This window comes from Pseudofrankia inefficax, from assembly GCF_000166135.1.
Classification (GTDB): domain Bacteria; phylum Actinomycetota; class Actinomycetes; order Frankiales; family Frankiaceae; genus Pseudofrankia; species Pseudofrankia inefficax.
Map to the genome: position 1 here is coordinate 2,644,398 of NC_014666.1, position 56,790 is coordinate 2,701,187.

General features: G+C 72.3%; 52 protein-coding genes (2 of these 52 running past the window's edge). 32 read left to right on the plus strand and 20 right to left on the minus strand.

Annotation, left to right across the window (positions count from 1 at the left end; translation table 11 throughout):
• From FRAEUI1C_RS10740 to FRAEUI1C_RS10760, 5 genes are all read right to left on the minus strand, one after another.
• A protein-coding gene (locus FRAEUI1C_RS10740; RefSeq protein ID WP_198318742.1) for a serine/threonine-protein kinase crosses the window boundary here: on the minus strand, positions 1-758 show its 5' portion. 625 nt of this gene lie to the left of the window's left edge; the window shows 758 of its 1,383 coding nt (coding positions 1-758); it begins with the start codon at positions 756-758; its stop codon lies off the left edge, out of view.
• Positions 759-895: 137 nt separating this feature from the next.
• On the minus strand, positions 896-1,660 hold the full coding sequence (locus tag FRAEUI1C_RS10745) for a MerR family transcriptional regulator (protein ID WP_013423317.1): 765 nt from the start codon (positions 1,658-1,660) through the stop codon (positions 896-898).
• Between the two features lie 12 nt (positions 1,661-1,672).
• The gene (locus FRAEUI1C_RS10750; protein WP_013423318.1) at positions 1,673-2,467 is read right to left on the minus strand and encodes an ABC transporter permease; all 795 of its coding nucleotides are present in this window, start codon (positions 2,465-2,467) and stop codon (positions 1,673-1,675) included.
• Positions 2,464-3,420, minus strand: a complete 957-nt coding sequence (locus FRAEUI1C_RS10755) for an ABC transporter ATP-binding protein (RefSeq protein WP_013423319.1) — start codon at positions 3,418-3,420, stop codon at positions 2,464-2,466. The genes FRAEUI1C_RS10750 and FRAEUI1C_RS10755 overlap by 4 nt, the downstream gene beginning before the upstream one ends.
• 34 nt (positions 3,421-3,454) lie before the next feature.
• A complete protein-coding gene (locus FRAEUI1C_RS10760; protein ID WP_041260590.1) occupies positions 3,455-4,057 on the minus strand; it encodes a helix-turn-helix domain-containing protein in 603 nt (200 codons plus the stop codon).
• Between the two features lie 163 nt (positions 4,058-4,220).
• Here FRAEUI1C_RS10760 and FRAEUI1C_RS10765 point away from each other — a divergent pair, with 163 nt between their 5' ends.
• Genes FRAEUI1C_RS10765 through FRAEUI1C_RS10775 form a run of 3 tightly spaced genes read left to right on the plus strand, consistent with a single transcriptional unit; the run spans position 4,221 to position 6,684 of the window.
• Entirely contained in the window at positions 4,221-5,300 is a 1,080-nt protein-coding gene (locus tag FRAEUI1C_RS10765) for a zinc-binding dehydrogenase (RefSeq protein WP_013423321.1), read from the plus strand.
• A complete protein-coding gene (locus FRAEUI1C_RS10770; protein WP_013423322.1) occupies positions 5,297-5,818 on the plus strand; it encodes a nuclear transport factor 2 family protein in 522 nt (173 codons plus the stop codon). The genes FRAEUI1C_RS10765 and FRAEUI1C_RS10770 overlap by 4 nt, the downstream gene beginning before the upstream one ends.
• Positions 5,815-6,684, plus strand: coding sequence for an NAD(P)-dependent oxidoreductase (locus tag FRAEUI1C_RS10775; protein WP_232425498.1), 870 nt, complete (start codon positions 5,815-5,817; stop codon positions 6,682-6,684). The genes FRAEUI1C_RS10770 and FRAEUI1C_RS10775 overlap by 4 nt, the downstream gene beginning before the upstream one ends.
• A gap of 109 nt (positions 6,685-6,793) precedes the next feature.
• On the opposite strand, the gene FRAEUI1C_RS10780 is transcribed toward FRAEUI1C_RS10775, so the two are convergent.
• The gene (locus FRAEUI1C_RS10780; protein ID WP_013423324.1) at positions 6,794-9,061 is read right to left on the minus strand and encodes an MMPL family transporter; all 2,268 of its coding nucleotides are present in this window, start codon (positions 9,059-9,061) and stop codon (positions 6,794-6,796) included.
• Between the two features lie 239 nt (positions 9,062-9,300).
• Between FRAEUI1C_RS10780 and FRAEUI1C_RS10785 the strand changes: the two genes are divergently transcribed.
• The gene (locus tag FRAEUI1C_RS10785) at positions 9,301-10,002 is read left to right on the plus strand and encodes a DNA alkylation repair protein (protein WP_041260591.1); all 702 of its coding nucleotides are present in this window, start codon (positions 9,301-9,303) and stop codon (positions 10,000-10,002) included.
• Between the two features lie 87 nt (positions 10,003-10,089).
• Here the strand turns inward: FRAEUI1C_RS10785 and FRAEUI1C_RS10790 are convergent, their stop codons facing one another.
• Entirely contained in the window at positions 10,090-10,584 is a 495-nt protein-coding gene (locus FRAEUI1C_RS10790) for a pyridoxamine 5'-phosphate oxidase family protein (protein WP_013423326.1), read from the minus strand.
• A gap of 468 nt (positions 10,585-11,052) precedes the next feature.
• Between FRAEUI1C_RS10790 and FRAEUI1C_RS10795 the strand changes: the two genes are divergently transcribed.
• The 3 genes from FRAEUI1C_RS10795 (at position 11,053) to FRAEUI1C_RS10805 (ending at position 15,119) form a co-directional block, all read left to right on the plus strand.
• The gene (locus FRAEUI1C_RS10795; RefSeq protein ID WP_232425379.1) at positions 11,053-13,167 is read left to right on the plus strand and encodes an MMPL family transporter; all 2,115 of its coding nucleotides are present in this window, start codon (positions 11,053-11,055) and stop codon (positions 13,165-13,167) included.
• A 340-nt stretch (positions 13,168-13,507) separates the two neighbouring features.
• Positions 13,508-13,900: a YciI family protein gene (locus tag FRAEUI1C_RS10800; RefSeq protein ID WP_013423328.1), complete on the plus strand. Its 393-nt coding sequence runs from the start codon at positions 13,508-13,510 to the stop codon at positions 13,898-13,900.
• A gap of 28 nt (positions 13,901-13,928) precedes the next feature.
• A complete protein-coding gene (locus FRAEUI1C_RS10805; RefSeq protein ID WP_013423329.1) occupies positions 13,929-15,119 on the plus strand; it encodes an RNA polymerase sigma factor in 1,191 nt (396 codons plus the stop codon).
• 25 nt (positions 15,120-15,144) lie between these two features.
• Here the strand turns inward: FRAEUI1C_RS10805 and FRAEUI1C_RS10810 are convergent, their stop codons facing one another.
• On the minus strand, positions 15,145-16,131 hold the full coding sequence (locus FRAEUI1C_RS10810) for a sigma-70 family RNA polymerase sigma factor (RefSeq protein ID WP_013423330.1): 987 nt from the start codon (positions 16,129-16,131) through the stop codon (positions 15,145-15,147).
• A 130-nt stretch (positions 16,132-16,261) separates the two neighbouring features.
• On the opposite strand from FRAEUI1C_RS10810, the gene FRAEUI1C_RS10815 reads away from it, so the two are divergent.
• A complete protein-coding gene (locus FRAEUI1C_RS10815; protein WP_013423331.1) occupies positions 16,262-16,846 on the plus strand; it encodes a dihydrofolate reductase family protein in 585 nt (194 codons plus the stop codon).
• A gap of 88 nt (positions 16,847-16,934) precedes the next feature.
• Here the strand turns inward: FRAEUI1C_RS10815 and FRAEUI1C_RS10820 are convergent, their stop codons facing one another.
• Positions 16,935-18,728 (minus strand): MOSC domain-containing protein, encoded by a 1,794-nt coding sequence (locus FRAEUI1C_RS10820; protein WP_198318743.1) that lies wholly within the window; start codon positions 18,726-18,728, stop codon positions 16,935-16,937.
• Between the two features lie 62 nt (positions 18,729-18,790).
• Positions 18,791-19,393: a TetR/AcrR family transcriptional regulator gene (locus FRAEUI1C_RS42150; protein WP_013423333.1), complete on the minus strand. Its 603-nt coding sequence runs from the start codon at positions 19,391-19,393 to the stop codon at positions 18,791-18,793.
• A gap of 438 nt (positions 19,394-19,831) precedes the next feature.
• Between FRAEUI1C_RS42150 and FRAEUI1C_RS10830 the strand changes: the two genes are divergently transcribed.
• Both FRAEUI1C_RS10830 and FRAEUI1C_RS10835 read left to right on the plus strand, forming a co-directional pair.
• The gene (locus FRAEUI1C_RS10830) at positions 19,832-21,022 is read left to right on the plus strand and encodes a cytochrome P450 (protein ID WP_013423334.1); all 1,191 of its coding nucleotides are present in this window, start codon (positions 19,832-19,834) and stop codon (positions 21,020-21,022) included.
• Between the two features lie 222 nt (positions 21,023-21,244).
• Positions 21,245-23,128 carry a potassium transporter Kup gene (locus FRAEUI1C_RS10835; RefSeq protein ID WP_232425380.1) on the plus strand — a complete coding sequence of 628 codons (1,884 nt, stop codon included), beginning with the start codon at positions 21,245-21,247 and terminating at the stop codon, positions 23,126-23,128.
• Between the two features lie 31 nt (positions 23,129-23,159).
• On the opposite strand, the gene FRAEUI1C_RS10840 is transcribed toward FRAEUI1C_RS10835, so the two are convergent.
• Positions 23,160-25,337 carry an MFS transporter gene (locus FRAEUI1C_RS10840; RefSeq protein WP_013423336.1) on the minus strand — a complete coding sequence of 726 codons (2,178 nt, stop codon included), beginning with the start codon at positions 25,335-25,337 and terminating at the stop codon, positions 23,160-23,162.
• Between the two features lie 398 nt (positions 25,338-25,735).
• On the opposite strand from FRAEUI1C_RS10840, the gene FRAEUI1C_RS10845 reads away from it, so the two are divergent.
• Entirely contained in the window at positions 25,736-26,329 is a 594-nt protein-coding gene (locus FRAEUI1C_RS10845) for a hypothetical protein (RefSeq protein WP_013423337.1), read from the plus strand.
• Between the two features lie 307 nt (positions 26,330-26,636).
• On the opposite strand, the gene FRAEUI1C_RS10850 is transcribed toward FRAEUI1C_RS10845, so the two are convergent.
• Complete coding sequence (locus tag FRAEUI1C_RS10850; RefSeq protein WP_013423338.1) at positions 26,637-27,260, minus strand: TetR/AcrR family transcriptional regulator; 624 nt, start codon at positions 27,258-27,260, stop codon at positions 26,637-26,639.
• On the minus strand, positions 27,257-28,435 hold the full coding sequence (locus FRAEUI1C_RS10855) for an alkane 1-monooxygenase (protein ID WP_013423339.1): 1,179 nt from the start codon (positions 28,433-28,435) through the stop codon (positions 27,257-27,259). Before FRAEUI1C_RS10855 ends, FRAEUI1C_RS10850 begins: the two co-directional genes overlap by 4 nt.
• Before the next feature lie 127 nt (positions 28,436-28,562).
• Here FRAEUI1C_RS10855 and FRAEUI1C_RS10860 point away from each other — a divergent pair, with 127 nt between their 5' ends.
• A complete protein-coding gene (locus tag FRAEUI1C_RS10860) occupies positions 28,563-28,820 on the plus strand; it encodes a hypothetical protein (protein WP_013423340.1) in 258 nt (85 codons plus the stop codon).
• Positions 28,821-28,842: 22 nt separating this feature from the next.
• Here FRAEUI1C_RS10860 and add read toward each other — a convergent pair whose 3' ends face one another.
• Both add and FRAEUI1C_RS10870 read right to left on the minus strand, forming a co-directional pair.
• On the minus strand, positions 28,843-29,946 hold the full coding sequence (gene add, locus FRAEUI1C_RS10865) for an adenosine deaminase (protein WP_013423341.1): 1,104 nt from the start codon (positions 29,944-29,946) through the stop codon (positions 28,843-28,845).
• A gap of 132 nt (positions 29,947-30,078) precedes the next feature.
• Entirely contained in the window at positions 30,079-30,918 is an 840-nt protein-coding gene (locus FRAEUI1C_RS10870) for a lysophospholipid acyltransferase family protein (RefSeq protein ID WP_013423342.1), read from the minus strand.
• Positions 30,919-31,298: 380 nt separating this feature from the next.
• Here FRAEUI1C_RS10870 and FRAEUI1C_RS10875 point away from each other — a divergent pair, with 380 nt between their 5' ends.
• Positions 31,299-31,946: a M50 family metallopeptidase gene (locus tag FRAEUI1C_RS10875; protein ID WP_013423343.1), complete on the plus strand. Its 648-nt coding sequence runs from the start codon at positions 31,299-31,301 to the stop codon at positions 31,944-31,946.
• A 78-nt stretch (positions 31,947-32,024) separates the two neighbouring features.
• Complete coding sequence (locus FRAEUI1C_RS10880; protein ID WP_013423344.1) at positions 32,025-32,918, plus strand: SOS response-associated peptidase; 894 nt, start codon at positions 32,025-32,027, stop codon at positions 32,916-32,918.
• 13 nt (positions 32,919-32,931) lie between these two features.
• On the opposite strand, the gene FRAEUI1C_RS36130 is transcribed toward FRAEUI1C_RS10880, so the two are convergent.
• The 3 genes from FRAEUI1C_RS36130 to FRAEUI1C_RS10895 form a co-directional block, all read right to left on the minus strand.
• Complete coding sequence (locus tag FRAEUI1C_RS36130) at positions 32,932-33,801, minus strand: 5'/3'-nucleotidase SurE (RefSeq protein WP_013423345.1); 870 nt, start codon at positions 33,799-33,801, stop codon at positions 32,932-32,934.
• A gap of 186 nt (positions 33,802-33,987) precedes the next feature.
• Complete coding sequence (locus tag FRAEUI1C_RS10890) at positions 33,988-34,896, minus strand: AEC family transporter (RefSeq protein ID WP_013423346.1); 909 nt, start codon at positions 34,894-34,896, stop codon at positions 33,988-33,990.
• Positions 34,897-35,130: 234 nt separating this feature from the next.
• On the minus strand, positions 35,131-35,694 hold the full coding sequence (locus tag FRAEUI1C_RS10895) for a YceI family protein (protein WP_013423347.1): 564 nt from the start codon (positions 35,692-35,694) through the stop codon (positions 35,131-35,133).
• A 581-nt stretch (positions 35,695-36,275) separates the two neighbouring features.
• Here FRAEUI1C_RS10895 and FRAEUI1C_RS40170 point away from each other — a divergent pair.
• From FRAEUI1C_RS40170 to FRAEUI1C_RS39465, 4 genes are all read left to right on the plus strand, one after another.
• A complete protein-coding gene (locus FRAEUI1C_RS40170; RefSeq protein WP_013423348.1) occupies positions 36,276-37,451 on the plus strand; it encodes a ComEA family DNA-binding protein in 1,176 nt (391 codons plus the stop codon).
• Positions 37,448-39,328: a ComEC/Rec2 family competence protein gene (locus FRAEUI1C_RS10905; protein WP_013423349.1), complete on the plus strand. Its 1,881-nt coding sequence runs from the start codon at positions 37,448-37,450 to the stop codon at positions 39,326-39,328. Before FRAEUI1C_RS40170 ends, FRAEUI1C_RS10905 begins: the two co-directional genes overlap by 4 nt.
• 37 nt (positions 39,329-39,365) lie before the next feature.
• A complete protein-coding gene (holA, locus tag FRAEUI1C_RS10910) occupies positions 39,366-40,358 on the plus strand; it encodes a DNA polymerase III subunit delta (protein WP_232425381.1) in 993 nt (330 codons plus the stop codon).
• Between the two features lie 200 nt (positions 40,359-40,558).
• Positions 40,559-40,726 (plus strand): hypothetical protein, encoded by a 168-nt coding sequence (locus tag FRAEUI1C_RS39465; protein WP_157734900.1) that lies wholly within the window; start codon positions 40,559-40,561, stop codon positions 40,724-40,726.
• 84 nt (positions 40,727-40,810) lie between these two features.
• Here the strand turns inward: FRAEUI1C_RS39465 and lepA are convergent, their stop codons facing one another.
• Positions 40,811-42,655 carry a translation elongation factor 4 gene (lepA, locus tag FRAEUI1C_RS10920; protein WP_013423352.1) on the minus strand — a complete coding sequence of 615 codons (1,845 nt, stop codon included), beginning with the start codon at positions 42,653-42,655 and terminating at the stop codon, positions 40,811-40,813.
• Positions 42,656-43,036: 381 nt separating this feature from the next.
• Here lepA and rpsT point away from each other — a divergent pair, with 381 nt between their 5' ends.
• Entirely contained in the window at positions 43,037-43,303 is a 267-nt protein-coding gene (rpsT, locus tag FRAEUI1C_RS10925; protein ID WP_013423353.1) for a 30S ribosomal protein S20, read from the plus strand.
• A gap of 185 nt (positions 43,304-43,488) precedes the next feature.
• On the opposite strand, the gene FRAEUI1C_RS10930 is transcribed toward rpsT, so the two are convergent.
• Positions 43,489-43,692, minus strand: coding sequence for a hypothetical protein (locus FRAEUI1C_RS10930; protein ID WP_041259185.1), 204 nt, complete (start codon positions 43,690-43,692; stop codon positions 43,489-43,491).
• Positions 43,693-43,935: 243 nt separating this feature from the next.
• On the opposite strand from FRAEUI1C_RS10930, the gene hemW reads away from it, so the two are divergent.
• From hemW to FRAEUI1C_RS10995, 13 genes are all read left to right on the plus strand, one after another.
• Complete coding sequence (gene hemW, locus FRAEUI1C_RS10935) at positions 43,936-45,162, plus strand: radical SAM family heme chaperone HemW (RefSeq protein WP_041260603.1); 1,227 nt, start codon at positions 43,936-43,938, stop codon at positions 45,160-45,162.
• 308 nt (positions 45,163-45,470) lie between these two features.
• Positions 45,471-46,502, plus strand: coding sequence for a heat-inducible transcriptional repressor HrcA (hrcA, locus tag FRAEUI1C_RS10940; protein WP_041260604.1), 1,032 nt, complete (start codon positions 45,471-45,473; stop codon positions 46,500-46,502).
• A gap of 64 nt (positions 46,503-46,566) precedes the next feature.
• Positions 46,567-47,700: a molecular chaperone DnaJ gene (gene dnaJ / locus FRAEUI1C_RS10945; RefSeq protein WP_013423357.1), complete on the plus strand. Its 1,134-nt coding sequence runs from the start codon at positions 46,567-46,569 to the stop codon at positions 47,698-47,700.
• Positions 47,701-47,710: 10 nt separating this feature from the next.
• Positions 47,711-48,466 (plus strand): 16S rRNA (uracil(1498)-N(3))-methyltransferase, encoded by a 756-nt coding sequence (locus FRAEUI1C_RS10950; RefSeq protein WP_013423358.1) that lies wholly within the window; start codon positions 47,711-47,713, stop codon positions 48,464-48,466.
• A gap of 181 nt (positions 48,467-48,647) precedes the next feature.
• Positions 48,648-49,751, plus strand: coding sequence for a PhoH family protein (locus tag FRAEUI1C_RS10955; protein ID WP_013423359.1), 1,104 nt, complete (start codon positions 48,648-48,650; stop codon positions 49,749-49,751).
• Positions 49,752-49,797: 46 nt separating this feature from the next.
• Positions 49,798-50,364, plus strand: a complete 567-nt coding sequence (gene ybeY / locus FRAEUI1C_RS10960) for an rRNA maturation RNase YbeY (protein ID WP_013423360.1) — start codon at positions 49,798-49,800, stop codon at positions 50,362-50,364.
• Between the two features lie 23 nt (positions 50,365-50,387).
• Positions 50,388-51,836 carry a hemolysin family protein gene (locus tag FRAEUI1C_RS10965; RefSeq protein WP_013423361.1) on the plus strand — a complete coding sequence of 483 codons (1,449 nt, stop codon included), beginning with the start codon at positions 50,388-50,390 and terminating at the stop codon, positions 51,834-51,836.
• Complete coding sequence (locus FRAEUI1C_RS10970) at positions 51,799-52,248, plus strand: cytidine deaminase-like protein (protein ID WP_013423362.1); 450 nt, start codon at positions 51,799-51,801, stop codon at positions 52,246-52,248. The genes FRAEUI1C_RS10965 and FRAEUI1C_RS10970 overlap by 38 nt, the downstream gene beginning before the upstream one ends.
• Positions 52,249-52,251: 3 nt before the next feature.
• Complete coding sequence (locus FRAEUI1C_RS10975; protein ID WP_013423363.1) at positions 52,252-53,283, plus strand: GTPase Era; 1,032 nt, start codon at positions 52,252-52,254, stop codon at positions 53,281-53,283.
• A gap of 79 nt (positions 53,284-53,362) precedes the next feature.
• Positions 53,363-54,094 (plus strand): DNA repair protein RecO, encoded by a 732-nt coding sequence (gene recO, locus FRAEUI1C_RS10980; RefSeq protein WP_013423364.1) that lies wholly within the window; start codon positions 53,363-53,365, stop codon positions 54,092-54,094.
• Positions 54,095-54,217: 123 nt separating this feature from the next.
• The gene (locus FRAEUI1C_RS10985; RefSeq protein WP_013423365.1) at positions 54,218-55,012 is read left to right on the plus strand and encodes an isoprenyl transferase; all 795 of its coding nucleotides are present in this window, start codon (positions 54,218-54,220) and stop codon (positions 55,010-55,012) included.
• 4 nt (positions 55,013-55,016) lie between these two features.
• Entirely contained in the window at positions 55,017-55,439 is a 423-nt protein-coding gene (locus tag FRAEUI1C_RS10990) for an antibiotic biosynthesis monooxygenase family protein (protein WP_232425382.1), read from the plus strand.
• Positions 55,440-55,570: 131 nt separating this feature from the next.
• On the plus strand, positions 55,571-56,790 hold the 5' portion of the coding sequence (locus FRAEUI1C_RS10995; protein WP_013423367.1) for a restriction endonuclease. It continues 100 nt past the right edge of the window; the window shows 1,220 of its 1,320 coding nt (coding positions 1-1,220); it begins with the start codon at positions 55,571-55,573; its stop codon lies beyond the right edge, outside the window.

Consider the following 56,790-nt stretch of genomic DNA (forward strand, 5'->3'; position numbering starts at 1 on the left):
TCCTTGCGCAGCAGGCCGCTGAGCGCCGCCCCGAGGGGGCCGGCCCGCAGGGCGGGGGCGGGGTCCTGCGTGGCGACGGAGACCAGGACCGCGCCAGGGTTCGTACCGCTGAACGGAGGGCGGCCCTCCACCGCGGTGTACAGGGTCGCGCCCAGGGACCACAGGTCGGACTCGGCCGTGGCGGGCAGGCCATTTACCTGCTCGGGAGCCATGAAGGCCGGCGTTCCCAGAAGCATGCCCGAGGCGGTCAGGGTGGCGTCGCCGTCGAGGGCCGCGATGCCGAAGTCGGTCAGGACGACGCGGTCGTCTTCCAGGAGGATGTTGGCGGGCTTGATGTCGCGGTGGGTGATGCCCGCCTGGTGCGCGGCGGACAGGGCGGCGAGCACCTGGAGCCCGATACCCGCGACCTGTTCGGGCGGCAGCGGTCCCGTCGACTTGAGCAGGTCGCCCAGCGAGCCGCCGTGCACCAGCTCCATGACGATCCAGGGCCGTCCGTCCTCGCCTGTGACGCGGTCGTGGATGGTGACGATTCCCGGATGCTTCAGCCGGGCGGCCGCGCGCGCCTCTCGATCCAGCCGCGCGATCCAGTTGGTCCGCTCGGCGGCGGTGAGCTGCTCGGGCAGCCGAAGTTCCTTGACCGCCACATCTCGCCCCAGCTGCTCGTCATGAGCGCGCCACACGGCGCCCATGCCGCCCTGCCCCAGCATTCCGGTCAGCCGATACCGGCCCGCCAGCATCCTTCCCAGATCATGCGTCACGGCCTGAAATATAGTCATATAAACCTGAATTGCCGGCCTGGGCGAACGTGGCCCGAGGCGGCTGCGGGACCTTGGCGGCCGCGACTCCAGGTCCCGGCGCCGGTGGACCCGACCGCGCCGGAGGATCGGACGGGCGGCTACCGCGACGGGATGCGCTCGAGCTTGCTCCAGCCACGCCAGCCGCGTTCCTCGAGCCGCTCCAGCAGCCGGCGGGCGATCGGGACCGAGTCGAGGAAGACCGAGTCGAGCAACTGCGCGAGATCGTCGGGCATCATGGCGTCGTAGCCGTCCCAGCCCTCGGCGTCGGCCTCGATGGCGGCGACGAGCCGGTCGCCCACGGCCGCCACCCGGGGGTCGTCCACGTCCCAGTGGATCATCTCGGCGAGGTCGCGGTAGAGCTGGAGCGTCGCCGGGTCGTCCAACTGCTGCTGCTTGAGCTTCATGTAGAGCGGCATGTGCTCCGGGAGCTGGGCGGCCACCAGGATCCAGGAGTCCCGCTCGCCCCCGACCATCAGTTCCGGCAGCCCGAGCTCCCGTAACCGGTCGAGGTAGGCGACGGCTTCCGGCGGCAGGGCCAGGCTGTCGCCGGCCGCCAGCTGCGCGATCCGCTCGCGGTGGCGCTGTCGCTCCCGGATCTCCGCGCGCAGGCGTCGGTCGATGTCGGCGACGGCGGCCCTGAACTCCTCCTCGTCCGCGGCCAGCAGCTCGCGGACGCGGGCGAGCGGGACACCGGCCTCGGCGAGCGTACGGATCTTGATGAGCTCGACGACGGCGTGGGCGTCGTACCGCCGGTAGCCGGAGCGGTCGCGCTCCGGCTCCGGCAGCAGGCCCTTGGCGTGGTAATGCCGCACCGCGCGCACGGTGACGTCGGCATACGACGCCAGCTGGCTGATCGTGAGCACCGGGCCAGTCTCCTACTTCGTCGGCACGCGCAGGAACAGCCGACGCGACCAGAGGTACCCGAGCAGCGCGATCAGGGCGCACCAGCCGATCGCGAGCCACAGGTCGGCGTCCGTCGGAGTGCCGGTGACGAGCGCGCGCAGCGTGTTGATCATAGGGGTGAACGGCTGGTGCTGCGCGAACTGGCGCAGCCCGACCGGCATCGCGTCGGTCGGCACGAAGCCGCTGCTGATGAACGGCAGCATCACCAGGAACAGCGGGGTGTTGCTGGCCGTCTCCACGCTGTCCGCCGCCAGGCCCATGCCGACCGTCAGCCAGGTCAGCGAGAACGCGATCAGGACCAGCAGCCCGACGGCACCGAGCCAGTCGAGCGGACTGGCGCCGGAGCGGAACCCGAGCAGGAACGCGAACGCCGTCACGATCACCACGGCGAAGGCGGTCTTGAGGACGGCGCCCAGCACGTGGCCGGTGAGCACCGACGCGCGGGCGATGTTCATGGTGCGGAACCGGGAGATGATCCCGGTGGTCATGTCGGTCGCGGTCGAGATCGCGGTGCCGAGCGCGACGCTGGCGACGGTCATGATCAGGATGCCGGGCGTGATGAAGACCAGGTAGTCGCCGCGGTCGCCGCCGCCCGGGTGGCCCGGCAGGCCGGCGCCGAGGGTCCCGCCGAACACGTACACGAACAGCAGGAGGAACAGGATCGGCTGCGCGACAAGCATGATTGACAGCGACGGGTAGCGGCGGATGTGCAGCAGGTTGCGCCGCAGCATCGTCGCCGAGTCGCGGACGGTGTAGGTGGTGCTCATGCGGAGACCTCCTGCGCCACGGGCGCCTGCGCCGCGTGGCCGGTGAGTGCGAGAAAGACGTCGTCGAGGTCGGCGGACTCGACGGTCAGCCCGACGACGCGATCGTCGTCGAGGCCGTCGAGCACCTGGCGCAGCGCGGCGACGCTGCCATCGCTCGGAACCTGGAGGGTGAGCGCCGGAACGTTGGAGATGGCCCGCGGATACGTAGCCGCCGCCGTGGCCAGCCCCGCGGCGTCGGTGAACTGGACCGTCACGTGCCCGCCGGGGACCTGTCGCTTCAGCTCGGCGGCCGTGCCCTCGGCGACCAGCCGGCCGCCGTCGAGCACCCCGATCCGGTCGGCCAGCTGGTCGGCCTCGTCCAGGTACTGGGTCGTCAGCAGGACCGTCACGCCGTCGGCGACCTGCTCGCGCACGATCGCCCACAGGTCGCGACGACTGCGCGGGTCGAGGCCGGCCGTGGGCTCGTCGAGGAAGATCAGCCGGGGTCGGGCGATGAGCGTCATCGCGAGATCCAGCCGCCGCTTCATGCCGCCCGAGTACGTCTGCGCCCGCCGGTCGGCCGCGTCGACGAGGTCGAAACGCTCCAGCATCGCGGTCACGGCGGCCGTCGCGGTCGCCCGGTCCAGGTGCGCCAGGTCGGCCATCAGCCGCAGGTTCTCGCGGCCGGTCAGCAGCTCGTCGATCGCGGAGAACTGCCCGGTGACACCGATCGCGGCGCGCACGCCGGCCGGTTCGCTCCGTACGTCGAAGCCGGCGACGCGGATCTCGCCGTCGCCGGGGGCCAACAGGGTCGACAGGATGTTGACGGTGGTCGTCTTGCCGGCGCCGTTGGGACCGAGCAGGGCGTAGACGGAGCCCTGCGGGACGGTCAGGTCGAGGCCGGCCAACACGGTGTGGTCGCCGTAGGACTTGGTGAGCCCGACGACCTCGATCGCGGGGGTGGTAGCTGCCATGCCGCCATGGTGGAGGCCTGACGCAGGGTCAAGGTCAAGCCGAGGCGCAGGTGCTGGTCTGGGGCTGCAGAAGGCGCAGGATCATCTCGACGGTGCGTTCGAGGGGGCGGCTGCGGGTGGTCACGGTGGACAGCACGGTGCGGGCGAGGATAGCGCCGAGGAGCATGTCGAAGACGTCGTCGGGGTCGATGTCGGGGTCGATGCTCCCGGGGGGCGCGGCGCGCAGGATGTCCTGGAACTGGGGCCGGGTGGAGACCCGGAGGTAGAGCTCCGGAGGGTTGCGCTGGTTGGTGGCCTGATGGTGCGCGATCAGGCCGGCGCCGGCCGCGCGGGCCGCGGGGGCGTCGAAGGCGGCGGCGTAGGCGCGGACGAAGCGGCGCAGGTCGCGGCGGAGGTCTCCGGTCGGCTGGACGGCCAGCGGGCTGAAACCGGGGAAGGTGGCCTCCTCGATCAGCTCGATCCGCGAGCTCCAGCGGCGGTAGATGGCGGAGGCGTGCACGCCGGAGCGCGCGGCGACGGCCTGGATCGTCGTCGCCTCGAAGCCCCGCTCGACGAGCAGCTCGCGCGTCGCCGCCAGTGCCCGGTCGTCGATGCTCGTGTCGCGCGGTCGACCCGGGCGGCGGGCGGGCTCTGCCATGTTCACGATCGTAAGGCCCGGGGTCGCGCCCGGCCTCGCCACCACGACTTTTCAGGTCACGGTCTTCTATAAAATTCTAGGACGACATCTTCTATAACATGCGTGCCGTGGCTACAGTCGCTGGACGGAAGGTGTCCTGGCCGCGAGCGTGAGGGAGAGGCTGATGCGGGCTGCTGTGCTGCGGGGCGGGACGGTCGAGGCGCGCGTCGTCGCGGATCCGGTGCCAGGGCCGGGGCAGTTGCTCGTCCGGTCGCTGGCGTGCGGGATCTGCGCGTCGGACCTCCACTTCATGGACCATCTGGACGCCGGCGCCGACGACGACAGCGGGATGTCGACCTACGACCCCGAGGTCGACATCGTGATGGGCCACGAGTACTGCGCCGAGGTCGTCGGCTACGGCCCCGACACCGAGCGGCGGATCCCGGTCGGCACGCGGGTGAGCTCGCTGCCGATCCTCGCGACTCCCACCGGCCGAAAGATCATCGGACAGAATCCGGAATCGCCCGGAGGGTTCGGCGAGTACTTCCTGATGAGCGAGGCGATCACCAGGGTCGTGGCGTCGGACCTGCCGAGTGAGATCGTGTGCGTGGCCGACGCGATCTCGGTGGGCTGGTCGGCCGCCTCCCGGGCCCAGGTGACGACCAGCGAGGTACCGCTCGTCATCGGCTGCGGCGCGATCGCGCTGTCCGCGATCGCGCAGCTGCGGCGCCTGGGCGTCGGTCCGATCGTCGCGGTCGACTTCGTGGCGTCGCGGCGGGCGACCGCGCTGGCGATGGGTGCCGACGTGGTGGTCGACCCCGCCGAGATCTCGCCGTTCCAGGCCTGGCGCGACGTCGTCTCCGGGCCGGCCGAGTCGATGAAGGAGCTGATGGCGGTCGCCGGCCTGCCGGGTTGCGTCGTCTTCGAGTGCGTCGGCGTTCCCGGGGTCCTGGACTCGATCATCAAGGGCTGCGAGCGCGGCACCCGGATCTACTCCGTCGGCGGCCCGCCGGAAGGCGACCATCTGCACACGCTGACCGCGAAGCGCAAGGGCCTGAACATCCAGTTCGGCGGCGGCCCGTCGATGGATCACTGGGACGAGGCGTTCGAAGCGGTCTGCTCGGGCAGCCTGGACGTCACCCCGCTGCTGGGCCAGACCATCGGTCTCGACGAGGTCGCCGACGGGCTCGCCGCCGCCCGTGACGCCACCGGGCCCGTCCGCATCATCGTCACGCCTTCAGCCCAGGGGAGGACTACCGCATGAGTGAGATCGACGAGCTTCGTGCCGCGGTCGAGACGTTGGCGACCAGGGTTCGCACACTCGAGGACCAGGTCGAGATCATGCAGCTGGTCGCCCAGTACGGGCCCGCCGTCGACAGCGGGTCGGCCCAGGCCACGGCGGCGCTGTGGACCGAGGACGGCACCTTCGACGCCGTTCCGCACCTGCGGATGCGTGGCCGTGGCGACATCGCCGACATGGTCAACGGCGGTCATCAAAGCCTCATTCGCAACGGCTGCGGCCACGTGCTCACGGTGCCGCACATCGTGGTCGACGGCGACGAGGCGACCGGCCGCAGCTACGCGCTCAACATCCGCTGGGACCCCGAGGCCGACCGGTTCTGGGTGGCCCGGGTCTCCGCGAACACCTGGCGCTGGGTCCGCACCACCGACGGCTGGCGGATCCGCGAGCGGGTCAACGCCAGCCTCGACGGCACCCCCGAACACCGCGAGATGCTCGCGCCGCCGCCGCCCACCGCTGGCGTCGAACGCACGCCGGCCTGAACCCTGAACCTGTCGTCGGGCAGCATCCGTCTGGAGGACGAGTGAAGATCGGATTTGTCGGAGCGGGCCGGATGGGCCGCCCGATCGTCGACCGGCTGCGGGCCGCGGGCCATGAGGTCACCGTCCTGGTGCGCCGCCCGGAGGCCAGGGCGGCGGCGGAGGCGGACGGGCTGACCTGGGCCGCGACGCTGGCGGAGACGGTCCAGGAGGCCGACGCCGTGTTCGTCGTCGTGTTGACCGACGAACAGGTTCGTTCGGTGTGCCTCGGGCCGGAGGGTGTCCTCGCCGCCATGAGGCCGGGCGCGACGCTGGTCCAGCACACCACGTCTCATCCCGCCACCGCCGGGCTGCTCGCGGACGCCGCGGCCCCCCGTGGGGTCGGGGTGCTCGACGCGGCCCTGTCGGGCGGTCCGCACGACATCGCCGCCGGGCGGCTCACCCTCTGGGTCGGCGGCGACGAGGCGTTGCTCGACCGCACCCGCGCGCTGCTGGACACCTACGCCGCGCCCGTCATGTTCGTCGGCGGCCTCGGCAACGGCCAGCGGGTCAAGCTCGTCAACAACGCCCTGTTCGTCGCGCAGGTCGGGCTCGCCGTCGACGCGGTGCGCCTCGCCGGCTCACTCGGCATCGACGAGCCGGCGATCCTGGCTGCGCTGCAACACGGCAGCGGCGCCAGCCGCGGGCTGAGCGTCGTCGCCGGTGGCGGCTCGGTCGAGGCCGTCGCCGGCCGCATCGGCGCCCTGATGCTCAAGGACGTCAACGTCGTCCGTGCGGTCGCCCACGGCGCCGGCGCGGACCTCGGCATCCTCGGAACGGTCCTGGCGTCGGACGCGGTCGAGAAGAAGGTCCTCGGCCAGGCGGAGTAGGCGCTTGGCACGGACAGCGATGCGCGGCCGGCGCCCGCCTGTGGGCACCGACCGCGCAGCACGGCTGCCGGACTCGCTGGCAGCTCACTTCCCTCGTACTGGTGACCTTCTAACGCGCGGTTCGGGTGAGCTCCCGTTCGTCCTCCGGCCGGTCACGGTCAGCCGGTCCGGCCTGCGACGGCAAGGCGACCGCCGCGTCGGCCGGCTCCACGGAGAAGTGGGGGGTGATCCGGTCGAGCCACCGGGGGAGATACCAGTTGGACCTGCCGAAGATGTTCATCAGCGCCGGCACGAGCGCCGTCCGCAGGATGAACGCGTCGAGGAACACGGCCGAGGCGAGGCCGGTACCGAACATCTTGATCGGCCGGCCTGGGCTCAGCAGGAAGCCGAGGAAAACGGCGATCATGATCAGGGCGGCGGCGGTGATGATGCCGCCCGTCTCGGCCTGGCCGATGGTCACCGATCGCCTGTTGTCGCGGGTGTGCACCCACTCCTCGTGCATGCGACTGACCAGGAACACCTGGTAGTCCATCGACAGGCCGAACAGGATGGCGAACAGCATGACCGGCATCCAGGCGTCGATCGGCCCGCCTGGCCCGGCCCCCATGCTGTCGGAGAGCCAGCCGAACTGGAAGATCGCCACCACCACGCCGAAGGAACCGGCCGCGGCCAGCAGGTTCATCACGGCGGCGGTCGCCGGGATGACCAGGCTCCGGAAGGCGAGCAGCAGCAGGATGAAGGACAGGCCGACGACGACCGTGATGAACAGCGGCATCTTGCGCCCGAGCACGGTGGCGAAGTCGACGTTCACGGCCGTGCCGCCGTAGGCGTAGATCCGGTTGCCCGTGCCGTCGTACAGCGGTGGGAGAACGCTCGACCGCAGGTGCCGGACCAGCGTGTACGTCTTCTCCGACTGCGGCGACGTCGTCGTCTTGAAGGTCACGAACGCGACGTCACTGGTCAGCTGGCTCGTGCCCAGACTGCCTCGGTCGACCCCCGGGACGGCGGCCAGCGTCGTGGACACGCGCTCCAGGTACGCCTTGTCCGCGGCGCCCGGGCCGCTCACGACGGCTTCCAGGGTGGAGTTGTAGCCGACGCCGAACTCCCCGGCGATCAGGTCGTAGCCCGACCGGGTGGTGGAGCCCTTCGGATCGCTGCCCTGATCGCTGGCGCCCAGATTGATCGAGAAGAACGGCAGGGCGATGAGGACCATCACCGCGCCGGCGACGACCGCGACCGCGATGCGGTTGCGGGCGACGAACTGCGACCAACGAGCCCACTTGCCCACCGGCTTGCCGTCGAGGAACTCGCCGGCGCGCGCGGCCGCCCGGTGCTTCCTGGGCAGCACCTTCAGCCCGAACAGGCTGAGCAGCGCGGGCAGCAGCGTGAGCGAGGCGATCATGGTGAACCCGACCGCGAGTGCGGTTGCCACTGCCATGCCGTTGAAGAAGCTCACGCCGAGCGCGATGAGGCCAAGGATCGCGATGCACACGGTCGAGCCGGCGAACAGCACAGCACGACCGGAGGTGTTGATCGCATTCACGATGGACTCGGACACGGGCATTCCGCGCCGCAGGTTGCGGCGATGCCGCGTGACGATGAACAACGCGTAGTCGACCCCGACGCCGATCACCATCAACTCAGCCAGGAATGGCGTGATATTTGACACATTGATGGCGTGGCTGAGGATGTAGATCGCGCCGAGACCACTCACCAGCGCGACCACCGCGCTGGCCAGTGGCAGCACCGTGGCGGCGACCGTACGGAAGACGATCGCCAGGATGATGAGCGCGGCGAGGAAGCCGATGAGGATCGAGCTGCCCGAGCCGGCGCTCTGCCCGATGCCGCTGAAGGCGTCGCCGGTGAACTCAACCTGCAGCTGGTCGCTGCCCAGGGTCTTCAGCTCGTCGTAGACGCCCTTGAACAGTGCGGCGTCGTAGTGGTCATTTTCCCAGGTGATGCTGACCAGAGCCGTGTTGGAGCCGCGGGAGTGGTTGAGCAGGGTCGGGCTTCCCGGGCCGACCGCTGCGCCCTTCGAGCAGTCGATCGACTGCCACGGCGTCGCGATCAAAGCCACATGATTGCCTGAACCACAAAGCTTGATCAGGGCCGGCTGCAGCTGCGCGGGTGCCGCGTTGAACGCTCCGGCCCGGTCCTTCAGGACGACCGTGCCCGCGGCGCCGTTCTGGTTGTTCAGGCCGGCGTCCTTCAGCAGGTTCGCCACCGCCGCGGTCTCGGTGTGCGGCAGGCTGAACGTGTCCTTGTATGATGCTCCGCCCATCGCGCCGGCGATACCCTGCACTGCGATGACGAAGAGAACCCAACCGGCGACGACAAACCATCGGCGACGGACGGCGAACTCAGCGATCCCTCTCAACAGTACTCCCGCTCAACGTCTGGCAACCATCGAAACAACGGAGCATCGACGGTTGTATCCGGATCAAGTGCAGTTTTACACATGCATTCGGCCGGTCGGCCGTTGGAAGGCCAAGAGTGACGAGCATCCTGCCGGCCGCCGGCCGGGCGCGGTCATCGTCCGCGAGCCCCCAGGCCCCCGCGAACGGCCGGCCGGCCGGGGGCGGCACCATCTCGGCCGTGGAGACGAAGGCTGACGAAATGGCCGACGGGACAGCCGACGACGGTCTGGTGACGGCGGTTCGGGCGGCGCTCGCCGCCGCGGCCGATCAGGCGAAGGCGCCGGGTATGCAGGCGTACATGAAGTCGGCGATGCCGTACCTCGGCGTGCCGAAGCCGATCCGGGAACGCGCGCTTCGCCCCGTTTTCACCGCGCGGACACTTCCGGACCCGGCGAGCTGGACGGCCACCGTCCTCGCGTTGTGGCGGCACGCGGAGTATCGGGAGGAGCGGTACGCGGCCATTGACCTGACCGGCCACCGTGCCTACCGCGCCTACCAGCGACCCGCCACGCTGGGCATGTACGAGGAGATGATCACGACCGGCGCGTGGTGGGACTACGTGGACGAGATCGCCTCCCGCCGGGTCGGGCCGCTGCTCGCCGCCGAGCCCGCCGTGATCCGTCCCGTGATGCTGGCCTGGAGCCGCGACGGCGACCTCTGGCGACGCCGGACGTCGATCATCTGCCAGCTGTCGTTCAAGGCCGCGACCGACCTGGGGCTGCTCTACGCCTGCATCGACGCCAACCTCGATGACCGGGACTTCTTTGTCCGCAAGGCGATCGGCTGGGCGCTGCGCCAGTACGCCTGGACGGACCCGGCCGAGGTCCGTCGCTTCGTCACCGCCCGCGGCGACGCGCTGTCACCGCTTTCCCGTCGCGAGGCCCTGAAGAACATCGGCTAGCCCGGTCCCGCGCCGAGGGGTGCGGCGCCTGCGTGCGATCAGGCCGTACGCGCTGCGCGACAGCCGGCACCGGGCCAGCCTGGCCAGTCACTCCCTGCGGGCGGGCAGCACGGCCCATCCGTCATCGCTTCGTCCCAGGACCGCGGGCAGTAGTCCGTAGGGGTCAGGATGAACGCCGTGAACGAAGCTCATTAGCTCCAGCCGAACCGGGGCAAGGCGCAGCAACACGAAGTCGTCGCCGCGAGGCCCGTCCGGGAAAAATGCCTCCAGCCCCTCCCGCCACCTCGCCACCCGCTCCTCCTCTGCGTGGACCAGGGAGCTGGTCGCCTGAACGGCGACGTAGGCGAAGGCGGCACGGTCCTCAACCGCAAAGCACACCTGAGCGTTGTCCGCGACCTCGGCCGCCTTACGGGACCGCGGGCTGGTCCCGATCCACACCGTGGCGTCGTCCTCCACCGCGAGGTGCTGGACGAGGCGGGTATGCGGTACACCGCCGGCGACCGTGGTGAGAAACCCATACGGATTGCGCCGTAGAAGGTCCAGCGCCGTCCTGGCCAGTTCGTGGGCATCCACCGTCAGCACGCCAGCAGGTTACGGCCCCTCGCCAACCACGGTCACGGTGCGACGACCGGTCCTCTCGGTCTACGGAGCCTCCAGCGCGACGACCGCGCCGCCCGGGACCCGACTCGGTGACCCCCATGGGCTCCGGGCGGGTCACGACCCGATCCCGCCGCCCTCCAGCGTGCGATCCAGTCGCCTGCTTTCCGCGTCGCTGGACCGCCACTTCTACCAGCCGCCCGGGCACCCACCGCGAGTGCCCATATTCTCACCGCGCAGGGGCGGCGTGACCGGACTCGATTGTGCGACGGTTACCAGTCAGTCACCGGGCTGTCGCCGGTCCGACCGATGAGCCACGGCAGGATTGTCGGTCTTCCCTGCTACCGTTCGATCGCCTGATGTGATCTTCCAAGGCAGGGGAGCCTAGTGCGCCGGATCGCAGAGTTCGTGCTTCACCATCGTCGACTTGTACTGGTCAGTTGGCTCGTTGTCGTGGTCGCGGGCATCGCGCTGACCGGCCAGACCAACAGCCGTCTCGTCATTGACTTCTCGTTGCCTGGACAACCGGGTACCGAAACCGCCAACCAGATCGACTCCGAGTTCCACTCGGGCGGCAAAACCGCGCCGTATGTGGTGACCATCACAATGCCGGCGAGCCAGGTCGTATCCGGGCAGGAATCCGCCATCGGACAGGCGTTCGCCGCGGTGCAGCAGAAGGTGCCGCAGACCCGGGTGGTCGACGAGGCGAACACCGATGACAAGGCATTCCGCACCAAGGATGACCGCACCGCCTATGCGCTGGTGTTCTACCGGTTCCTGCACGACCCGACCGCGAAGCTTCCGACCGCCGACATCAAGACGGCGTTGACGTCGGCGGCGCCCGCGGGAGCGACGGTCGGCGTGACCGGCGAGGACGCTCTCGCCACCGGCGACTCGGGCGGCGGCGGCTTCGGCGTGTTCGCCGAGGTGCTCATCGGCGCCCTCGGCGCGCTGGCGGTGCTCGCCTTCGTCTTCGCCTCGTTCCTGGCGCTCCTGCCGCTGGTCATCGCGGCGGCCGCGATCCTGACCACGTTCATCCTGCTGCTGCCGCTGACCTATCTCACCGACGTGTCGTTCATCGTCGAGTTCCTGGTCGCCCTGATCGGCCTCGGCGTCGCCATCGACTACTCGCTGATTCTCGTCACCCGCTGGCGCGAGGAACGCGACCGTGGCCGCGACAATCACGAGGCCGTCGTCGTCGCCATGGAGACCGCCGGCCACGCGGTGATGTTCAGCGGTATCACGGTGGCCATCGGTCTGCTCTCGCTCGTCGTGCTGCCGGTGCCGTTCATGCGCAGTATCGGCCTGGGTGGCGCGCTGATTCCGCTGGCCAGCGTGCTCACCACTCTGACGCTGACGCCGGCGATCCTCGGCGGGATCGGCCCCAGGGTCGACTGGCCCAAGATCCGCCACGAGAACCGGGCCGGGCGGGCCTGGACCAGGTGGGCCCGGGCCGTCGTGAAGCGCCGCTTCATCGCCGCCGGTGTGGCTCTGCTCGCGCTCGCCCTGCTGGTCGTCTCGTTCCTCGGCATCAAGATCGGCCTTGCCTCGTCCGAGTCGCTGGCCAAGACCGGCGCGGCGAACACGGCGTTCCAGGACCTGAAGAACGGTGGCGTGACGACGGGTGTCCTGACCCCGATGGAGGTGCTCGTCGACACCTCGCGCGCGGACTCGGTCGCCACGGCCCTGAACAAGGTCGCTGGCGTCGATCGCGCCGTGGTCGCGACCGGAGCCGGGCAGACCGCGGCCGGGCACAGCATCGTGGTGGTGATTCCCAAGGCGGAGACGGTCAACTCGACGTCTGTGGGGCCGGTCCGCAAGGTCAAGACAGCGGTGGCCGGTCTGCCCGGTGTCGTCGGGGTCGCCGGGATCGGCGCCGACCAGATCGACTTCCTGAAAGCGGTCTACGGCAACTTCCCACTGATGCTGACGATCATCGCACTGCTGACGTTCGTCCTGCTCGCCCGCGCCTTCAGGTCGATCCTGCTGCCCATCAAGGCGGTCGTTCTCAACCTGATCACTCTCGGCGCGACCCTCGGCTTCATGGTGCTGTTCTGGCAGGACGGCTACGGCTCCAACGCGGTCTTCGGGGTGCACGCCACCGGCGCGGTCACCTTCTGGATCCCGCTGATGGTGTTCGCCTTCCTGTTCGGACTGTCGATGGACTACGAGGTGTTCATCCTGTCCCGCATCCGGGAGGAGTACGACCGGACGGGGAACACGGATGACGCCGTCGTCGAGGGAATCGGCCGTACCGGCCGGCTGGTGACCAGTGCCGCGCTGATCCTGTTCCTGGCGTTCCTCGCGCTGGCCACCGGGCCGGGCACCGACCTGAAGACGTTCGCGTCGGCGCTCGGCTTCGGCATTCTGCTCGACGCGACGATCGTCCGGTCCGTCCTGGTTCCCGCGCTGGTCTCGCTGTTCGGCCAGTGGAACTGGTGGCTACCGGACTGGGCGGCCCGCGTCCTGCGGGTCGCGCCGTCGCACCCGCCTGTCGCCCTCACCGACGCGGGCGTGGCCGTCCCCGAGCCACGCGACTCCACCAGCCCGTCCCACGTCCCGGAGTAGTTTCCGCCAGCGCGCGGTCGGCGCCGGCCCACCCGCCGTCGCCGACCGCGCATCCTGGCTCGGCCAACCTTCGCGAAGAGCTGTTATGCCGCGCGAGTGTCGGTGCCGCGCTGCCAGGCGAGCGGAGTGGATCTGTCTGGTTCGACAGTGTCTGAGGCATCATGCCGGGGTGATGGCGGGCGCGACATGAGGGACGTCGCACCCCGCGAGGTCAGAGATGTCGGGCCCATGAGCCAGGGTTCTGGGAACGGGTGGGTGGTCGCATGTCGAGAACCGCCGGCTGGTTCCGCTCACCAGGTGAGGGCCGCGAGAGGCGCGGTCGTGAACTCGGGAGATCATCATGCCGAAGTACCTGCTGCTCAAGCACTACCGCGGTGGCCCTGAGCCGCATCATCCCTTCCCCCCGATGGACGAGTGGGCCCCACAGGACGTGGAGGCGCACATGGCCTTCCTCCACAACGTCGCGAAGGTCCTCGAGGAGCGCGGCGAGTACGTCGACGCCCGGGCGCTGACGCCCAACCGCCTCTGGGTGCGCTATGGCGGCCCGGACGCCGCGCCGGTGACCACCGACGGCCCGCACCCGGAGACCAGCGACCTGGTCGCCGGCTGGTACATGATCGACGTGGAGTCCCGCGAGCGGGCGCTGGAGATCGCGGCCTACATCTCGTCCGAGCCCGGCCCCGGCGGCGAGCCGATCTACGAGTGGATCGACGTCCGGGAGATCATGTCATGATCCGGTTGGCCACCCGTGGCCGACCGGCGTGACCAGCCAGCCCGACGGCCGGGTGGACGAGGGCGCGCTGCGTGCCCTCGTCCCCCGGGTGCTCGCGGGGCTGGTCCGCCGCGGCGAGGACTTCGACGCCGCCGAGGACGCGCTGCAGGAAGCGCTCCTGGAGGCGTTGCGCGTCTGGCCCGACCATCCTCCGCGGGATCCGGGCGCGTGGCTGGCCACGGTCGCGACCCGGCGACTGATCGACGCCCGTCGAAGCGAAGCCGCCCGCCGCGCCCGCGAGGACACGCTGCACGAGCAGCCGGAGCCGGCGCCGCCCTCGGGAGAGGCCGGAGACGACACGCTCTTCCTGCTCTTCTGCTGCTGCCATCCCGATCTCGCGCCCGCCTCCCAGGTGGCACTGACCCTGCGCGCGGTCGGCGGCCTGAGCACCCGGGAGATCGCCGACGCCTTCTACGTCCCGGAGGCGACGATGGCGCAGCGGATCAGCCGGGCCAAGCGGGGCCTGCGCGGGCGACGCCTGGACGAGCCCGGCGACCTCGCGGTCGTCCTGCGCGTCCTGTATCTCGTCTACACGACCGGGCACGCGGGCCGGGTGGACCTGGCCGCCGAGGCGATCCGGCTCGCCCGCCAGCTCACCCTCGCCACCGAGGAACCGGAGGCGCGCGGGCTGCTCGCGTTGATGCTGCTCAACCACGCCCGGCTGCCGGCGCGGCTGGACGGACAGGGCCGGATCGTCACGCTGGACCGGCAGGACAGGGGCCGCTGGGACACCCGCGAGATCGCCGAAGGGGTGCGCGTCCTGCAGTCGGCGCTGGCGCTGGAACGGCCCGGCCGCTACCAGATCGAGGCCGCCATCGCCGCCCTGCACGACGACGCGGCGAGTCCCGAGGAGACCGACTGGCCCCAGATCCTCGCCTGGTACGACGACCTGGTCGGCCTGACCGACGACCCGGTGCGCCAGGATCCCGCCGCCGTCCTGGGCCGTGCCGTCGCGGTCGGCCACGCCCTCGGCGCCGCCGCCGGGCTGCGCGAGACCGACCGGCTGCGCGAGGTCTTCGGCGACCGGCACCGCTGGCACGCGGTGCGCGGCTACCTGCACGAGCTCGCCGGCGACCTGCCGGCCGCGGGTGTGGCGTACACGGAGGCCGCCCGCCGGGCCACGGACGTCGCCGAGCGCGACCACCTGGTCCGCCAGGCCGCCCGGGCCCGGTGGACCTGACCGCGGGGTCAGTACCGCGGTGCTGTCACGACCCGCCTGGCGGAGCTGACGGGATGCTGGGGAGTCCGAACAGGTCGAAGACCGCCGGGTCGGCGAACGTCACGCAGTGCCGGACCAGGCCGCCCGTCACCGTGAACACCTGAAGTGAGTGGGCCCGGACGCCGCCGGTGGCCGGGTCCGGAGCGTAGGCGGCCAGGGCCGCGCCGCCGTTCGCCCAGGTGGGCAGCAGGCGCCAGCCGGGTCCACGCATGGCGAAGACCCGTTCGATGAACTCGGCGTAGTGTGCCCGGCCGGCGAGCCAGAGTGGCACCGGCGGCATCTCCAGAATGACGTCGTCGGCGAGCAACCGGGTCAGGCCGGGCACGTCCGCCGCCTCGAAGGCCGCGAGGTAGCGCTCGACCACGGCGCGCTCGGTGGGGTCGGTGGGTTCGCGCAGGTCGTCCGGCGACAGCCCGGCCTCCCGCAGCGTGGCCCGGGCTCGCTGGAGCCCGCTGTTCACCGAGGCGACGCTGGTTCCCAGCGTCTCGGCGACCTCGGCGGCCGACAGCGCGAGCACGTCGCGCAGCACGAGCGCCGCTCGCTGGCGCGCGGGCAGCAGTTGCAGCGCCGCGACGAAGGCCAGCCGCAGCCCCACGCGCTGTGCCGCGGCGTCCGCGGGGTCGCCGAGGCGGGCGTCGGGGATCGGCTGCAACCACGGAATGTCGGGGCTGGGCACCAGCGGCACGTGCGGGTCGTCGCCGGCCGGCCCCAGCCCGGTCGGCAGCGGCCGGCGGGCCCGTCCCTCCAACGCGGTGAGGCAGACGTTGGTGGCGATCCGGTGCAGCCAGGTACGCAGCGAGGCCAGCCGCGGGTCGTAACGGTCGGCCGCTCGCCAGGCCCGCAGCAGCGTCTCCTGGACCAGGTCCTCGGCTTCGTCAAGCGAGCCGAGCATCCGGTAGCAGTGCGCGAGCAGGTCGCCGCGGTAGGCCTCGTGCCGGTCGTCGCGGCTGTGGATCGTCGTCGGCTCGGCCACGCGGCGCAGCCTACGCCCGGCCGTGAGCCGGATTCTGGGCCCCGCGGCGGCGATGAGTTCCGGGCCCGGGCTCGGTATGTGGCGGGTGAGGGCGGCCAGCCGGGGTCGCCACGGCAGGAAGGGACCCGCGATGCACGACGTCATCGTCATTCAGTTCATCACCCTGGACGGCGTCGTCTCCGACCCCGACGGGCGGTGGGGGACGGGCCACGGCGGCTGGGCCTTCCGCCATGGCGCGGGGCCGGTGGACGGCGACAAGTTCCGGCTCGGGGCGCGGCAGGACCAGGGCGTGCAGCTCTACGGCCGGCGGACCTGGGAGCACTTCGCCAGGCTCTGGCCGGCCCGCACCGGGGACTTCGCCCAGCGGATGAACGCCGTTCCCAAGCGGGTGGCCACCAAGTCAGGCATCGACGCGGGTGCCTGGTCGAACTCGGCGGCCATCGACGGCGACCCGCTGGCCTGGGTCGCGGCCGAGCGAGCGCGACGCGACGTCGTCGTGATCGGCAGCCTGAGCCTGGTCCACGCACTGGCCGCGGCCGACCTGGTCGACGAGTACCGACTGATCACCTTTCCGACGGTCGTCGGAGCGGGCGACCGGCTGTTCGCCGCCGGCACCGCCGCCGAGTACCGCTTCACCGTCGCCGAACCTGCCGATGCGGAGGCGCTGACCGCGCTCACGGTCCTGCGCCGCGACCGTGAGGAGAAAGCTGGCTGAGCGTCCCCGCTCGCGCTCGGGCGCGACACGGTCGATGGTCCTGACGACCTGACCCGCATGCGACGTGACGGACTTCGGGCCACGCTTATCACAGGTCGAGGGTCAGGTCCTCGCCTGGTTGGGCGCAGCAGATGAGCACGGTGCCGTCCGCCGGTGGGTCGACCGGTTCGGGGGAGTACCGGACGGTTCCCGCCACGACCGTGGTCTGGCAGTTGTGGCACACCCCCGTCCGGCACGACCAGCGGACCGGCACGTCGCACGCCTCGGCGAGGTCGAGGAGGCTGCCGTGGGAGGGGTCCCAGCGGGTCGCGAGCGCGCTGCGCGCGAACGAGATCAGCGGTCCGGTTCCCGGCTCGCCCGCCGGCTGGTGCGGTGGGCGGGCCAGGGTGGCCGCGATGCCGGGGGTCTGCGCGGGCGGCGCGCCGAAGATCTCGGTGTGGATGCGCCCGGCGTCGAGCCCGAGCGCGACGAGCGCGGCGGAGATGTCCGCCATGAAGCGGTCGGGCCCGCAGAGGTAGGCCTCCGCGTCGCGGGGCAGGTCCAGGGCGGACAGGACGGGGGCGGCGAGCCGCCCGCCGCTGTGCTGGTCATCGACGTCGTGGCCCGGGGCGGGGTGGCTGAGGCAGACCAGCCGCCGGGCGTCCGGGAGGCTGGCCACGAGCGCCCGCGACTCGGCGGCGAAGGCCTCGTCGGCCGGCGTGCGGGCGCCGTGCAGCCACCAGACGGTCCTGCCGGATTTCTCGGCCGCCAGGGCGTGGAGCATGGCGAGGACCGGAGTCGCCCCGACGCCCGCGCTGATCAGCAGCACCGGCGCCGATCCAGGCCGCAGCGTGAAGGTGCCCCGGGGCGCACCGACCTCCAGCTCGTCGCCCACCCGGACCCGGGCGTGCAGGAAGCCGCTGCCTGCGCCATGAGGCTCCCGCTTGACGCTGATGCGGTACTGACCGCTGCCAGGGGCGCCGGACAGCGAGTAGTTACGCAGCACCGGCTGGTCGGTGGCGCCGGGGCGCAGCCGCAAGGTCAGGAACTGCCCAGGAAGCGCGGCCGGCAGTGCCGCGCCGCCGGGATCGGCCAGGTAGAGCGAGGAGATCGTCGGGGTCTCCGCCTCGATCCGGGCCACGGCGAGCCGGCGGAAGCCGGACCAGGCCGGCGGGGGCCCGGCGGCGACCAGCCCCGCGTTGCCGCCGCCGTCCTTCTGCTCCAGGATCTGCTGGAACGACGACCGCCAGCCGGGGCTGAGCGCCGGAATCCGCAGCGCCCGGGCGACCTGGTGGCGAGACCGGCCCGGCAGGTACAGCAGGGCGTCGATCTCCGCGACGGTCATTCCCTCCGGCCCGGACCCGACCTTCACGATGTCGTCGCCGGCCTGGACGGCCCCCTCGGCCAGAACCCGGAAGTAGAACCCCGGCCGATGCTCGGCGACCAGCCGGGCCGGCATCTGGGGGTCGTCGAGCCGGATGCCGACCCGGTAGCAGGTGACCCGTGGCTGCGTCACCTCGAAGACGGCGTCGCCGATCCGGTACCGGTCGCCGATGCACACCTCGTCGTCGGCGAGGCCCTCGACGGTGAAGTTCTCCCCGAAGATCCCGGGCTCCAGGTCGTCCCGGCCCAGGGCCTCCCGCCAGTACCGGTAGGACCCCAGCTGGTAGACGAAGACCGCCCGGTGCTCGCCGCCGTGCCCGGCCAGGTCGCCCTGCCCGTCGCCGTCGATGTTGAGGCGCCGGACCGGCCTCGGCCCGTCGACCGGCCGCTTCCACACCGCGGTGTGGACGGTCCGGCCGTGCCAGGCGACGTCGCGCGGCAGGCCCACGTTGAGCGATCGCAGGACTCCGGCCGTCGTGACGGCACCGGCGGTACCAAGGGTCGCCGCGGGACTGGACACAGTCACAGGGTCTACCCGAGCGGGACGCGGTCCCGCATCCCGAGGGCCGCCGCACCCGCCGTTCAGTGCTGGCTCGGTCCCGGGAGCTGGCTGGCGACGCCGTCGAGGAAGATCGCCAGGCTGTGGTCGAAGATGTCGCCGGCCGGCGCGGAGACGTAGATGTCGCCGGCGGCGCGCAGGGCGGAGAACTGGCCGGCCGGCAGCGCGTCGAGCAGCTCGTCGAAGCCGTCCGAGCCCGCCGCGCCCGTCGGGGACTGGCCGCGGTGGGCCCGGCGGATCGCCGAGCTCGCGAGGAACTCGAGCATCGTGATCGTGGCGTAGCCCGCCTGCTCCTCGGTGAGGCCGGCCTCGAGGAACAGGCCGAGTGCCGCGTCGACGACGCGCAGCATGTTCGGTCCGTAGCCCGCTCGGCTGCGCGTCGACGGTGGCAGCGGCTGCTCCACGCTGATGCGGTGCATTCCGCGCATCAGCGCCTCGACGTCGGCCCGCCAGCCGCGTCCGGTGCGGTCGAACCGGATGTCGCCCATGACGTGGTCGCCGATCAGCGCGATGAGCTCGTCCCGGCTGGCGATGTGCCGGTAGAGCGAGGCGATGGTGGTGTCGAGCCGCTCGGCGACCGAGCGCAGGGTCAACGCGTCGAGCCCGTCGTCGCGCAGCAGCGCCAACGCCGCCTCGACGATGCGCTCACAGGACAGGCCGCCTGGCCTGGGTCGCCGCCGGCTCTCGGCCGCCGCGCGCTGGGCCCACCAGCGGGCCGACCCCGCCTCGGGCGGCGCGGTGCCACCACCGGGGCCGACCGGTCCACCCGCGCCGGGACCCGGGCCCCGTTCGTGTGCCGTGTCCGCACCGGTGCGAACACCAAGCCGGGCCCTTTCGCCTTCCGCCAGTGATCGCCGCTGCACCCGTCCATTCAAGCACCATCTTGACAGTCTGCGATCGACGATCGCATACTTCGGCCACTCAGAAAGCGATCGGCGATCGCATGCGGGTCGTCGTGGGGAGTCCTGATCGCGGCGCGGCGCACGCCGACCACGTGACCGAGCCCCGGACATGTTCGACACGTCTGCGCTGTGGCGTGAACCGGCAAGCGAAGGAAGGCCAGAATGACCGCGGACCTGTACTGGGACCCCTACGACAAGGCGATCGACCTGGACCCGCACCCGCTCTGGCGGCGGATGCGCGACGAGCAGCCCGTCTACCGCAACGAGAAGTTCGACTTCTACGCGCTGTCGCGGTTCGAGGACGTCGACGCGGCCCACCTGGACCCGGCCACCTACAGCTCCCGCTACGGCACCGTGCTGGAGATGATGACCCCGGAGCCCTGGGACACCGGACAGATGATCTTCATGGATCCGCCGGTCCACACGACGCTGCGGGTGCTGGTCTCCCGGGCCTTCACCCCGCGCCGCGTCGGCGGGCTGGAGGGTGCCATCCGCGAGACCTGCGCGGAGCTGCTCGACCCCCAGATCGGCGGCGGCGGGTTCGACTACGTCCAGGACTTCGCCGCCCAGCTGCCCTCGCTGGTCATCTCCCGGCTGATCGGGGTCGACCCGGCGGACCGCGAGGACGTGCGGCGCATGATCGACGGAACCTTCCATCACGACGAGACCGCGGGCATGGCCAACGAGATCGCCGTCGCCGCGGCCACGAAGCTGCACCTGTACTTCGCCGAGCAGATCGAGGCCCGCCGCGCCGCTCCCCGCGACGACCTGATGACCGCCCTCGTCCAGGCCGAGGTCAAGGTCGCCGACGGCGGCACCCGGCGGCTGTCCACCCGGGAGGCCACCGACTTCACCACCCTGCTGACGGCTGCCGGTACCGAGACCGTCGCCCGCCTGCTGGGCTGGGCGTGTGACGTGCTCGCCGCCCACCCCGACCAGCGGGCCGCGCTGGCCGCCGACCCGTCGCTGCTGGCGGGCGCCGTCGAGGAGACCCTGCGCTACGAGGCGCCGTCCCCGGTGCAGGGCCGGGTCACCACCCGCGAGGTCGAGCTGCACGGCACCACGATCCCGGCCAAGTCCAAGATCCTGCTGCTGACCGGCTCCGCCGGCCGCGACGACCGCGCGTACGCCGATCCCGACGTCTACGACGTGCGCCGGCGGTTCGACCGGCACGTCTCCCTCGGCCACGGCATCCACTTCTGCCTCGGCGCCGGGCTTGCCCGCCTGGAGAGCCGGATCGCGCTGGAGGAGACGCTCAAGCGGTTCCCGACCTGGGAGATCGACCAGGCGCGCGCCGTCCGGCTGCACACCAGCACGGTCCGCGGCTACGAGAAGCTGCCCATCGCGGTCTGACCGGGGGGCCTCGGCGTGCGGCCACCCGATCCCGCTGGGAGGATGAGCATGGGCGCTTTGCGTGCTGATAGAAAGCTCGCGGCCTGCTCATCACCGCGACGATCGTGACCGTGCGCCGACGTCTAGCGAAGGACTGTCGTGACCGATCGGGACCAGCTAGCGGCGCCGGAACCCGGATCGGCGGCGTCCCCGGGGGCTCATGGTCCGGGGACGCGCGGCACCGTGCGGCTCGCGGTGGTGGTCGGCGCGCTCGGGGTGGTCTTCGGGGACATCGGGACCAGCCCGATCTACACGCTCCAGACCGTCTTCAACCCGAGCGACCCGCATCCCGTCCCCGTCAGCCAGGGCAACGTCTTCGGTGTCGTGTCCCTGGTCTTCTGGTCAGTGATGATCATCGTCACGGTCACGTACGTGCTGCTGGCGATGCGCGCCGACAACGACGGCGAGGGCGGCATCATGGCCCTCATCACCCTGCTGCGGCGGATGGGCAAGGGGCAGGGCGGTCGGACCGCCGGAATCCTGGCCGGGCTGGGCATCTTCGGGGCCGCGCTGTTCTTCGGTGACAGCATGATCACCCCGGCGATCTCCGTGCTGTCCGCCGTCGAGGGCATCAAGATCGTTGAACCCTCGTTCGAGGAGCTGGTGGTGCCGATCACCGCGGTGATCATCGTCCTGCTCTTCCTCGTGCAGCGGTTCGGCACCGCCACGGTCGGCCGGATGTTCGGGCCGGTGATGATCCTCTGGTTCGTCACCATCGGCGCGCTGGGAATCACCGGGATCGCCGGTCACCCGGCCATCCTCAAGGCGCTGTCGCCGACCTACGCGGTCGGCTTTCTCGCCCACCATTTCGGCACCGCGTTCTTCGCGCTCGCGGCGGTCGTTCTCGCGGTCACCGGCGCCGAGGCGCTGTACGCCGACATGGGCCACTTCGGCCGGCCGGCGATCAGCCGGGCCTGGCTGCTGCTGGTCTTTCCCGCCTGCGTGCTGAGCTATCTCGGCCAGGGCGCGCTGATCCTCGACAACACGGACAATCTCAGCGGACCGTTCTTCCTGCTCGCCCCCGGCTGGGCCCGGCTGCCACTGGTCCTGCTGGCCACCGCGGCGACCGTGATCGCCTCCCAGGCGGTCATCACCGGGGCGTACTCGGTCGCCTCCCAGGCCGCCGAGCTCGGCTACCTGCCTCGGCTGCGGATCATCCACACCTCGGAGTCGACCTTCGGGCAGATCTACGTCCCGTGGATCAACTGGGTGCTGATGGTCTCGGTGCTCACCCTGGTCTTCGCCTTCCGCAGCTCCGCGGCCCTCGCGTTCGCGTTCGGGATGGCGGTCACCGGCACGATCACCATCACCACCCTGATGTTCTTCTACGTCGCCAGGTGGAAATGGCGGCTCCCGCTGTGGCTGCTCGTCCTGGGCGCCAGCGTGCTGCTGCTCGTGGACCTGCTGTTCGTCGCGGCCAACCTGACCAAGCTCGTCCACGGCGCGTGGCTGCCGCTGCTCATCGCCCTGACGGCGTTCACCGTCATGACGACCTGGCAGCGCGGCCGTCAGATCGTCACCGCGCAGCGGCAACGCCACGAGGGATCGCTGCGCGAGTTCGTCGACCAGCTGCGCACCGGCGCCCTGCCCACGACGCGGGTGCCGGGGACGTCGGTCTTCCTCAACCGGGGCAAGGACACCGCGCCGCTCGCGCTGCGGGCCAACGTCGAGCACAACCACGTGCGGCACGACCTCGTCGTGATCCTGTCCATCGAGACCCTGCCGGTGCCGCGCGTACCGGCGAGCAGGCGGACGGCCGTCGACGACCTCGGCTACACCGACGACGGCATCACCCACGTCACCGCCTGGTTCGGCTACATGGAGACGCCGGACGTCCTCGGCGTGCTGCGGGCGCTCGACCCGGCGGTCACCGAGGGACAGCTGGACCTGGCCCAGGCGTCCTTCTTCCTGTCCAAGATCCAGCTGACGAGCGGCGAGGCGCCGACCATGGCGCGCTGGCGCAAGCGGCTGTTCATCGCCACGTCCCACCTCACGGCCGACGCCGCCCAGCACTTCGGCCTCCCGCGCGAGCGCACCGTCATCATGGGCTCGCACATCGAGGTCTAGGCAGGGCCAGCCGGCCGCCCGGCCGCGACGATCACGGCTCGACGGACGCCTCCGCGGCGGCGGGGGCGGTGAGGCGGGCCAGCTCGGCGTCGACCATCGCCTGGTGTTCGGCGTCGCGGCGCCGCGCGGTGCTCGGTCGCCACGGCCCGGCCATCAGGAAGATGAGCGGGATGAAGACGATCTCGCCGCCGACCGCGATCCAGAAGTAGGTCTGCCACTGGCCGGGGGAGTCCGCCGCGGCCTTCTGGACCTTCGCGCCGTGCTTGTCCAGGTACATCAGCACCGCCTGGACCTTCGGGTTCTGCAGGGGGGTGCCGTACTTGTCGAGGTAGTCGAGGTCCGCCGCGGGCACGGCGGCGAGCGCGGTGAGCTGGTCGGCGGCCTTCTGGACCGCGTCCCCGTTGGAGTTCATGAACAGCAGGTCGGGCAGCGGCACGGCGCGCAGGGCGGTGAGCCTGGCCTGGGCGTCGTCGGGGGAGACGTTGAGCTTGGCCGCGATCTCGCCGTCGGCCTTGGCCGTCGCCGCCGTGTCGCCCGGGTTCGTCAGGACCGTCGCGATCGTCTGGTCGTCGATCGCCTGCGCCGTGGCCAGCTCCTGCGTGTAGCGGCCGCTGAGGTCGATCACCCGGGCGACGTCGGCGACCGGCTTGCCGGAGATCTCGCTGAGCGCCGCGGCCTGCGTCGCGGTGTTTCCAGGGTCCTTCGTCAGCGCGGCCTGGGTGGCCGGCGTCAGCTTCGCCGCCGTCGCGAGCTGCGTGGAGTACTTCGCGGCGAGGCCCTGGACCTTGTCGACGATGGTCGGGTCGGCCGCGACGGCCTTGACGATCGCGTTCTGCATCGGATTGAGCGTCGGGTCCTGCCCGCTCGCCGCTGCCTGCACGGTCGGGCCGTCCTGGACCAGTGGCGTGACGGTGGTGACGATGTACGGCAGCAGGAACGTGGAAATCGTGACCACGGCCCGGATCGTCAGCCCCCACAGCGCGAGCCCGGTGGCGGTGAGCGCGGGGTTGCGCCGCTCGACGGTCTCGGTGAAGCTCGCCATCCACGGCGCGAACGCGAGGCCGAGCGAGATCGCCAGCGGGACGAGGATCGCGACGAACGTGTAGTAGCTCGTGTCCGCGTGCCCGGTCCGGTTGATCAGCACCAGCGTGCAGGCCACCGCGCCGACCGCGCCGACGACCATGAACGGCTTGCGGACCCGCAGCCGGTCGGACACCCAGCCGATCAGGATCAGCGCCACTGCCTCGCAGCCCCACATCCAGTTGCCCAGGGCGTTGGCCTGCGAGGTGCTGAACCCGAACAGCGTCTGGAAGAAGATCGGGAAGAAGCCGACGGCGACGAAGTAGATGAACAGGAACAGGCTGATCGCCAACGCCGAGCCGACGATGTCCAGGTGCAGCATCTGCCGCCACGGCCGGCGCAGCGCCGCCTCGATGTCGGCGGCGTCCAGGCCCTTGGCCCGTGCCTCGACCAGGGCGCGGTCCCGTTCGCTGACCATGATCTGGTCTCGCAGCCGCGGCGAGAGCTCGCGCAGGAAGAACAGGGCGATGAGGAACACGCCGAGCCCGGCGAAGCCGGCGATCACGTACTGGTCCCGCCAGTCGGTGAGGTGATCGGCCGTGTTGCTGACGACGGCGCTGACGATCAGGCTGCCGGCGACCGGGCCGATCGTCCAGAAGCCCATCGCGGACGCCCGGCCCAGCTGCGGGCTGAAGTCCCGGATCAGGGCGGGCGTCGCGACGAGCACGGTGCCCTCGATCGCGCCGAGCAGCGAGTAGAGAATCCCGACGCTCCAGCCCGAGTCGACGTTCGGGAAGCCGAACAGGCAGATGAGCGCGCAGAGCAGCACCCCGACCGTGACGACGTTCGCGCGGCCGTAGCGGTCGCAGACCCCGCCGGCGAGCGAGGCCAGGGCGCTGGCGAGCGCGGACACCACGTTGATGTTGACGAAGAACAGGAACGAGATGCCGGTGCTGGTCAGCACCTGCTCGCTGACGCCGCTGATCAGGTAGTACTGGTAGTAGAACAAGATCGTTGTGAGGACCACGATCGCCAGCGCGGCCAGCCGAGGCCCGAGCGCGGGGTAGTGCGCCAGTTCCCGCCGCCACAGCCGGCTGACCCCGGGTCCCGCCTCACCACCGGTCCCGGCGCCGGTCCCGCCAGGCGGCACATCGGGCGGAGAGGTGCTGGCGGCGGCGGTTGCGCTCATGGCGGGTCCTGTCGCTGGTGGGGCGTCAGATGCGGCGATCGACGCCGTGTGCGCAGGTTAGAGGTAGATAACACTTGTTTTCAAGCAATTCGCCCGTTCCTGGACTCGTTGGACGCTCCGCCAGTGGTCGGTCCCCGGCCGGGCCCTGGTGCGCTGCGGGCCTGGGGTCCCTAGATCGCTGTTTCGGCCCTGCGGTGGTCGTTACTGGGTCTGTTTCGTAGCCACCAGAGGGCGCAAACGGCGATCAAGGCGCCGGGCCGACGATCGTCATGGCGGATCTTGGTCTTCGTAATCGCGGCGGCGAGGGGGAGAGGCCTGTTCGTTCCAGGCCGCGCGGCCTGCCTTACGGGCCGAAAACTCGGGTGCGGTCGGCGTTCGGACCACCTACCGTCGGCTTCATGGACGTGCGTTTCACAAGAACCGGGTCCCGCCAGTACGGAATTGCCGTTCGCCTTGACGGCGAGTGGGGTCCGACGCGGACGGCCCCGGGATTCGACGCGTACCTTCCCCATGATCTCGTACATTTCGCGGTCGAGGCGGAGCTGGGCCTGGGCCTGGGCGTCTTCGGCCGGCAGGCCGCCGGAGGCGGTCAGTTTCCCCTGGCGAATCCGGGGGCCACGCGTCGGCAGTCCAAACGACAGGAACGCCTGAAGGCGCACGGCCACCAGGACATGGCCCGCTCCGAGGCGCTTACCGGGGTCTGCACAGTGCTGTGGAAGCTGCGACACGGGCTGATCCAGGAACGTCCTGACTGGCTGCGTGGACGAACTCCCAGCGGCTTCGCGCGTGCCGCGGACGGGGCTGACAACGAGCACATCGAACGGGTCCTCGCCCGCCTCGACGAGGCCGCCGCGATGTGGCAACGCCTGGGCGTCGGCGAGTCCATGGTGCTGCCTTGGCCGCACCGGCCGGCGAAGCTGACGAGCCCGGCAACCACCGAACGGGCCCGAACCCGCGGCTCGACCCGGCGGCCTCGTGACCGTTCCCGGTGAACGCGCCCAGGCGCCACGTCGTCGACTCCGGAAGACGCGATAGGCCGCCAGGGCTCGTCGGAGCAGGAGATCCGGCGGACTCGACCCGGTCGCCTGAGGCTCCCCGACCGCTGACCTCGACCTGCGGTCGCCGACCGGGCGCCCCGGATCAGCTGACCGGGCCGCCTCCGACGACGTCGGCCCGCTCCCGAATACCCAACATGATCGCCGTTTTGGCCTTCCAACCGTGGCGAGAAGACCCGATTTACGACCACTTGAGGGCGAGAACGGCGATCACTGCGCCGGGCCGACGTTCGCGGTCGCCGCACTAGCGATGGCCGGTGCCCGTAGCGGCCAGCACGAAGGGGCCGAGGATGCGGGCGACGGCCTGCCCGGTCAGCTCGGGTGCGCCGCTCGGCAACGTCAGGTAGCTCATCGCCAGCCGGACGACGCATTCGGCGACGAGGCGCCCGTCCACCGGGTCGCCGGCGGGCCAGGTCCGCTGGAAACAGGTCTCCAGCCGGCGGCGAGCCGCGTCCAGCAGCGGTGGGCCGTGCTGGGCGAGCAGGCCGGCCAGCTCGCCGTCCTGGGCCATCATCGCCTTGACCAGCGTGTCGTCGGCCGCCGCGCGCAGGAAGACCTCGAAGGCCGCGGCGACGGCCGCCTGGGCGTCGTCCGCGTGACCGGCGACGGCGTCGTCGACGGCTTCGAGGAATCCGGCCGTCTCCCGCAGCAACAGCGCCCGTACCAGCGCGTCCCGGGAGCCGTAGTGCTGGTAGAGCGTCTGGCGGCTGACGCCGGCCCGGCTCGCGACGTCGGCCATCCGAGCCCGGGCCGTGCCCTGCTCGCGGACCACCTCGGCGGCGGCGTCGAGCAGGGCCTCGCGCAGCCGGTCGCGGGTGACGCTGGCGAACCGCGCCACCGGCGGCCCGTCGGGGCCGGGCGCGGTCATGCGGAGGCCGTGGGTTCGCCGTGCCGGGCGAGCAGCTGGGCGCGGCGATGCGGGGCGAGGTTCGCCAGGGTGACGTCGCCGCCGTAGTGCGCGATCACCCGGTGGTCCATCACGCGGCGCCACAGCGGCGGCACCAGCGCCAGCAGGATCATCGTCGCGTAGCCCGACGGCAGCTGCGGTGAGTCGGCGAAGGACCGCAGCGCCTGGTAGCGCCGCGTCGGGTTCGCGTGGTGGTCGCTGTGTCGCTGCAGCTGGTAGAGCGCGAGGTTGGAGATCACGGCGTCGCTGTTCCAGCTGTGCCGTGGATCGACCTTCTCGTAGCGTCCGGCGGCGGTCGGCTGGCGGGCCAGGCCGTAGTGCTCCAGGTAGTTGACGACCTCGAGGAACGAGAAGCCGATGACCGCCTGCGCCGCGAGGAACACCAGCGCCCACGGGCCGAACGCCACCGCGAGCGCCGCGAACAGCGCGACCGTCAACGCCCAGGAGTGCAGCACCTCGTTGCGGGCCGACCAGACGCGGCGACCGCGCAGCCGCAGCCGGCGCGCCTCCAGCCGCCAGGCCGAGCGCGCGGACCCCGCGACCGTGCGCGGCCAGAACCGCCAGAAGCTCTCACCCAGCCGCGAGCTGGCCGGATCCTCCGAGGTGGCGACCCGGACATGGTGACCGCGGTTGTGCTCGACGTAGAAATGGCCGTAGGCGGTCGGCGCCAGCATGATCTTCGACAGCCAGCGTTCCAGCCGCTCCCGCTTGTGCCCCAGCTCGTGTGCGGCGTTGATCCCGACGCCGGTGACCGCGCCGACCGACAGGACCAACCCGGCCCGGCCGAGTACCCCGAGACCGCCGGCCGTCCACGCCTGGCAGCCGAGCACCAGGCCGACCCCGGTCAGCGGAAGGTAGAGAAAGGCCGCCCACCGGTAGTAACGGTCCGCCTGAAGGCGGTCGGCGACCTGCTCGGGCGGATTGCGCGGGTCCTGCGGGGTGGTGGCGTCCAGCAGCGGGACCTGCACGAAGACGAAGAACGGCGTGAGCCACCACCAGAGACCGCTGCCTGTCTGGTGCCACAGCCCGTAGGCGACGACCACGAGCACGGGCGGGATCAGCCCCGCGAGCCACAGGTACCGGCGGCTGTCCCACCAGACGACGCCCTCGGGTGCGGTCAGGACGGATGACGCCATGACGGAACCTCCCAGGTGCATGCGAGCGGATCGCCCACTGGACACGGAGCATTCCAGATGTCATAAAGGTTTACAACATCCGCTTCTCGTGTCAGGTCATGCGCCGCCGGCGACGAGGGTTTGGATCATGGAGGACAGCGTGCGGGCCACCGCGGGTGACGGACGCCGGCCGGCGGGCGAACCGCCCTGGCACGGCGGCTTCTCGATCGGGCTCTTCTTCGCGAGCGCCCTCGTCCTGATCACGTACACGCTGCTACCGCTGCCCGGCCAACGGGCGTTCGGCGCGGGCAACTACTGGCTGGCCGGCGTGCTTTTCGTCGCCCAGGTGGTGGTCAGCCGGTACTTCCAACGGCGCGCTGTCCGCGGCGCCAGGGGCGGCGGCTGACCGCCGGCCGGTCGTGCTCGGGTCAGCCGCCCGCGCCGCCGGCCAGCGCGGCGACGGCGGCCTGCTGCTCGGCGAGCAGGACGTTCTTGCGGTACTCCGGCAGGAACGAGTGCCGGACGGCCGCGGCGGCGAGCTCGGCCACGGCGGCCCGGCTCAGGCCCAGGTCGCGCAGGGCGTGCAGGTACTCGTCCCGCAGGGTCGTGCCGAACATCGGCGGGTCGTCGCTGTTGATGCTCACCGCGAGGCCCTCGGCGATCAGCGTCGGCAGCGGGTGGCTCGGGTAGTCGGCGACGACGCCGGTCCGCAGGTTCGACGTCGGCGAGACGTCCAGGGGGATGCGGTCGGCGCGCAGCCGGGCGACGAGCGCCGGGTCATCCAGGCAGCGGATGCCGTGGCCGATCCGGTCGGCGCCCAGCTCGTCGATGCTGTCCCAGATCGTGCGCGGACCGGTGGTCTCGCCGGCGTGCGGGAGGCTGCGCAGCCCGGCCTCGCGGGCGGCCCCGAACGCCCTGGCGAACTGCGGGCGCGGCACCCCGACCTCGGCGCCCCCGACGCCAAGGCCGATCACGCTGTCACCACCGTGCTCGACCGCGAACTGCACGGTCAGGTCGGCGACGGCCAGGATGTCGACGCCGGGCAGCCCGCCGGGGATGTCGGTGATCCACCGGATCTCGACCCCGGTCGCCTCCTGGGCCTCCAGCCGGCCGCGGTTGATGCCGGCGAACACCTCGTCGATCGGGATGCCGCGCCGGGTGTGGATGAACGGGGTGAAGTACATCTCCGCGTACCGGACGTTCTGCGCGGCCAGGCCCAGCGCCGTCTCCCTGGCCAGCAGCGCGAAGTCGTCCTCGTCGCGCAGCACCTGCACCGCGGTCCGGTAGACCCGCAGGAAGTGGTCGAAGTCCTTGAACGCGTACCAGTCCGCCAACGCCGTCTCGGTCGTCGGGATGTCCTCGACCTGGTGGCGCCGGGCGAGGGCCAGCACGGTACCGGGCAGCATCGAGCCCTCGAGGTGGACGTGCAGCTCGACCTTCGGCAGCGCGTCGACGAACGCCTCGTCGCCGGCGATGCCGACCGTCGCCTCGGCCAGTGCCCCGACCGCCGGGCCGGTCGTCATCTCGGTCATCGGGTCAGGTACCTCCAGCGCCGGGCGGCACGCGGCCGCTCGATGTCTGCCATCGGCAGGCCGGGCACGAGCCGGCATGTCGGACGATCCGCGTCGGGCCGGTCCGCCGTCAAAGAGGCTGACAACAACCGGTCAGACCGCGGGTGGCTCGGTCTCCTTGACGAGCGCCGGTGCGGTGGCCGGAGTGACCTCGTCCGAACGCTGGGTGGGGGGCTCCTCGGGCGGGGCTGCCGTGAGGTCCGCGGGAGTCAGCCCGGCCGGCTCCTCGGGGCGCGGGGGAGCGGAGCCACCGAGGTGCGCGGGCTGCCACCAGTCGGGCTCGCCGGGGGCGGGCGCCGGGTAGCGGTGCTGGGCCTCGTCGAGCAGCTTGCCCATGACGTCGTACAGCAGCGCCGTGCCGGCGGCCGGGTCCGTCAGCTCCTCGGGCGGGACGGGGGTGCCGAGCGACATCAGGATCGGCGTGTGGCGGCCCTTGCGCAGGTTGCGGGGCTGGCCCTTCGTCAGCAGCCGCTGGCTGCCCCAGATGACCATCGGGATGACCGGGACGCCCGCCGCCGCGGCCATCCGGGCCGCGCCCGACTTGAACGGGGCCAGGCAGTAGTGCGGGTGGATCGTCGCCTCGGGGAACACCCCGACCAACTCGCCGGACCGCAGCGCCTCGGTGGCGGTCAGCAGCGAGCCGGCGCCGGCGGACCGGTCGACCGAGATGTGGTGCATGCCGCGCATCAGCGGTCCGGTGATCTTGTGCTCGAAGGTCGACTTCTTCGCCATGAACCGGACATAGCGCTTCTGCCCGCGCCAGAACGGCACACCAGCCAGCGCGAAGTCCAGGTAGGAGATGTGGTTGATGAGCACCACGGCGCCGCCGGTCGCGGGCACGTTCTCCTGCCCCCGCACGTCGATCTTCAGGTCCAGCCCTCGGAACAGGCCCAGCGCGAGGCTGATCACCGGCCGGTAGACGTACTCCGCCACCTCTTCGTCCTCCGTCCTGACCCGAGCGTCCAGCGGCCGGTGGCTGGGTGGCTCGCCGGCGGGCCAACATTACCGCCACGGTCGGACACGCTCGGCCCACGCCGGCCGGGCCGGGCGACGGGCGGCGGCGCGGGGGAGCGGCGGTCGCCCCTGTTCCGTTGACAACCGGTATGAAGGGTGCGGTAACCGGACACCTGCCGGACAATGGTTCGATCTTGACGACTCGCCCGGCCCGCAACGTCGCGGACATCACCGTGCGCCCAGCGCGGCGGCCCGTCCTCCGGCTCGCCGCGCCCGACAGCCAGCCCGCGACCTAGGGGGTCACCCTGTCCGACCTGCTGCACCGGGCGCTGGTCGTCCAGCCGGCGCCGACGCGCTGGGTGCTCGTCGTCGCCGGCCTGCTCGCGCTGGGCACCGTGGCCAGCGACCGGGTCTGGCCGCAGGCCCGGCACGTCGTGACCATCGTGCACGAGGCCGGGCACGCCGTGGTGGCCCTGTGCGCCGGTCGCCGGCTCGCCGGGATCCGGCTGCATCACGACACCTCGGGGGTCACGGTCTCGTCGGGTCGCCCGACCGGGCCCGGCGTGGTCTGCACCGTCGCGGCCGGCTACCCGGCCCCGGCGTTGCTCGGCCTCGCCGCCGCGGGACTGCTCTCGACCGGGCGGACCGCGCTGCTGCTCCAGCTGTTCGTGGTCCTGCTGGTCGGCGTGCTGGTGGTGATCCGCAACGGGTTCGGCCTGCTGTCGGTCGTGGTCAGCATGGTCGTCGTCCTCGGGGTGTCGATCCTGGCCCCGCCGGCGCTGCGGGCCGGGTTCGCCGCCTACGTGACCTGGTTCCTGCTCATCGGCGGGGTGCGGCCGGTCTACGAGGTGTCCAGGACCCGCCGGCGCCGCCGCGACGGCCTCTCCGACCCCGACCAGCTCGCCCGGCTCACCGGCCTGCCCGGCGGCCTGTGGGTCACCATCTTCGGCGCGGTCGCGCTGGCCTGCCTGGCCGGCGGTACCGCGCTGCTCACCGGCGTCTGGTAGCCGGAGAGGAGCGCTCGTCCCGTGACCGCGTGGCGATCACGGCCCGGGATCGTCGTAGGGCCGCTCTAGGCTGAAACCATGTGCGGTCGGTACACCCAGACGCTGAACGCGGACGATCTCGCCACCGCGATGTCCGCCCAGGACGACACCGGCGGCGAGGTGCGCGAGCGCTACAACGTCGCCCCGACGACGACCCAGCCGATCGTGACGGCGCGACGCCCGGCGCAGGACGCGAAGGCCCAGGCCGACGAGCCCGAGGCCGGGGGCCGGGTGCTGCGGCTGGCCCGCTGGGGGCTGGTGCCGTCGTGGGCGAAGGACGTCTCGATCGGCTCCCGCATGATCAACGCCAGGTCGGAGACTCTGGCCGAGAAGCCCGTGTTCCGCAAGGCGTTCGCGGCCCGGCGCTGCCTCGTCCCGGTCACGGGCTTCTACGAGTGGCACCGCACCGCCGGCAAGAAGCGCGGCCAGCCGTACTTCATCCACCGCGGCGACCATCCCGGTGTCGGCCCCGCCGGCCCGCTGCTCGCCTTCGCCGGCCTCTACGAGGTCTGGCGCGGTGCGGAGCAGCCTCTCGTCAGCTACACGATCATTACGACGGGTCCGGCGGTGGGCCTGGAGTTCCTGCACGACAGGTCGCCGGTCGTCCTCCCGGCTACGGCCTGGGACCGCTGGCTCGACCCGGACTACGCCGACACCGACGCCCTGGCGGCCCTGCTCGCCCCGGCACCGGCCGGGGTCTTCGAGCTCTACCCGGTCGGGCCCGAGGTCGGCGACGTCCGTAACCAGGGCCCCACCCTCGTCGAGCGCTTCGAGCTTCCCGCGGGCACCCCCGACCCGCGGGCGGCCGATCCGGCCGGGTCAGCCCCGGTGGCCGGTGAGCCGGCTACCGCCGTGGACGCGGCGGCGGCCGGCCAGGCCTGGGCCGGCGCCGCCGAACCGCTCGACCTCACGCTGTTCGACGACGCCCGCTGACCCGGCCGGGCCGTTACTTGGCCGGCTTGGCCGGGATGGTGGTGAGGGTCGCGAAGCCGGCGTTGAAGGCGCCGACCTCGTCCGCCGGGTTCGCGGTCGAGGAGCAGTCCTGGCCGTTGGTGATCGCGGTGGCCATGTCGGTCACGGTCGGCTCGGTGGCAAGCTCGCGCTCGCCACGGATCTTGGCGGCGCCGCAGTTCGGGATGTTCAGGTTCGTGACGGTGCTCAGCGCGGCGCCACCGGTTCCCGTGAACGTCGCGCGGTGCGCGGTCACCCAGGCGGTGACCAGCGTGGCGGCCTGCGAGTAGTCGAAGGCCGGCCCGAGACCCATGCTCGTCGCCAGCGCCGGAATCCCGTGGGCGGCGGCCGCCCGGGCGGCGCCGACCGTGCCGGACAGGTCGACGAACGGGCCCAGGTTCTGGCCCTGGTTGATGCCGGTGACGACGAGGTTCGGCTTGACCCCCAGGACGTCGAGGGCGACGTTGACGCTGTCGGCCGGGAAGCCGTCGACGGCGGTCGCGGCGACACCGCTGGCCGTGGTCGCGTCGTGGTGCGCCGGCGTCGTCGGGGAGGTCTTGCCGCCCGTCCCGCTCTGGTTCGTGGCGGGGGCGACGACGTCGACGGTCACCGCGGGAAGGGCCCGCAGCGCGGTCACGACCGCGTCGATGCCCGCGGCACCCACCCCGTCGTCGTTGCTGACCAGGATGGTGAGCGGCTGGGGCGCCGCCGGGGTCACCACCGCCGTGGTCGGCGCGGCCGCCGGACTGCCGCCGGACGAGCCGCCGCAGGCCGTGGCCCCGGTGACCAGCGCGGCCGTCGCGCCGACCGCCATGACGGTCAGCCTCGTCCGCGCTGCCCACGCGGCCTGCCGCACTGCACCCATCGTCGAACCTCCTGAATCCGGGCGCCCGGCGGCGGGGGCCGGCCGGACGATCTGGTCACCCATCCGTCTGACCGGCGAGCGCCGTGCGTGAGTGGGCCGCCCTTTTTACCCCGCCCTGGCCTCGGGCGGTAGTCCGAGCCAAGGGTTCACCTTTTGCTTGCTAGCCATTAAGCGGCGGTCGGTCGCTCAGCGATGCAGGACGAACGACCAGCCCGCGCAGGTCAGGATCGACAGCGGGACGCCGAGACCGACCAGCAGACTGGGCAACGGCGTCGCCAGATCGCGGCGGGCGGCCATCAGCGCGCCCGCGACCATCGGCGGCATCGTCGCCTCGAAGAGCGCCACCTGGATCGCGCGATCGTCCAGCGAGCCGAACAGGGCGTAGCCCCCGACGATCAGCGCCGGCGCGACGAGCAGCTTCACCGCCAGCCCGACGGTGAGCTCCCGCCGCCACCGGCCCACCGCTCGTACCTCCAGCTGCAGGCCGATCGCGAACAGCGCCAGCGGGCTGAGCGTGTTCCCGAGCTGGGTCAGCACCTCGGTCAGCCAGGCCGGGTAGCCGACGGGCCGCAGCGCGAGCCCGGCGAGCAGCGCGAGCAGTGGCGGCGCGGTGACCATCCGCCAGCAGATCTCCCGCGCTGTCACCCGGCCGCCGTCCTCGCCGGCGGTCGCGACGAGCGTGGCGACGACCGTGCTGAGCAGCACGAACGACCCGAGCTGGTCGACGAGCACGGCGATCGGCACCTGGCCCGCGCCGAAGAACGCGGTCACCATCGGGATGCCGACGAACGAGGTGTTCGCGCACGCCGTCGTCGCGACCAGCGCCGCGACCGACTCCCGGGACAGCCTCAGTGGCCGGGCGAAAACCAGATAGAGCACGCAGGTGATGGCGAACAGCAGGTACGGGACGGCGACGACGGCGAGGATCGACCCCGGGAACCTGACCTCGTGCATCACCCGCAGCGCGAGCGCCGGCAACGCGACGTTGAGCACCCAGAACGCGACGGCGTGCTGGGCGTCGGTCCCGATCTTGCCGCCGCGCCGGAAGGCGGCGCCGGCCGCGAGGCCCACCAACAGCACGACGAGGGCCGACACCTGCCCGAATCTCCCAGTCGGAATCCGGACTAGCCGGGCAGGAGGGGCAATGTGGGTGGACTCACCACCCGGCGTGGGCCGCCGGCCTGCTGGTCGGCGCGGCCCAGACGCGTCTCAGCCGCGCCGGAGTGCCCGGCGCGGCTGAGAGCTCGCGGTCCTGCTGGCTGTTCTGCTCGGGCTGGCTGTCGTCGCTTTCGCCGACGGCCCTTCGCCCGGGGCTGGCTGTCCGCGCGGTCAGGCGGTCTTGATGGCCGAGACGTCGAGCTGGATCTTGATCTTGTCGCTGACCAGGACGCCACCCTTGTCGAGCGCGACGTTCCAGGTCAGGCCGAAGTCCTTGCGGCTGATGGTCGTCTCGCCGCTGAAGCCGGACCGGTCGTTGCCCCACGGGTCCTTCTGGCTGCCCTCGAACTCCAGCTTCAGGTCCACCGCGCGGGTGACGCCCTTGATGGTCAGGTCGCCGGTCATGACGTACTCGTCGCCGTCCTGGACGACCTTCGTGCTGGTGAAGGTCAGCGTCGGGAAGCTCTCGACGTCGAGGAAGTCCGTGCCCCGGACGTGGCCGTCGCGGTCGGCGACGCCGCTGTCGAAGCTGGCGGTCTGGATGGTCACGGTCGCGCTCGACTGGGCCGGGTCGGAGCCGTCGAGGGCGAGGGTGCCCTCGAAGTCCTTGAAGGAGCCGCGGACCGTGGTCACCATCGCGTGCTTGGCCGAGAAGCCGAGGCGGGAGTGAGCCGCGTCGATCGTCCAGGTACCGGTGAGCGCGGACAGCTCGGTGGTGGCGGTGGCTTCGGACATCTGGGTCCTCCTGAGGACGAGGCCCACCGCCGCCGATGACGGTGGGCGCGTGGATCGGGCCGCGGACTCCGTGACCGATCGTTGCCTGAGCAACTATATAGAGCGGCTCCGGTATTCCGACCGCCCCGTGACGCGCGCCATGGCCCTGTCCTGGCAGGCCGCTGTCCTGGCAGGCGGCTGTCCCGTCGCGGCGCGGTCGTGCGGCGGGCCCCGGGCCTGGGTGAGTGGCGTGCCCAAATGAGTCATACCCGGTGAATGCGCTCTTGGCCGCATCCCAACCACTAGGTATGACGGTGACCGGTCTGACCACGGGCTGGCTCGCGCAGCTAGTGATCAAGGCGTCGCGATGGGGCGCGGGACCTGCTTGATCACTAGCTGCGCAGGGGAACTGAACGCTGCCGGACCCCGCGGCCGGCGGGGTGCGACTTGGCTGGGGGCGCGGACCTCGCCACGCCGCTGCGTTGGGCAGTTGACTCCGCGCGGGGGTCCGGTCGATTGGCCGGTCTGTGGACAGGCGGTCGATTTCCACTGGGCGCGGCGAGCGGTCGCTGGCCGCTCCAGGCGGGCCTACCTTGCGCCTCATGACCCGTCTCGACCGCCCTGACCTCGCCGAACCCACCGCAGGGCGCCCCCGCGCCGCCTTCCCGCGGTCGGATGTGCCGGACCTCGTTCCGCGCGGCCTGGACCCGTTCGACATGGCTCGGGCGGCTCTCGGCGCGGGACCAGAGGCCACCCGGGGACTGGGTCTCGCCGGTCGCGGCACGGGCCATGCCGAGCCGGCCGCCGGGCCCACCGAACCTGACCTCGGCCCGGCGACCAGGCTCCGCCCTGGACCTGGCGACGACGACCCCGACACGGGCCCCGTTGCCCGACGGCCCGAGGACGACCGGGCCGACGGCGAGGCCGACGGCCTGGGCGACCTGTTCGACCCGCCCGACGACCCGCGATACGAGCGTGATGGGCCGGGCGGCCCGGCCGATCGGGATGACTATGACGATCCCGTCCAACGGGGCCACGGTCGGGGGCGCCGGCCCGGGCCGCGTCCAGGCCTCACTGGGCGGCTGCCGGCCGTGCTGCGTGGCGCCGTCTGGGACCCGGCCACGCGGGGCGCGGTGATGCTCGCCCTGACCGCCCTCGTCGCGGCGGCCGTCGCCGCGGGCTTCGCGTGGCACGCGAGACCAGCCCGGATCAACACCGACGCGACGCGGGAGCCCACGCGCCAGCCCAGCAGCGGCTTCACCACGGGCAGCTGGGTCGGACCGGCGTCCGCGTGGACCACCAGCCCGCCGACGCCCAGCTCGACCCCGAGCGTGGCGACCGAGGTCGTCGTCGACGTCGCGGGCCGGGTACTCCACCCAGGAGTGGTGACGCTGCCCTCCGGTTCCCGGGTCGCCGACGCGATCGACGAGGTCGGGGGAGTGCTGCCGGGTACCGACACCACCGATCTGGCGCTGGCCCGCCCACTCGTCGACGGCGAACAGATTCTCGTCGACGGCAAGCCGGGACCGGCGCCCCCAGGACCGGCAGGCGCCCCCGCCGGGGGCGCGGGACCGACTGCCTCGGCCGGTCCGGTCCACCTGAACTCCGCGACCGTGGACCAGCTCGACACGCTGCCCGGGGTCGGACCCGTCCTCGCCCAGCGGATCGTCCAGTGGCGCGACGCCAACGGTCCGTTCACCTCGCCGGACCAGCTGGGCGAGGTACCCGGTGTCGGGGACCGGAGACTGGCGGAGCTCCTTCCCCTGATCACGCTATGAGGGCGGCCGAGGCGACGGATCCGCGGCCGTTGGATCTACGCCTGGCGGCCCCCACGGCGGCCCTGTGGGCTGGGGCGGCGCTGGCTGACCGCTGGGTGCCACCGCCCGCCGGTCTGGTCGCGGCGGCGGGTGCCGCCGGGCTTGCCGTGCTGCTGGGCGCCGCGCTCTGGGCCCGGGAGCAGGCCCGAACAGGCTTCGGGGCCGACGCCAGAAGCCGGGACCCGGACCTTGCCACCCCGCGCGAGCTGCCGGGCGGCGGGCGACGCGCGACGCTGGCGGTCGCCGTGGTGGCAGCTGTCGCGGCGGGCGTCTTCGTCGCGGGTGTAGGCGGGCAGGCTCGGCGGGCCGGCGTGCTCGCGCAGCTCGCCAGCCGGTCGGAGACGATCACCGCCGAGCTCGTCATCACCGACGACCCGCGCCCGAGCGCCCGAAGTGCCGCCGGCTCGGTCGGCGGTACCCGGACGATCCTGGTTCCGGCCAGAATCGTCCGGCTGGCAACGGGCCGAGCGGCGGGCGCCGTCTCCGGCGGGCGCCTGTCCAGCCAGGGAGCCACGCCCACCGCGCCTTCGACCGCGGCCGGTGGCGGATCCGCTGGCGGGCAGGCCACCTCCCGCCGTCCCGGCGCGCGGTCGGCCCCAGCCGGCGCGGCCGCGCCAGGCGGCGTGGCCGCACGGCTGGACGTGCCGGTTCTCGTGCTGGCGCTTGTCGGCGGCGATGACCGATGGTCCGGGCTCCTCCCCAGCACCCGGGTCGTGGCGACCGGACGGCTTGGCCCGCCCCAGCCGGGCGACCAGATCGGCGCGGTCCTGCTGGTCCATGGGCCGCCGCGGCAGGTCAGGGGGCCGGTCTGGTACCAGCGGCTGGCCGGTCGCCTGCGGGCCGACCTCCGAATCGCCGCGAGCGGCCTGCCCCAGCCGGCCCGTGGCCTGTTCCCCGGGCTGGTGGACGGCGATGTCAGCGGACTGGACCCGGCGCTGCGGGACGACTTCCGCGCTGCCGGGCTCACCCATCTGACCGCGGTGAGCGGCGGCAACGTCATGATCACCATTGGCGCGGTACTGGCGGCGCTGCGTCGCACCAGGACCGGGGTCCGGTCGCGCGCGGTGTGGGCGGCCGGCACGATCGTCGGCTTCGTCGTTGTCGCGCGGCCGTCGGCGAGCGTCCTGCGGGCCGCGGCGATGGGCATCCTCGGTGTCGTCGCGACCGGCACGGGCCGTGGCTCGTCGGTGCTGCCCGCGCTCGCCGGCTCGGTCGCCGTGCTGCTGCTCGCCCGTCCGGACCTGGCGCTGTCCGCCGGGTTCGCGCTGTCCGTGCTGGCCACGGCCGGGATCGTGATCGTCGCCCCCGGGTGGCGCGACCGGCTGGCCAGGCGGCTGCCGGGTCGGCTCGGCCGGCTGGCCGAAGGTGTCGCGGTCGCCGCCGCCGCGCAGGTGGCCTGTACCCCGGTGATCGCCTGGATCGGCGGCGGGGTCAGCCCGGTCGCGATACCGGCGAACGTGGCGGCCGAGGTGGCGGTCGCGCCCGTGACGGTTCTCGGCCTCGTCGCCTTGGCCGCCGGGCCGGTCAGTGGGCGGCTCGCCGGGTGGTTCGCCTGGCTTGCCGGCTGGCCGTGCCGGTGGTTGGTCCTGGTCGCCCAGACGGCGGCGCGGCTGCCCGGCGCGACGATGGGCTGGCCGGGTGGCCCGGCCGGCGCGCTCGCGGCGGCCGCGGCCCTGCCGGCCGGCTATGGCCTCCTGCGCCACCGATGGGGGCGCCGAGCCGGCGTGGCGCTGCTGGCGGGCCTGCTCACCGCTCGGATCCTTGGCCCCCACAAGCCGGCGACGCCGATCGCCGAGATCTTCCCCACCGTCCAGGCCTCCGACGCGCGCCGGCAGTGATCGTGGCATGCCGGCCCGATATGCCATGCTCGGTCTCGTGCCGCCATCCATCCCGCCGTTGCTGCTCATCCAGGGGGATGAGGAACTGCTGGTCGCCCGCGCGGTCCGGGAGGCCCTCGACGCGGCGCGCGCCGTCGATCCAGAGCTCGAGGTCGTCGATCGGGCCGCCGGCGAGTTCACCGACTCCGACGTCGTCGACCTCGGGGCGTCGTCGCTGTTCGGCGGGCTGCGCGCTGTCGTGATCCGGGCGGCGCAGGATCTGACCGACGAGCTACGGGACGCGTTGATCGCCTACATCGCCCATCCAATGGACGACGTGGTGCTCGTCGTGGTCCACAACGGGGCTGTCCGCAACCGTAAGATCGTCGACGCGATGAAGGCCGCCGGTGCTCGGGCCGTCACCGTGCCGAAGATCAGCCGGCCGCGTGAACGGCACGACTTCGTCGTCGCCGAGGTGCGCCGTGCCGGCGGGAGGATCGGGGACGCCGCCGCGGCGGCGCTGCTGGACGCGGTCGGCAGCGACCTGCGCGAGCTCGCCTCCGTCTGTGAGCAGCTGGTCGCCGACACCGACGGTCCGCTCGATGAGGCCGCCGTGCACCGTTTTCACCGGGGGCGCGCCGAGGCCAGCGGCTTCGCCGTCGCCGACGCGGCCATCGGTGGCGACCTCGGCGCCGCGCTCACCCTGCTGCGCCAGGCGTTGGAATCCGGCACCGCCGCCGTGCTCATCAGCAGCGCGGTGACCGGCGGGCTGCGTGACCTCGCGAGGGTCGCGGGTGCCGGCGGCGGTTCCAAGTTCGACCTGGCCCGCGCGCTCGGCATGCCGGACTGGAAAGTCGAGAAGGCCCAGCGGTCGGCCCGCTCCTGGTCCGACGACGGCCTCGCCCGCGCCCTGCGGGCCGCCGCGGCCGCCGACGCCGGGGTCAAGGGCGGGGCAGCGGATCCGGCCTACGCCCTCGAGACCCTGGTCCACACCGTCGTGGAGTCCCGCGGCCGATCCGGCCGGGCCACCGCCGGCGCTGGTGCCCGATGACCGGCCGCCACGAGGCCGGCGGACCCAGACCCGACCGCGCCCCGGGGTCCGGCCATCCGCCGGGCTCCGACCGTGCGCCCGGGTCCGGCGAGGCGCCGAGGTTCGATCATGGCCAGAGGTCGGATCACGGGCCGAGCGAGGTCCTGGAGCTGGAGGAGGAGCGGGCTGGCTTCGGGTTTCGCATCCTGCCCGCCGGATGGATGCGCGGCCTCCTGTTCACCGCGACGGCGGTGCTCACGGTCCTGCTTGCCCTGTCGGACCTCACCAGCGCGTGGGTCCTGCTGGCGCTCCCGGCCAGCGTCGCCCTGGCCGTCACCTACCTGGAGACCCTGGACCGCATCACCCGCCCCAGCGCTCCACCCGAGTAGCGCCGAACCGGCCCGTGCCGCGGCAGCCTCAGCCGATGAGCAGGCCAAAGCCGACGGGCAGCCTCAGCCGACGGGTGGGACCGGCTAGCCGGGGCGGTTGCTCTTGGAGGCGTCGTTGGAGAGGGCGGCGATGAAGGCCTCCTGCGGGACCTCGACCCGTCCGATGGTCTTCATCCGCTTCTTGCCCTCCTTCTGCTTCTCCAGCAGCTTGCGCTTACGGGTGATGTCGCCGCCGTAGCACTTGGCGAGGACGTCCTTGCGGATCGCCCGGATGTTCTCCCGGGCGATGATCCGGCTGCCGATGGCGGCCTGGATCGGCACCTCGAACTGCTGGCGGGGGATCAGCTCGCGCAGCTTGCCGGTCATCGAGACGCCGTAGGCGTAGGCCTTGTCACGGTGGACGATCGCCGAGAAGGCGTCGACCGCCTCGCCCTGCAGCAGGATGTCGACCTTCACCAGGTCCGAGAGCGACTCGCCGGCGGGGTCGTAGTCGAGGCTGGCGTAGCCGCGGGTGCGTGACTTCAGCGCGTCGAAGAAGTCGAAGATGATCTCGCCGAGCGGCATCGTGTACTTCAGCTCGACCCGGTCGGTGGACAGGTAGTCCATCCCCTTGAGCACGCCCCGGCGCGACTGGCACAGCTCCATGACGGCACCGACGAAGTCGGTCGGCAGCAGCACCATCGCGTCGACGACCGGCTCGTAGACCTCGGAGATCTTGCCACCGGGCCAGTCGCTGGGGTTGGTGACGGTGTGCTCGGACGTGTCCTCCATGACGACCCGGTAGACGACGTTCGGTGCGGTGGAGATCAGTGTCAGGCCGAACTCGCGCTCCAGGCGCTCGCGGACGATCTCCAGGTGCAGCAGGCCGAGGAAGCCGCAGCGGAAGCCGAACCCGAGCGCGGCCGAGGTCTCCGGCTCGTAGGTGAGCGCCGCGTCGTTGAGCTGCAGCTTGTCGAGCGCCTCGCGCAGCGCCGGGTAGTCGGAGCCGTCCATCGGATAGAGGCCGGAGTAGACCATCGGGAGGGGGTCGCGGTAGCCGCCGAGCGCCTCGGTCGCGGGGCGGCGGGCCGAGGTCATCGTGTCGCCGACCCGGGCCTGGCGGACGTCCTTGACGCCCGGGATGACGTAGCCGACCTCGCCGGCCGACAGCGAGGGCCGCGGCACCGGGTCCGGCGAGATGACGCCGACCTCGAGGGTCTCGTGGCTGGCGCCGGTGGACATCATCAGGCAGCGGTCGCGGGTGCTCAGCGAGCCGTCGATGACCCGGACGTAGGTGATGACGCCGCGGTAGATGTCGTAGACGCTGTCGAAGATCATCGCTCGGGCGGGCGCGTCCGGGTCGCCGGAGGGCGGCGGAATCCGGCGGCAGACCTCGTTGAGGAGTTCGGGCACGCCGACGCCGGTCTTGCCCGACACCCGCAGGACGTCCGTGGGCTCGCAGCCGATGATCTGCGCGATCTCCTCGGCGTACTTCTCCGGCTGTGCCGCGGGCAGGTCGATCTTGTTGAGCACCGGGATGATCGTCAGGTCGTTCTCGATCGCCAGGTACAGGTTCGCCAGCGTCTGCGCCTCGATGCCCTGCGCGGCGTCGACCAGCAGGATCGCGCCCTCGCAGGCGGCCAGCGACCGGCTCACCTCGTAGGTGAAGTCGACGTGCCCGGGGGTGTCGATGAGGTGCAGGACGTAGTCCAGGCCGTCGTCGGCCTTCCACGGCAGCCGGACGTTCTGCGCCTTGATCGTGATCCCGCGCTCGCGCTCGATGTCCATCCGGTCGAGGTACTGCGCGCGCATGTTGCGCGCCTCGACCACGCCCGTCACACCGAGCATGCGGTCGGCGAGCGTCGACTTGCCGTGGTCGATGTGCGCGATGATGCAGAAGTTGCGGATCAACGCCTGGTCGGCACCGGGCGCCTCGACGGCTGGGGACACGCGGGCAGGTCTCGTTTCTCGAGGGTCACATACGTGGGACGGGGGTCCGCGGACGCGAACTGCTCTCCATCGTGCCAGCATTCCCGGCGAGCCAGCCCCGCGCGCCGCGCGAGACCTCGCTCGCGGCGGGTCGGCTAGGATCACCGGGCCCGCCAGCGCCGGCCACGGTCCGCCGTTCGCTATAGGTAATGTAGGGTTAGCTCTTGCCGCATCGGGTCCCCGCGTGACGACCCGCGGTTGGCGGTCCGCGAACGACGAGCCTGTGTCTGACAGGTGCCGGGTGACGAACCCGGCAAGCTCGGCGCCCGTGGGCCAGGCACCCCAGGGTGCGGCACCCAGACTGACGATCTAGTCCCCAACTCGACGATGAGGTTCTCCCGCGTGGCCAACATCAAGTCGCAGATCAAGCGCAACCTGACCAACGAGCGCGCTCGACTGCGCAACAAGGCTGTGAAGTCCGAGCTGAAGACCCTCGTGCGCCGCTTCCGCGAGGCCGCCAACGCCGGTGACGTCGCGGCCGCCACCACGTCGCTGCAGGCCGCGTCGCGCAAGCTCGACAAGGCCGTCAGCAAGGGCGTCATCCACGCCAACCAGGCCGCCAACAAGAAGTCGGCCATGGCGAAGCAGCACGCTGACCTGACGGCGTAGCAGGCGGCTGCCGCGTTCGCCGCCCCTGGGTGGTCACGCGGTAGCCACCGGGCGGGGTGGCCACGCAGGTGGCATCCCCGATGTCGGGCACGCCCGACGACCCGTAGCCAGAAAGCGCGAAAGCCGGAACGTTTCAAGACGTTCCGGCTTTTCGTATGCCTTCGTTTGGGTGGGGTGTCCCGCCTTCAGCCCTGGGAGCCCGGGAGTTGCGGGTGGCTGACGGGAATGGGCTGGGTGACCGGCTCCTCGCGCTCGTTCCACGGGTAGCGGACGGTGCCGGACCGGTACTCGGTCGTCCGCGGCGGGAGCAGCGCCAGCCCCTCCTTGAGGAGGGCCGCCTGAATGAGAAAATCGTCCGCTGTAAGCAGATCCGCGACGTCGTCGTCCATATGTCCGATCTTTTCGTACTGACGGCGACATGGCCACCACGACACGCCAACCCGTCGCCAGCCGCGCATCCAACCGCTCCGGGTCAGCCGCCCAACGGGCCCCCGTGTCACCGCCACCCGGCGCGCGGGTGGGGTCCGGTCGGGCGCTGGTCCGTGGTCCGGGCGTCGTCCCCGCTCGTGGTGGCGAGATCCGCCGAACTGTGCGTCGTCGTGTCGGTACGCGACGGGCGCACACTGGAGTACATGTCCCCCAAGCCACCCGAGGGCGAGGCCCCGCCTCCCGACGGCGGGCTGCCCGCCGCGGCCCTCGTAGAGCTTCCCCAGCGCGCGTTCGGCATCTACATCCACGTGCCCTACTGCGCGACCCGGTGCGGGTACTGCGACTTCAACACCTACACGGCCGCCGAGCTCGGAGGCGGCGCGAGCGCGGCGAGCTTCGCCACGACGGCCATCGCCGAACTGGCGCTCGCCGCGCGGGTCCTCGGCGACGGGACCCCGCCCGTGGACACGGTGTTCTTCGGCGGGGGGACGCCGACGCTGCTCCCGCCCGCGGACCTCGGCGCCCTGCTCGCCGCCGTCGACGACACCTTCGGCCTGCGCCCCGGTGCCGAGGTGACCACCGAGGCCAACCCGGAGTCCGTCGACGCGGTCGCGCTCGAACAGCTCAGGGCCGCCGGGTTCACCCGGATCTCGTTCGGGATGCAGAGCGCCCGCCCGCACGTGCTGGCCACGCTCGACCGGCGGCACACCCCGGGCCGGCTGCCCGACGTGGTCTGCTGGGCCCGCAAGGCCGGGTTCGAGCAGGTCAGCGTCGACCTGATCTACGGTGCGCCGGGCGAGTCGGACCGGGACTGGGCCGCGAGCCTCGCCGCCGCGATCGAGCTGGCCCCCGACCATGTCAGCGCCTACGCGCTCACCGTCGAGGACGGCACCCGGCTGTTTCGCCGGGTGCGCCGGGGCGAGCTGCTGGAGCCCGACGACGACCTGCTCGCCGACCGCTATGTCCAGGCCGACGAGATGCTCGCCGCGGCGGGGCTGACCAACTACGAGGTCAGCAACTGGGCCAGCGGCCGCGACGCCTGGTGCCGGCACAACCTGGGCTACTGGCGGGGCGACACCTGGTGGGGGGTCGGTCCTGGCGCGCACAGCCACGTGGGCGGGGCCCGCTGGTGGAACGTGCGCCACCCGACCGAGTACACCGAGCGGCTGCGCTCCGGGCGCAGCCCGGCCCAGGCCCGCGAGCTCGTCGACACCGATGCGCGCTATGTGGAGCGGGTGATGCTCGCGGTCCGGATGTCCGACGGCCTGCCGGCGGCCGAGCTCACCGAGGCGGGCCGGTCCTCCCTGGCCGAGCTGGCGGCCACCGGACTGCTGGACCGCGCGGCCCTGGCCGACGGCCGGATCAAACTGACCCGCGACGGCCGTCTCCTCACCGATACTGTGGTCCGCGCCCTCCTGCCCGACCTCTGACCGGGATCGGGTGATGACGAGGCAGATCGATGGGGGAGGGCGCTAGACTTGGCACTCACGGCTGCGGAGTGCCAGGCTGGACCGATCTCGCCACCCCCGAAGCGCGTCACGCCCGGCAGGGACATGTGACGTGGCGGCGGGCCGGCGGCCATCGTCCGGCGGTGGAGGAGGCGCGTTGAGGATCCTGCGCTCTGGGCCGTCGCGGCCGGACGGATTCCGTCGGCGGCCGTGGCCAGGCGTGCCAGGCTCGTCCGCTGGGCGCCGGCCCCGACAGGCGTGGCCGCGTGGTCGCCGAGGGGGTGCGTGACGTGCTTGAGGAACGCCGCCTGGAAGTGCTGCGGGCGATCGTCGAGGACTTCGTGACCAGCAACGAGCCGGTCGGCTCGAAGGCGCTGGCCGAGCGGCACGCGCTCGGGGTCTCGCCAGCCACGGTCCGCAACGACATGGCCGCGCTGGAGGAGGACGGCTTCATCACCCAGCCGCACACCAGCGCTGGGCGGATCCCGACGGACAAGGGCTACCGGCTGTTCGTCGACCGGCTGTCCGGGGTCAAGCCGCTGTCCCGGGCGGAGCGGCGGGCCATCCAGAACTTCCTCGAAGGCGCGCTCGACCTCGACGACGTGGTGCGCCGCTCGGTCCGGCTGCTCGCCCAACTGACCCGGCAGGTCGCCGTCGTCCAGTACCCGTCGCTGACCTCCAGCCGGGTCCGGCACATCGAGGTCGTCCAGATCAGCGCCGGCCGGCTGCTCATCGTGATGATCACCGACGCGGCGCGGGTCGAGCAGCGGATCGTCGACGTCGGTGAGCCGGTCGACGAGGACACCGTGGCCGAGCTGCGGATGATCCTCAACCGCGCGCTCGGCGGCCGCCGGCTCTCGGACGCGGCAGCGGCGGCAGCGTCGCTTCCCGAGGAGGTCGGCGAGGAGGCCGGCCCCGGGCTGCGCACCCAGCTCACGGCGCTCGCGACGGTCCTGATCGAGACGCTGGTGGAGCGGCAGGAAGAGCGGATCATGCTCGCCGGCACCGCGAACCTGACCCGCTCGGCGTTGGACTTCTCCGACTCGCTGCGGCTGGTCCTCGAGGCGCTGGAGGAGCAGGTGGTACTCCTCAAGCTCATCGGCTGGGCGCGGGAGCCAGGTACCGTGACCGTGCGCATTGGTCGCGAGACGGACGTCGACGCGCTGCGGTCCACCGCGGTCGTCGCGACCGGCTACGGCCGAGGCGCGGCCGCGCTGGGCGGCATGGGGGTGGTCGGCCCCAAGCGGATGGACTATCCGGGAACGATGTCAGCCGTGTGGGCCGTCGCCAACTACGTGGGTGAAGTGCTGGGCGCCGAATGACGGCCGCCAGCCACGACCAGGTCAGCTGAGGGCAGTGGGCTTCCGAATGGCAGTGGACTTCTAAATGGCAGTGGACTACTACGCCGTGCTCGGTGTCGGCCGCGAGGCGACCGGAGACGAGATCAAGCGGGCCTACCGCAAGCTCGCCCGGGAGCTCCACCCCGACATCAACCCTGACCCGGAGGCGCAGCAGCGGTTCAAGACCGTGACGGCGGCCTACGAGGTGCTCTCCGACCCGGAGAAGCGCCAGATCGTCGACCTCGGCGGCGACCCGCTCGCGCCGGGCGGCGGCGGGGGTGGCTCGCCGTTCGGCGGCGGCTTCGGCGGCCTCGGCGACATCATGGACGCCTTCTTCGGCGGCGGCGCGAGCCGCGGCCCGCGGTCCCGGGTCCGGCGGGGCAACGACGCGCTGCTGCGCATCGAGCTGGACCTCGCCGAGACGGCGTTCGGCGCCAACCGGGACATCACGGTCGACACGGCCGTCGTCTGCGACCTGTGCACCGGCTCGGGCGCGTCGCCCGGAACGTCCCCGAGCACCTGCCCGACCTGCAGTGGGCGGGGTGAGATCCAGCAGGTCACCCGCTCGTTCCTCGGCCAGATGGTGACCTCACGGCCGTGCACCCGCTGCCAGGGCACCGGCACTGTGATCGAGCACCCGTGCCGGGAGTGCGCCGGCGACGGCCGGGTCCGCAAGCGGCGCACCCTGACCGTCAAGATCCCGGCCGGCATCGAGGACGGGATGCGCATCCGGCTGTCCGGTGAGGGCGAGGTCGGGCCCGGTGGCGGTCCGGCCGGCGACCTGTACGTCGAGGTCTCCGAGAAGGCGCACCCGATCTTCAGCCGCGAGGGCGACGACCTGCACTGCGACCTGCGGCTGCCGATGACCGCCGCGTCGCTGGGCACCACGGCCACGCTCGACACGCTCGACGGCACCGAGACGATCACGGTCAAGCCGGGCACCCAGCCGGCCGAGGTGATCCGGCTCGCCGGCCGGGGGGTGCCGCACCTGCGCGCCGTCGGCCGCGGCCACCTGCACATCCACGTCTCGGTGGAGACGCCGACGAAGCTCGACGCCGAGCAGGAGCGGCTGCTGCGTGAGCTGGCCCGGCTGCGGGACGAGGAGGCGCCGGCGGTCGTCACCGCCACCGCCGCGACCTCCGGCCTGTTCAGCCGCCGCCGCGGCGGCCGGAAGAAGTAGTGCGCCGCCGGTGGTGACGACCCCCGTCTTCCACCTGGCGCCACTGCCAGCCGTCGACGTGTTCACGCTCGCCGGCCCGGAGGGGCGCCACGCGGCGACCGTGCGCCGGCTGCGGGTGGGGGAGCGCCTCGACGTCACCGACGGGGCCGGGCACGCGCTGCGCTGCGAGGTCGCCGCGGTGCGCCGGGACGAGCTGGACTGCCGGGTGCTGGACCGGGCCCACACCCCCGCGCCGGTGCCGCGTCTCGTCGTCGTGCAGGCGCTGGCGAAGGGCGACCGTGGCGAACTCGCGGTCGAGATGCTGACCGAGGTGGGCGTCGACGAGATCGTGCCGTGGTCGGCGGCGCGCAGCGTCGTCCGCTGGGACGGCGAGCGCGGCGCGCGTTCGCGGGGCCGCTGGGTGGCGAGCGCGGCCGAGGCGGCGAAGCAGGCCCGCCGGGCGCGCTGGCCGCTCGTCGCCGAGCTGGCCGGCACCGTGGCCGTGCGGGACCGGCTCGCGGTCGCCGGGCTGGGGCTGGTCCTGCACGAGAGCGCCGCCGAGCCGCTGGCCGGCCTGCCGGCGGGCCGGGCGGGCGACTGGCCGCCGGCGGGGGAGATCGTGCTGGTGGTCGGTCCCGAGGGCGGGATCTCCGACGAGGAACTCGCCGGTTTCGGGAAGGCGGGCGCGCGCTCCGTGCGGCTGGGCCCGACCGTGCTGCGCACCTCGACGGCCGGCGTCGCGGCGGCCGCCGTGCTGCTCGCGGCTACCGGCCGGTGGGACGGCTAGACTGAACCTGGTAGTTCGTGTGGCATACCGCGTCCCGAATCCTCGAGTTCTTGGAGTTCGGGCTCGTGGGGCTCGGGTTTTCGGAGTTCGATTTCTCGGAGATCGGGTGCGCGCGGACCGCCGCTGAAGATTTCGCCCTTTTATCGACGAGAGGTGTCCCGGCCCACCCACGGCCGTCCTCATGCCCGAATCCGCCACGCCCCACGGCGCCGCCACTGCCCAGGGTGGCGCCCCGCGCGCCATCGCCGCCCCGGCCGCGCCGACGGTCACCCGTTTCGTGGTGCCCGGCCCCCACAACATGGTCAGCCTGCTCGGCCACCAGGACGAGCTGCTCCGGGCCATCGAGCAGGCCCTGCGGTCCGACATCCACGTCCGGGGCAACGAGATCACGATCACCGGGGAGCCGGCCGAGAACGACCTGGCCGTCCGGCTGTTCACCGAGCTGTCCGCGCTGCTGGACGCCGGGACCGTGCTGACCGCCCAGCACATCGAGCATTCCCTCGCCATGCTGCGCGGCGGCGGTACCGAGCGGCCCGCCGAGGTGCTCACCCTCAACATCCTGTCCAGCCGCGGCCGGACGATCCGGCCGAAGACGCTGAACCAGAAGCACTACGTCGACGCGATCGACACGCACACGATCGTGTTCGGCATCGGCCCGGCCGGCACCGGCAAGACGTACCTGGCGATGGCCAAGGCGGTGCAGTACCTGCAGGCCAAGAAGGTCAACCGGATCATCCTGACCCGGCCGGCCGTCGAGGCGGGGGAGCGGCTCGGCTTCCTGCCGGGCACCCTGTTCGAGAAGATCGACCCGTACCTGCGCCCGCTGTACGACGCGCTGCACGACATGGTCGACCCGGACTCGATCCCCAGGCTGATCCAGAGCGGCACCATCGAGGTCGCCCCGCTGGCCTACATGCGGGGCCGGACGCTCAACGACGCCTTCATCATCCTCGACGAGGCGCAGAACACCTCGCCCGAGCAGATGAAGATGTTCCTGACCCGGCTCGGCTTCGGCGCGAAGATCGTCGTCACCGGCGACATCACCCAGGTGGACCTGCCGTCCGGCACCCGCAGCGGCCTGCGGGTCGTCCGGGAGATCCTCGACGGGATCGAGGACGTGCACTTCGCGAACCTGACCAGCACCGACGTGGTCCGCCACCGGCTCGTCAGCGAGATCGTCGACGCCTACTCGCGCTGGGACGCGATCGACGGCGCCACGCCCACGGCCGGCCCCGGCTCGCCGCGCCCGGCCGCCGCCCGGCCCGCGCGCCGGGACCGACGGTGACGCCCCGCGCGGCGACCACGGCCAGCCCGCAGGCAGGGAGATCCTGATGTCCGTGTTCATCGCCAACGAGACGGGCGAGTCCGACGTCGACGAGGTGACGCTGGCGGGGCTGGCCCGCTTCGTGCTCGACGCGATGAAGGTCAACCCGCTGGCCGAGCTGTCCATCATGATCGTCGAGACGGCGGCCATGACGGACCTGCACGTGCGCTACATGGGCGAGGACGGCCCGACCGACGTGCTGGCCTTCCCGCAGGACGAGGCGTTCGAGTCGAGCTACGCCGACTCGGCCGACAACGACCCGGCCACGCTGCTCGGCGACGTCGTGCTGTGCCCCGAGGTGGCCCGCAAGCAGGCCGTCACCGCGGGCCACTCCGCCCAGCGGGAGCTGCACCTGCTGTGCACCCACGGCATCCTGCACCTGCTCGGCTACGACCACGCCGAGCAGGCGGAGGAGCGCGAGATGTTCCGCCTGCAGGAGGACCTGTTGACCCGCTGGGAGGCCGCCGTCGCCCTCGAGGCCGGCGCGGCCTCGGCTGGCGCGGGCGGGGCTGACTCCGGTTCGGCTGGCTCCGGTTCGGCTGGCGCGGTGGCCGGCCCGGCCAGCGCCGGCTGAGCCGCCGGTAACGGGACGTCGTAATGGGGTCTGGAGATACGCCACTCATCCTGTTGGCCGTGGCGGCCTCGCTGGTGGCCGCCGCGCTCGGCGGGGTCGACGCCGCGCTGACCCGGGTCTCCCGGGTCACCGTCGAGGAGTTCGTCCGCCAGGGCCGGCCCGGTGCGCGCCGGCTGGCGATCGTGGTCGCCGACCCCGGTCGCTACCTGGCGTTGCTGCTGCTGTTGCGGATCATGGGCGAGATGGTCGCCGCGGCCTGCATCACGATCGTCGCCGCGCATGCGTACGGGACCGGTTTCGCCTCGGTCTTCCTCGGCGCGGCGATCGCGACGCTGGTCGCCTATGTGCTCGTCGGGGTGATGTTCCGGACGCTCGGCCGCCAGCACGCCCCGTCGGTCGCGCTGGCCGGCGCCGGCCTGACCGTCAGCCTCGCCCGGCTGCTCGGGCCGTTGCCCCGCCTGCTGATCGCCCTGGGCAACGCGGTCACCCCGGGCAAGGGCTACCGGGACGGCCCGTTCGCCTCCGAGGCCGAGCTGCGCGACCTGGTCGACCTCGCCGAGGAGAACGAGGTCATCGAGCCGGAGGAACGCGACATGATCGCGTCGGTCTTCGAGCTCGGCGACACCCTGGTCCGCGAGGTGATGGTGCCCCGGCCGGACATGGTCTTCATCGAGTCGACCAAGACCGTCGACGCGGCGATCTCGCTGGCCCTGCGGGGCGGCTTCTCGCGCATCCCGGTCGTCGGGGAGAGCGTCGACGACGTCGTCGGCATCGTGTTCCTGAAGGACCTGGTCGGCCGCGAGCGTGAGGGCGGCGGCGACGGGTCGGTCGAGTCGGTGATGCGCCCGCCGGTCCTGGTACCGGAGAGCAAGCCCGCCGACGACCTGCTCCGCGAGATGCAGGCCTCGCGCACCCACATGGCCGTCGTCATCGACGAGTACGGTGGCACCGCCGGCCTGGTGACGATCGAGGACATCCTCGAGGAGATCGTCGGCGAGATCGTCGACGAGTACGACAGCGCGGTGCCGCGGGTCGAGTGGCTGGACGACGAGACCGCCCGGGTGACCGCCCGGCTGGAGGTCGAGGACCTCGCGGAGCTGTTCGGCGTCAGCGAGGACGACCTGCCGGGCGCGGACGGCGTCGAGACCGTCGGCGGGCTGCTGGCCAGCGCGCTGGGACGGGTCCCGATCCCCGGCGCGACCGCCTCGGTCGGCGGGCTGTCGCTGACCGCCGAACGGGCGGCCGGCCGGCGCAACCAGATAGGTACCGTCGTCGTGCACCGCATCGGCACCGGGTCGGCCACCGACGGCGACACGGGTGACCCCTTCGCCGACGAGGCCGATCCGCGCCGGGATACGGGGCGGGGCGAGAACGGCAGGTCCGCCGGCAGAGGCGAGGCCAGCCGTGGCGGCAGTCAGAAGGGTGAGGAGCGCGATGGGCAGCGAGGCCAACGAGATCCGGCTGGCCGCTGAGCCGCGGGACGCCGGGCGACCGGACGCCGCGGCGCGGCGTGGCGAGCCGGTGACCGGCGAGCTGGCCGCCGAGGACGCGAAGCTGGTCGTGCTCGCCCGCTCCGCCCGGCTGCGGGCCTACACCCCGCACGGGGAGCGGTCCGAGGGCGCGGCCGTCCGCGACACCGACGGGCGGACCTACGCCGCCGCGACCGTCGGGCACAGCCGGCCCGAGCTCGTGACCGGAGCGCTGCGGGCCGCCGTGGTGGCGGCCGCCGCCAGCGGCGCGCGCCGGTTCGAGGCCGCCGCCGTGGTCACCGAGGACGCGGCGCCCGCGGCCGACGACCTCGCGGTGCTGGCCGAGTTCGGCCCAGGCGTCCCCGTCTTCCTCGCCGGCCCCGACGGCGTTCCCCGCAACCGGACGGTGGTCTGAGACATGGCACGACACCCCACGAAGGCACCGGCCCCGGGCGCTCCCGGGCGCGCGGGCGCCGAGCCGGACCAGCCGGGCACCTTCCGGTCCGGGTTCGCCTGCTTCGTCGGGCGGCCGAACGCCGGCAAGTCGACGCTGACGAACGCCCTGGTCGGGACGAAGATCGCGATCACCAGCGGCCGGCCGCAGACCACCCGGCACGCGGTGCGCGGCATCGTGCACCGGCCGGACGCGCAACTGGTGCTCGTCGACACCCCGGGTCTGCACCGGCCGCGCACGCTGCTCGGTGAGCGGCTCAACGACGTGGTCCGCGCGACCCTGTCCGAGGTCGACGTCGTCGGCTTCTGCGCGCCGGCCGACGAACCGGTCGGCCGGGGCGACCGGTACATCGCCGAGGAGCTGTCCCGGCTGCCGGGGCGGACCCCGGTGATCGCGATCCTGACCAAGACCGACCTGGTCAAGGACCCGGACCGGATCGGCGCCCGACTCCTGGAGCTCTCCCAGCTCGCCGACTTCGCCGAGATCGTGCCGGTGAGCGCCGTGCCCGTGCCGGTGCGGGGGGACGGCCGGGCCGCGGGCGACGACCGGGTCCGCGCCGCCGGCCACCAGCTGGACGTCCTGGCGGACCTGCTGGTGGCGCGGCTGCCACTGGGACCGCCGCTGTACCTGGACGGCGAGCTGACCGACGAGCCGGAGCGGGTGATGGTCGCCGAACTGGTCCGGGAGGCGGCGCTGGAGGGCGTGCGCGACGAGCTGCCGCACTCGCTCGCCGTGGTCGTCGAGGAGATGCTGCCCCGCGAGGACCGCCCGGCGGAACGGCCCCTGCTCGACGTGCACGTCAACGTGTTCGTCGAGCGGCCCAGCCAGAAGGCGATCGTGATCGGTGCCGGCGGCTCCCGGCTCAAGGACGTCGGGACCAAGGCCCGGGCCCAGATCGAGGCGCTGCTGGGCACCCCGGTCTTCCTCGATCTGCACGTCAAGGTCGCCAAGGACTGGCAGCGCGACCCCAAGCAGCTGCGTCGCCTCGGCTTCTGACCGCTGTCGGGCCGTCCCCGCGGGTGGCACGACAAGGCTGGCCGCGCGGCGTGTCGCCGGTGCGTGCGACCATGGGTGCATGCCGGTCTACCGCGATGAGGGGGTCGTGCTGCGCACGATGCCGCTCGGTGAGGCCGACCGGATCGTCACGCTGTTCACCCGGCGCAACGGGCGGGTACGGGCCGTGGCGAAAGGGGTACGCCGGACGTCGTCGCGGTTCGGCGCCCGGCTGGAGCCGGCGATGTACGTCGACCTCCAGCTGCACCAGGGCCGCTCGCTGGACACCGTCACCCAGGCCGACCTGCTCGGCTCCTACGGCGCGGTCCTGGCGACCGACTACGCCCGGCACACGGCCGCCGCGGTGATGCTGGAGACCGCCGAGCGGCTGACCAGCGAGGAGCGCGAGCCGGCGCTACGGCTGTTCCTGCTGCTCGTCGGCGGGCTGCGTACCCTGGCGTCCGGCGAGCATCCGCCGGGCCTGGTGATGGACGCCTTCCTGCTGCGCGCGCTCGCGGTCAGCGGGTACGGGATGGCGCTGGACGACTGCGCGCGCTGCGGGGAGCCGGGGCCCCACCCGTCGGTGTCGGTCGCCGGTGGAGGCGTAGTCTGCCCGCGGTGTCGACCGCACGGCGCGGCGTCGGTGTCGGTCACCGCCGTCCAGCTGCTGGCTGATCTGCTGCACGGCGACTGGGCCGAGGCGGAGGCTACCGATGTGCGCACCAGGCGGGAAGCGGCCGGCATCGTCGCCGCGTACCTGCAGTGGCACCTGGAACGAGGGCTTCGGGCGCTGCCACACCTCGAGCGGGCGTGACAGCCGGCGCCCGGTCCGCGTTCTGGCGGGCACCCGGACGTGAAGAGACAGGAACCAGGCACGAACATGGGAGAGGCAATGCGCGTCGGCGTCGCGCCGGAGCAGCGGGGAGGTGGACTACCGGTGAGCCTGCAGGATGGCGGAGTTAGGCCGCACCGGGACCCGCATCCGCACCCGTCCGGGGCACGCCCCCCGACGATTCCGGCGGAACTGGTGCCCCAGCATGTCGCCATCGTCATGGACGGCAACGGCCGATGGGCGACGCTGCGCGGACTGCCGCGCACGAAGGGCCACGAGGCGGGCGAGGACGCGCTGTTCGACTGTGTCGAGGGCGCGATCGAGCTCGGCATCCGCTGGATCTCGGTGTACGCGTTCTCGACGGAGAACTGGAAGCGCGCACCGGACGAGGTGGCCTTCCTGATGCGCTTCGTCGACGGTGTGTTCGGCCGGCGGATCGACGACATGGACTCCCTGGGCGTGAACGTCCGCTGGGCCGGGCGCCGGCCCCGCCTGTGGAACAGCGTCATCCGCCGGCTGGAGAAGGCCGAGGAACGCACCAAGAACAACGACCGGATCACGCTGGCGATGTGCATCAACTACGGCGGCCGGGCCGAGATCGCCGACGCCGCCGCCCTGATGGCCCAGGACGTCCGGGACGGCCGGCTGAAGCCGGACAAGATCGACGAGCGTACCTTCGCCCGCTACCTCGACGAGCCGGACATGCCCGACGTGGACCTGCTGATCCGCACGTCCGGTGAGCAGCGGCTGTCCAACTTCCTGCTCTGGCAGGCCGCGTACGCGGAGTTCGCGTTCGTCGACACGCTCTGGCCGGACTTCGACCGGCGCGATCTGTGGGCCGCGTGCGAGGAGTACGCCCGGCGCGACCGCCGCTACGGCGGCGTCATCGCGCGGGCATAGCCGCGTGACCGACCCGACCGGGCCGCCCGCGGTCCCCGAAGGCTTTCACGCCCCGCCGGCGGCTCCCGTGCTGGCGATGGTGCGCTTCCAGGTGCCGGCCGCCGCCTCGGACGAGTTCGCCGTGGGCGCGGACGGCTCGCTCGCCGCGCTCGCCCGCGCGCGCGGCTTCCGTGGTGGCCGGCTGGTCCGCGCCGTCGACGACCCCGAGGCCTGGGTCCTGGTGACCGAGTGGGACGGGCCGGGAGCGTGGCGGCGGGCGCTCGGGGGCTTCGACGTCCGCCAGCTGCTCACGCCGCTGCTCGGCTGGGCACTCGACGCCCCGGGCGCCTTCGAGATCCTCGTCGACCGGGACGGCCCGGGTGACGCCGTCCGTCGCCACGAGTCGTCCCTCGCCCCCGACGCCGCCACCGCGACCCCCGGCCACTGATCGACCCGGCGCCGCATCCGGCCCGTGACCAGGATGACTCAATAAGATCGGTCTGGGTGGAGTTGGCCGCCTCGCCGCGGCGGCGGCTTCGCCGCGGCGACTCTGTGGTGGTGCGGGGACTGGGGAGTCGGGTGGAGCTGGCGAAGGGCGCGAACGCGCCGGTGCGGGTTCCGGTCGCGCGGGTGTCGCTCACGTCGAGGCTGCCGGCGGGGTCCGTCGACCTGTTCGCCCTGGAGCTGACCGGGCGGCGCCGGGTGCGTGACGACGGTGACCTGGTCTTCTACAACCAGCGGCGCTCGGCGGACGGCTGCCTGTGGCTGGTCAGCGAGCGCTGCGTGCGGATCGCCCTGGACGAACTGCCGGGCGAGGTCGAGACAGTGGTGATCGCCGCCGGCCTCGCCGACGACTGGCCCGGCGCCCTGGCCGACGACCCCGCGACACGAGTCGAGGTCCAGGAGGCCGGCGAGTCGGCCTGGGACGGCCCGGACGACGACGGTGCCTGGGCGGTGAGCCACCGGGTCGAGGCCGACGGTGGCGAGCGCTGCGTCGTGCTGGTCGAGCTGTACCGGCGCGACGGCGGCTGGAAGGTGCGGGCCGTCTCGCAGGGCTGGACCGCCGGAACGGTCGCCCTGCTCACCGAGCACGGCGTGCACGTCGAGCGGGACCCCACCGGGGACGACACCCCGTCCGTCGCCCCGACGCTGCCCGAGGTGCCGGTCCCGTCGCCCCGCCCCCTCGCGCCCACGCGGCCCCTCCCGTCAGCGCACCCCCAGCCGCGGACGCACCCCCGCTCGCAGCCGGATCCCCTCTCACCGACTCTGCCGTACCCAGCCGCCCCCTGGGCCGTCCGCGCCGCCGACCTGTCCGATGCTCCGACCGAGATCGTCGACTCGCCGACCGGCGCCTGGCCGGTCTGGCGACGGCCGACTGACGCACCCGAGGAGAGCTCGACGGGTCCGGGCGAGGCACGGACGAGATCCGCGGAGCCCCGGACCGGTGCCGGCCACGGGGCTGCCGGGGGAACCCGGCACCTGCGGGTCGAACCCGTCGCCCGGGCGACCCGGCGGGCGCCGCTGGACCTGCTGGAGATGGACCCGTACGACTTCGAGCAGCTGGTCGCCAACCTGATGACCAGGATGGGCTACGACACCAGGCGGGTCGGCCGGTCGGGCGACGGTGGCGTCGACGTCGAGGTCTACTCGGACGACCCACTGGGGTCGGGGCTGATCGTCATCTCGGTGAAGCGCTACCGGCGGACCGTTGGCGCGCACTACGTCCGCGAGCTCGCCGGCACGGTCGCCGACCGAGACGCGATCAAGGGCATCCTGGTCACGACCTCGGGGTTCGGCCC

Coding starts and splice junctions, on each gene's coding strand:
- FRAEUI1C_RS10830 (WP_013423334.1), top strand. CDS start 19,832: ATGACCGCGGACCTGTACTGGGACCCCTACGACAAGGCGATCGACCTG.
- FRAEUI1C_RS10905 (WP_013423349.1), top strand. CDS start 37,448: ATGAGGGCGGCCGAGGCGACGGATCCGCGGCCGTTGGATCTACGCCTG.
- FRAEUI1C_RS10955 (WP_013423359.1), top strand. CDS start 48,648: ATGCCCGAATCCGCCACGCCCCACGGCGCCGCCACTGCCCAGGGTGGC.
- FRAEUI1C_RS10815 (WP_013423331.1), top strand. CDS start 16,262: ATGCACGACGTCATCGTCATTCAGTTCATCACCCTGGACGGCGTCGTC.
- FRAEUI1C_RS39465 (WP_157734900.1), top strand. CDS start 40,559: ATGCGCGGCCTCCTGTTCACCGCGACGGCGGTGCTCACGGTCCTGCTT.
- FRAEUI1C_RS10755 (WP_013423319.1), bottom strand. CDS start 3,420: ATGGCAGCTACCACCCCCGCGATCGAGGTCGTCGGGCTCACCAAGTCC.
- FRAEUI1C_RS10850 (WP_013423338.1), bottom strand. CDS start 27,260: ATGACCGCGCCCGGCCCCGACGGGCCGCCGGTGGCGCGGTTCGCCAGC.
- FRAEUI1C_RS36130 (WP_013423345.1), bottom strand. CDS start 33,801: ATGGGTGCAGTGCGGCAGGCCGCGTGGGCAGCGCGGACGAGGCTGACC.
- FRAEUI1C_RS10840 (WP_013423336.1), bottom strand. CDS start 25,337: ATGAGCGCAACCGCCGCCGCCAGCACCTCTCCGCCCGATGTGCCGCCT.
- dnaJ (WP_013423357.1), top strand. CDS start 46,567: ATGGCAGTGGACTACTACGCCGTGCTCGGTGTCGGCCGCGAGGCGACC.
- FRAEUI1C_RS40170 (WP_013423348.1), top strand. CDS start 36,276: ATGACCCGTCTCGACCGCCCTGACCTCGCCGAACCCACCGCAGGGCGC.
- hemW (WP_041260603.1), top strand. CDS start 43,936: ATGTCCCCCAAGCCACCCGAGGGCGAGGCCCCGCCTCCCGACGGCGGG.
- FRAEUI1C_RS10880 (WP_013423344.1), top strand. CDS start 32,025: ATGTGCGGTCGGTACACCCAGACGCTGAACGCGGACGATCTCGCCACC.
- FRAEUI1C_RS10765 (WP_013423321.1), top strand. CDS start 4,221: ATGCGGGCTGCTGTGCTGCGGGGCGGGACGGTCGAGGCGCGCGTCGTC.
- FRAEUI1C_RS10750 (WP_013423318.1), bottom strand. CDS start 2,467: ATGAGCACCACCTACACCGTCCGCGACTCGGCGACGATGCTGCGGCGC.
- FRAEUI1C_RS10800 (WP_013423328.1), top strand. CDS start 13,508: ATGCCGAAGTACCTGCTGCTCAAGCACTACCGCGGTGGCCCTGAGCCG.
- FRAEUI1C_RS10845 (WP_013423337.1), top strand. CDS start 25,736: ATGGACGTGCGTTTCACAAGAACCGGGTCCCGCCAGTACGGAATTGCC.
- FRAEUI1C_RS10930 (WP_041259185.1), bottom strand. CDS start 43,692: ATGGACGACGACGTCGCGGATCTGCTTACAGCGGACGATTTTCTCATT.
- recO (WP_013423364.1), top strand. CDS start 53,363: ATGCCGGTCTACCGCGATGAGGGGGTCGTGCTGCGCACGATGCCGCTC.
- FRAEUI1C_RS10970 (WP_013423362.1), top strand. CDS start 51,799: ATGGGCAGCGAGGCCAACGAGATCCGGCTGGCCGCTGAGCCGCGGGAC.
- FRAEUI1C_RS10785 (WP_041260591.1), top strand. CDS start 9,301: ATGGCCGACGGGACAGCCGACGACGGTCTGGTGACGGCGGTTCGGGCG.
- add (WP_013423341.1), bottom strand. CDS start 29,946: ATGACCGAGATGACGACCGGCCCGGCGGTCGGGGCACTGGCCGAGGCG.
- FRAEUI1C_RS10975 (WP_013423363.1), top strand. CDS start 52,252: ATGGCACGACACCCCACGAAGGCACCGGCCCCGGGCGCTCCCGGGCGC.
- FRAEUI1C_RS10895 (WP_013423347.1), bottom strand. CDS start 35,694: ATGTCCGAAGCCACCGCCACCACCGAGCTGTCCGCGCTCACCGGTACC.
- FRAEUI1C_RS10770 (WP_013423322.1), top strand. CDS start 5,297: ATGAGTGAGATCGACGAGCTTCGTGCCGCGGTCGAGACGTTGGCGACC.
- FRAEUI1C_RS10760 (WP_041260590.1), bottom strand. CDS start 4,057: ATGGCAGAGCCCGCCCGCCGCCCGGGTCGACCGCGCGACACGAGCATC.
- FRAEUI1C_RS10860 (WP_013423340.1), top strand. CDS start 28,563: ATGGAGGACAGCGTGCGGGCCACCGCGGGTGACGGACGCCGGCCGGCG.
- FRAEUI1C_RS10855 (WP_013423339.1), bottom strand. CDS start 28,435: ATGGCGTCATCCGTCCTGACCGCACCCGAGGGCGTCGTCTGGTGGGAC.
- ybeY (WP_013423360.1), top strand. CDS start 49,798: ATGTCCGTGTTCATCGCCAACGAGACGGGCGAGTCCGACGTCGACGAG.
- FRAEUI1C_RS10965 (WP_013423361.1), top strand. CDS start 50,388: ATGGGGTCTGGAGATACGCCACTCATCCTGTTGGCCGTGGCGGCCTCG.